The organism is Pseudomonas costantinii, assembly GCF_001870435.1.
In the GTDB taxonomy this organism is placed as follows: Bacteria; Pseudomonadota; Gammaproteobacteria; order Pseudomonadales; family Pseudomonadaceae; genus Aquipseudomonas; species Aquipseudomonas costantinii.
In genome coordinates, this window is record NZ_MDDR01000035.1 from 1 (window position 1) to 56,086 (window position 56,086).

The following is a 56,086-nucleotide window of genomic DNA, read 5'->3' on the forward strand; positions in this document are numbered from 1 at the left end:
GCGCAAGTGGTTGAAGTTGTTGAAGAAATCTTCGAAAGCTTCTGAAAATAATCACTTGACAGCAAATGAGGCTGCTGTAGAATGCGCGCCTCGGTTGAGACGAAAGATCTTAACCAACCGCTCTTTAACAACTGAATCAAGCAATTCGTGTGGGTGCTTGTGGAGTCAGACTGATAGTCAACAAGATTATCAGCATCACAAGTTACTCCGCGAGAAATCAAAGATGTAACCAACGATTGCTGAGCCAAGTTTAGGGTTTCTTAAAAACCCAAAGATGTTTGAACTGAAGAGTTTGATCATGGCTCAGATTGAACGCTGGCGGCAGGCCTAACACATGCAAGTCGAGCGGTAGAGAGAAGCTTGCTTCTCTTGAGAGCGGCGGACGGGTGAGTAATGCCTAGGAATCTGCCTGGTAGTGGGGGATAACGTTCGGAAACGGACGCTAATACCGCATACGTCCTACGGGAGAAAGCAGGGGACCTTCGGGCCTTGCGCTATCAGATGAGCCTAGGTCGGATTAGCTAGTTGGTGAGGTAATGGCTCACCAAGGCGACGATCCGTAACTGGTCTGAGAGGATGATCAGTCACACTGGAACTGAGACACGGTCCAGACTCCTACGGGAGGCAGCAGTGGGGAATATTGGACAATGGGCGAAAGCCTGATCCAGCCATGCCGCGTGTGTGAAGAAGGTCTTCGGATTGTAAAGCACTTTAAGTTGGGAGGAAGGGCAGTTGCCTAATACGTAACTGTTTTGACGTTACCGACAGAATAAGCACCGGCTAACTCTGTGCCAGCAGCCGCGGTAATACAGAGGGTGCAAGCGTTAATCGGAATTACTGGGCGTAAAGCGCGCGTAGGTGGTTTGTTAAGTTGGATGTGAAATCCCCGGGCTCAACCTGGGAACTGCATTCAAAACTGACTGACTAGAGTATGGTAGAGGGTGGTGGAATTTCCTGTGTAGCGGTGAAATGCGTAGATATAGGAAGGAACACCAGTGGCGAAGGCGACCACCTGGACTAATACTGACACTGAGGTGCGAAAGCGTGGGGAGCAAACAGGATTAGATACCCTGGTAGTCCACGCCGTAAACGATGTCAACTAGCCGTTGGAAGCCTTGAGCTTTTAGTGGCGCAGCTAACGCATTAAGTTGACCGCCTGGGGAGTACGGCCGCAAGGTTAAAACTCAAATGAATTGACGGGGGCCCGCACAAGCGGTGGAGCATGTGGTTTAATTCGAAGCAACGCGAAGAACCTTACCAGGCCTTGACATCCAATGAACTTTCTAGAGATAGATTGGTGCCTTCGGGAACATTGAGACAGGTGCTGCATGGCTGTCGTCAGCTCGTGTCGTGAGATGTTGGGTTAAGTCCCGTAACGAGCGCAACCCTTGTCCTTAGTTACCAGCACGTAATGGTGGGCACTCTAAGGAGACTGCCGGTGACAAACCGGAGGAAGGTGGGGATGACGTCAAGTCATCATGGCCCTTACGGCCTGGGCTACACACGTGCTACAATGGTCGGTACAGAGGGTTGCCAAACCGCGAGGTGGAGCTAATCCCATAAAACCGATCGTAGTCCGGATCGCAGTCTGCAACTCGACTGCGTGAAGTCGGAATCGCTAGTAATCGCGAATCAGAATGTCGCGGTGAATACGTTCCCGGGCCTTGTACACACCGCCCGTCACACCATGGGAGTGGGTTGCACCAGAAGTAGCTAGTCTAACCTTCGGGAGGACGGTTACCACGGTGTGATTCATGACTGGGGTGAAGTCGTAACAAGGTAGCCGTAGGGGAACCTGCGGCTGGATCACCTCCTTAATCGACGACATCAGCTGCTCCATAAGTTCCCACACGAATTGCTTGATTCATTGAAGAAGACGATAAGAAGCAGCCCGAAATTGGGTCTGTAGCTCAGTTGGTTAGAGCGCACCCCTGATAAGGGTGAGGTCGGCAGTTCGAATCTGCCCAGACCCACCAATTTTGTGTGGGAAACGCCTGTAGAAATACGGGGCCATAGCTCAGCTGGGAGAGCGCCTGCCTTGCACGCAGGAGGTCAACGGTTCGATCCCGTTTGGCTCCACCACTACTGCTTCTACGTTATGAAAGCTTAGAAATGAGCATTCCATCAGGTTGATGGTGAATGTTGATTTCTAGTCTTTGATTAGATCGTTCTTTAAAAATTTGGGTATGTGATAGAAAGATAGACTGAACGTTACTTTCACTGGTAACGGATCAGGCTAAGGTAAAATTTGTGAGTTACTCAGTTTTGAGTATTATCGAATTTTCGGCGAATGTTGTCTTCACAGTATAACCAGATTGCTTGGGGTTATATGGTCAAGTGAAGAAGCGCATACGGTGGATGCCTTGGCAGTCAGAGGCGATGAAAGACGTGGTAGCCTGCGAAAAGCTTCGGGGAGTCGGCAAACAGACTTTGATCCGGAGATGTCTGAATGGGGGAACCCAGCCATCATAAGATGGTTATCTTACGCTGAATACATAGGCGTAAGAGGCGAACCAGGGGAACTGAAACATCTAAGTACCCTGAGGAAAAGAAATCAACCGAGATTCCCTTAGTAGTGGCGAGCGAACGGGGACTAGCCCTTAAGTGGCTTTGAGATTAGCGGAACGCTCTGGAAAGTGCGGCCATAGTGGGTGATAGCCCTGTACGCGAAAATCTCTTAGTCATGAAATCGAGTAGGACGGAGCACGAGAAACTTTGTCTGAATATGGGGGGACCATCCTCCAAGGCTAAATACTACTGACTGACCGATAGTGAACTAGTACCGTGAGGGAAAGGCGAAAAGAACCCCGGAGAGGGGAGTGAAATAGATCCTGAAACCGTATGCGTACAAGCAGTGGGAGCCCACTTTGTTGGGTGACTGCGTACCTTTTGTATAATGGGTCAGCGACTTATTTTCAGTGGCGAGCTTAACCGAATAGGGGAGGCGTAGCGAAAGCGAGTCTTAATAGGGCGTCTAGTCGCTGGGAATAGACCCGAAACCGGGCGATCTATCCATGGGCAGGTTGAAGGTTGGGTAACACTAACTGGAGGACCGAACCGACTACCGTTGAAAAGTTAGCGGATGACCTGTGGATCGGAGTGAAAGGCTAATCAAGCTCGGAGATAGCTGGTTCTCCTCGAAAGCTATTTAGGTAGCGCCTCATGTATCACTGTAGGGGGTAGAGCACTGTTTCGGCTAGGGGGTCATCCCGACTTACCAAACCGATGCAAACTCCGAATACCTACAAGTGCCGAGCATGGGAGACACACGGCGGGTGCTAACGTCCGTCGTGAAAAGGGAAACAACCCAGACCGTCAGCTAAGGTCCCAAAGTTATGGTTAAGTGGGAAACGATGTGGGAAGGCTTAGACAGCTAGGAGGTTGGCTTAGAAGCAGCCACCCTTTAAAGAAAGCGTAATAGCTCACTAGTCGAGTCGGCCTGCGCGGAAGATGTAACGGGGCTCAAACCATACACCGAAGCTACGGGTATCACGTAAGTGATGCGGTAGAGGAGCGTTCTGTAAGCCTGTGAAGGTGAGTTGAGAAGCTTGCTGGAGGTATCAGAAGTGCGAATGCTGACATGAGTAACGACAATGGGTGTGAAAAACACCCACGCCGAAAGACCAAGGTTTCCTGCGCAACGTTAATCGACGCAGGGTTAGTCGGTCCCTAAGGCGAGGCTGAAAAGCGTAGTCGATGGAAAACAGGTTAATATTCCTGTACTTCTGGTTATTGCGATGGAGGGACGGAGAAGGCTAGGCCAGCTTGGCGTTGGTTGTCCAAGTTTAAGGTGGTAGGCTGGAATCTTAGGTAAATCCGGGATTCTAAGGCCGAGAGCTGATGACGAGCTAACTTTTAGTTAGCGAAGTGGTTGATGCCATGCTTCCAAGAAAAGCTTCTAAGCTTCAGGTAACCAGGAACCGTACCCCAAACCGACACAGGTGGTTGGGTAGAGAATACCAAGGCGCTTGAGAGAACTCGGGTGAAGGAACTAGGCAAAATGGCACCGTAACTTCGGGAGAAGGTGCGCCGGTGAGGGTGAAGGACTTGCTCCGTAAGCTCATGCCGGTCGAAGATACCAGGCCGCTGCGACTGTTTATTAAAAACACAGCACTCTGCAAACACGAAAGTGGACGTATAGGGTGTGACGCCTGCCCGGTGCCGGAAGGTTAATTGATGGGGTTAGCTAACGCGAAGCTCTTGATCGAAGCCCCGGTAAACGGCGGCCGTAACTATAACGGTCCTAAGGTAGCGAAATTCCTTGTCGGGTAAGTTCCGACCTGCACGAATGGCGTAACGATGGCGGCGCTGTCTCCACCCGAGACTCAGTGAAATTGAAATCGCTGTGAAGATGCAGTGTATCCGCGGCTAGACGGAAAGACCCCGTGAACCTTTACTATAGCTTTGCACTGGACTTTGAATTTGCTTGTGTAGGATAGGTGGGAGGCTTTGAAGCGTGGACGCCAGTCTGCGTGGAGCCAACCTTGAAATACCACCCTGGCAACTTTGAGGTTCTAACTCAGGTCCGTTATCCGGATCGAGGACAGTGTATGGTGGGTAGTTTGACTGGGGCGGTCTCCTCCTAAAGAGTAACGGAGGAGTACGAAGGTGCGCTCAGACCGGTCGGAAATCGGTCGTAGAGTATAAAGGCAAAAGCGCGCTTGACTGCGAGACAGACACGTCGAGCAGGTACGAAAGTAGGTCTTAGTGATCCGGTGGTTCTGTATGGAAGGGCCATCGCTCAACGGATAAAAGGTACTCCGGGGATAACAGGCTGATACCGCCCAAGAGTTCATATCGACGGCGGTGTTTGGCACCTCGATGTCGGCTCATCACATCCTGGGGCTGAAGCCGGTCCCAAGGGTATGGCTGTTCGCCATTTAAAGTGGTACGCGAGCTGGGTTTAGAACGTCGTGAGACAGTTCGGTCCCTATCTGCCGTGGACGTTTGAGATTTGAGAGGGGCTGCTCCTAGTACGAGAGGACCGGAGTGGACGAACCTCTGGTGTTCCGGTTGTCACGCCAGTGGCATTGCCGGGTAGCTATGTTCGGAATAGATAACCGCTGAAAGCATCTAAGCGGGAAACTAGCCTCAAGATGAGATCTCACTGGAACCTTGAGTTCCCTGAAGGGCCGTCGAAGACTACGACGTTGATAGGTTGGGTGTGTAAGCGCTGTGAGGCGTTGAGCTAACCAATACTAATTGCCCGTGAGGCTTGACCATATAACACCCAAGCAATTTGCGTCGGCTCTTTAATACAGAGCAGCAGATTGCGGTGTGTGAAGACGATAGAACCGAAAGTTCGAATCTCACAAAACACCGAAAGCTGTCACATACCCAATTTGCTGAAGCGAGGCATTCTTGTCACGACTCAGTACCCGAATTTCTTGACGACCATAGAGCATTGGAACCACCTGATCCCATCCCGAACTCAGTAGTGAAACGATGCATCGCCGATGGTAGTGTGGGGTTTCCCCATGTGAGAGTAGGTCATCGTCAAGATTAAATTCCAGAACCCCTGTTTGCTAACGCAGACAGGGGTTTTGTTTTGGGCGGTCGAAAAGTACAAAGGGGCTTATTGCGGCTACCTTCAGTGCTAAAGTCCGGCGGTTTCTATGCAATGCCCTTACGCATGGCTATCATGCGTGCCTCATTGTGAGGCGATACTTGCATGCTGACGTTGTTGAAACTTCTGAAAGATGGCCGATTCCACTCTGGAGAAGCGCTGGGCGAGGCCTTGGGCGTCAGTCGTAGTGCTGTCTGGAAACAACTCCAGCATCTTGAGGCCGAATTGAGTTTGCCGATTCATAGGGTTCGTGGCAGGGGATATCAGTTGGCCTCACCCTTGGTATTTTTGAATGCTGAGGACATAGCGGTTAATGCGGCTTCTTTGGCGTGGCCGATTCATATTTTCGACTCTATTGATTCCACCAACGCTGAAGCCTTGCGTCTTGTGGGGGGTGGTTGCGCCGCGCCGTTTCTGGTGCTTGCGGAGCAACAAACGGCCGGAAGGGGGCGGCGAGGTCGCAAGTGGGTCAGCCCCTTCGCTCAGAATGTGTATTACAGCCTTGTATTGCGCATTGAGGGCGGCCTGCGGCAGCTGGAGGGTCTTAGTCTCGTTGTAGGTTTGGCGGTCATGCACGCTTTGCGTGGGGTGGGAGTGCAAGATGCTGCCTTGAAATGGCCAAACGACGTTCTGGTTGGGACGAAGAAAATAGCCGGTATATTGCTGGAGCTGGTGGGGGATCCTGCTGATATTTGTCACGTTGTCCTGGGGATAGGTATTAACGTGAATATGCAGAAGGCGGATGAGGTTGATCAACAATGGACCTCGGTAGGGCTTGAAAAGGGTTCTCCGGTTGATCGTAACTATTTGGCAGCACAGTTGAGTCTGCAGTTACAAGACTATCTGGATCGACATAAGGCTTCCGGGTTTGCCGCACTCCAGGGGGAGTGGGAGCAACATCACCTGTGGCAGGGGAGGGCAGTGTCCCTAATTGCGGGCGTAAACCAGATTGACGGCGTGGTACTGGGTGTTGATCGTCAGGGTGCGTTGCGCTTGCGCGTTGACGGCGTCGAGAAAATATACAGCGGTGGTGAGTTAAGTCTGAGGTTGCGTGATGATTCTTGAACTCGACTGCGGGAATAGCTTTATCAAGTGGCGTGTACTTGAGTCGAATAAGGCTGATGCCTCTGTAGAGGGTGTTGTTGGTTCGGATGTCGCATTGATTGAAAGCCTGGAGGCGATTCCTGATCTGATGCTGACGCGTTGCCGGCTGGTAAGTGTTCGAGCGTTGGAAGAGACCGATAAGCTGGTCAAGGCGTTGAAGGGCGCTTTTGGCATTGCGGTGTCGTGTGCGGTCTCTGCACGAGAGATGGCGGGAGTGCGCAACGGCTATGAAGAGTTCGAGCGCCTCGGGCTCGATCGTTGGTTGGCAATGCTCGGCGGATTCAAGCTTGCGCCGGGAGCTTGCTTGGTGCTCGATTTTGGCACTGCGGCGACCGCAGACTTTATTGCGGCGGATGGCGAGCATCTAGGCGGCTTCATCTGTCCGGGGATGCCGCTCATGCGCAGCCAGTTGCGAACCCATACACGTAAAATTCGCTACGACGATGCGGCGGCTGAGAAGGCCGTTGAGCGTCTCTCTCCGGGTCGCACAACTGTCGAGGCCGTTGAGCGCGGTTGTACGCTGATGCTTAGGGGGTTTGTGCTTACTCAGCTCGAGCTGGCGAAAAGTTACTGGGGGGATGACTTCACCGTTTTCCTGACCGGTGGGGATGCTGACCTAGTCTTGGGTGCTGCGCCGCAGGCTCGGTTCGTTCCGGATTTGGTTTTTGTGGGGCTTGCTATGGCGTGCCCTTTGTCCTGAGGTGCTTATGCGTTGGCTGTTTTTGCTTTTGCTCGTTCTCAATGCCTTCTATTACATCTGGCATCAACAAGATGCACCGCTGCGTGCCAAGGATGTTACGCCTTTGAGCCTCTATCGGAGCTCTCAGCAGGATATACGTCTGTTGAGTGAGTCTCCTGATTCCCTGGCGCGGCGTGATCGAACAAAAGCCACTGATCCACAAAGCACCTGTTTGTACATAGGTGGCTTTGCTGATCAGGTGCAAGCCCAGTCGGTTGAGCAGCGCCTTATTAGCCTGGATATAAAGGTCAAGGTCCAGTTGCTGAGCACGCCGGACGCTTCGGGCTACTGGCTCCGTGTTGCTCCTGAAAGCAGGCGCCTGGCTGACGATCTGCCCTTTGAAAACCTTGCTAAGGAATTCAATGAGTTAAAACATAAAATAATGTTGTGCGAAGGCGTTGCAACTCTCGAATAGTTTGCATAGAATGGCGCCCGCTTCGCAGTGAAGGCCTTTACGGTCTACGGTGTGGGGCGAAGGTCAACGCAGCTAACCTCATATTTTTAAATGAGAAAATGCTTGACAGAAGGTCGGCGTGATGTAAAATGCCGGCTCGCTTAGGAGGGGTTCCCGAGCGGCCAAAGGGATCAGACTGTAAATCTGACGTCTACGACTTCGAAGGTTCGAATCCTTCCCCCTCCACCATTTTTAGCGTGAGCTGCAAGCTCCGCGGGTATAGTTTAGTGGTAGAACCTCAGCCTTCCAAGCTGATGATGCGGGTTCGATTCCCGCTACCCGCTCCAAGTTTGCAGGTTGTGCAAGGTGTTTCGCTCTTGTAGCTCAGTTGGTAGAGCACACCCTTGGTAAGGGTGAGGTCAGCGGTTCAAATCCGCTCAAGAGCTCCATATAACAAGGCAGATATGAAAATATCTGCCTTTGTTTTAACAGCTGCCTCGGCTTGTTGGTGTTGTATCTGGCTTTGTTGTCAGGTGATTTCAAGTCTAGTGGGGTTGGTTGTTGTAAAGTCTTTTTCAGGCCTGCATAATGGTCGGCCTGATTTTGTTTTAGGTCAGTAGCTCAATTGGCAGAGCGACGGTCTCCAAAACCGTAGGTTGGGGGTTCGATTCCCTCCTGACCTGCCAGATTCACGTGGTGTGTCTGGCTTTCTTTTCACAGGATCTTCATAGATGACTCCTAAGGCTGAAGCTCAAAGCTCTCGTTTCGATCTCGTCAAGTGGCTCGCCGTAGTCGCGTTGGTGGTCGTAGGCGTTGTTGGCAATCAGTACTACTCTGCTTCGCCGATCCTGTACCGCGTGCTCGCTTTGCTTGCTCTTGCTGCTGTAGCTGCCTTTGTAGGCCTGCAGACTGCCAAAGGCAAGTCTTTCGCGGTCCTGGTAAAGGAAGCTCGCACCGAAATTCGTAAAGTCGTTTGGCCGACTCGCCAAGAAACCACGCAGACCACGTTGATTGTTGTGGCTGTTGTTCTGGTTATGGCGTTGCTGTTGTGGGGGCTTGATTCCCTGCTCGGCTGGCTTGTTTCCTTGATTGTTGGCTAAGGGTGTCCCGTGGCTAAGCGTTGGTACGTTGTGCATGCTTACTCGGGTTACGAGAAGCATGTTATGCGCTCTTTGCTGGAGCGCGTAAAGCTGGCAGGCATGGAAGATGGCTTCGGCGAAATTCTGGTTCCCACTGAAGAAGTGGTTGAAATGCGGAATGGTCAGAAGCGTAAAAGCGAACGCAAGTTCTTTCCAGGCTATGTGCTGGTTCAGATGGACATGAATGAAGGTACTTGGCACTTAGTCAAAGATACCCCTCGTGTCATGGGTTTCATCGGCGGTACCGCTGATAAGCCTGCTCCTATCACCGACAAAGAGGCAGAAGCGATTCTGCGTCGTGTTGCTGATGGTAGCGACAAGCCTAAGCCGAAGACGTTGTTCGAGCCGGGTGAGGTTGTTCGTGTCACAGATGGTCCGTTTGCTGATTTCAACGGCACCGTCGAAGAAGTTAACTACGAAAAGAGCCGGATCCAAGTGGCAGTGCTCATTTTCGGTCGCTCTACTCCGGTAGAGTTGGAGTTCAGCCAGGTCGAGAAGGTCTAGCTGAGCAAGCATCCCAACCCCGCAGCCTTAGGCTGTGGGGTTTTGTCGTCACTGGGATATACGCGCAAGTAACCGGGGAGCCTTTCGAGGCGCTTGAACCCGTAATTGGAGTGCCTCATGGCCAAGAAGATTACCGCTTACATCAAGCTGCAAGTGAAGGCCGCTCAGGCCAACCCAAGTCCACCCGTCGGTCCAGCTCTGGGCCAACACGGCGTGAACATCATGGAATTCTGCAAGGCCTTCAACGCCCGTACTCAGGGTCTTGAGCCAGGTCTGCCGACTCCAGTGATCATCACTGTATACAGCGACCGTAGCTTCACTTTCGAAACCAAGTCGACCCCGGCTTCGGTTCTGTTGAAGAAGGCTGCTGGTCTGACTAGCGGTTCCGCTCGTCCTAACACCGTTAAGGTTGGCACCGTAACTCGTGCTCAGCTGGAAGAAATCGCGAAAACCAAAAACGCGGATCTGACTGCAGCTGATATGGATGCAGCCGTGCGTACCATCGCCGGTTCTGCTCGTAGCATGGGCCTTAACGTGGAGGGTGTGTAATGGCTAAGCTGACCAAGCGCCAAAAGGCTATCGCCGGCAAAATCGAAGCGGGCAAGTCCTACAACTTTGTAGACGCTGCTGCTCTGCTGACCGAGCTGTCGACTGTCAAGTTCAGCGAGTCCGTTGACGTTGCTGTAAACCTGGGTGTTGACCCGCGTAAATCCGACCAGGTCGTTCGTAGCGCTACTGTGCTGCCACACGGTACTGGCAAGACTGTACGTGTTGCTGTCTTCACCCAAGGCCCGGCAGCTGAAGCTGCTCTGGCCGCCGGCGCCGATCGCGTTGGCATGGATGACCTGGCTGCCGAAATGAAAGGTGGCGACCTGAACTATGACGTCGTTATTGCTTCCCCGGATGCAATGCGCGTTGTAGGTCAGCTGGGTCAGATCCTCGGTCCACGTGGTCTGATGCCTAACCCTAAAGTCGGCACCGTAACTCCAGACGTAGCTACCGCGGTTAAAAACGCCAAGGCTGGTCAGGTTCGTTATCGCACCGACAAAAACGGCATCATTCACACCTCCGTTGGCAAAGTCGGCTTCGACGCCGTCAAGCTGAAGGAAAACGTTGAAGCCCTGATCGCTGATCTGAAGCGTATCAAGCCAGCTTCCTCGAAAGGTATCTACGTCAAGCGCGTTACCCTGAGCACCACTATGGGCCCAGGTCTGGTCATCGACCAAGGCTCGCTGGACGTATAAGACACAAGTTGGCGCAAGCGATTGCGCCAATTGAAAAAATTGGGGTCCCTGCCTGGCGGGGGCTATCCAAGACCGTAGGCGACGCAAGTCTTAAACCACAAGCCTACGCAGATGGTGCTCCCGGTTCCTTACCGAATCAGACACCAAAACGACATCCGGCTTCGGCCAGATGAAACGGTAACAAGCAGGAGTTAAACCCGTGGCAATTAATCTCAATGACAAGAAGGCCATCGTCGCTGAAGTCAACGAGGCTGCCAAAGCTGCTCTGTCCGCTGTCGTGGCTGATGCCCGTGGTGTGACAGTAAGCGCTATGACCGGACTCCGTAAAGAGGCTCGTGAAGCTGGCGTATACGTACGTGTTGTACGTAACACCCTGCTCAAGCGCGCTGTTGCTGACACTGAATACAGTGTCCTCAACGACGTGTTCACCGGCCCGACCCTGATTGCGTTCTCCACTGACCATCCTGGCGCTGCTGCCCGTTTGTTCAAGGAATTCGCCAAGGGTCAGGATAAGTTCGAGATCAAGGCAGCTGCGTTCGAGGGCAAGTTCCTCGCAGCTAACCAAATCGACGTACTGGCAACACTGCCGACCCGTAACGAAGCTATTTCTCAGCTGATGAGCGTGATTCAAGGCGCTACCAGCAAGTTGGCTCGTACTCTGGCCGCAGTTCGCGAGCAAAAAGAAGCTGCCGCAGCCTAAGGCTGAGCATTTTCTCTCGCGTTTTTTTGTTTATTTCGATGGCCGCGTAGGCCGTCCCCCAATTCAGGAAATACAGCAATGTCTATCTCCCAAGACGATATCCTCAACGCCGTAGCTGAAATGTCGGTTCTGCAGGTTGTTGAGCTGATCAAAGCTTTCGAAGAAAAATTCGGCGTTTCCGCTGCCGCTGCTTCTGCTGGCCCAGCTGCTGCTGCAGTTGTTGCTGAAGAGCAAACCGAATTCAACGTCATGCTGCTGGAAGCTGGCGAGAAGAAAGTAAACGTGATCAAGGCAGTACGTGAACTGACCGGTCTGGGCCTGAAAGAAGCCAAGGCTGTAGTTGACGGCGCTCCTGCCCAGGTTCTGGAAGCAGTGTCGAAAGACGCCGCTGACAAAGCCAAAGCAGTACTGGAAGAAGCAGGCGCTAAAGTCGAGCTGAAGTAAGCATCGACCTTGCGTCTCCAGCCCAAGCGTTAAGCTGAAGGCTGATGGCTGGTGGCTCATGCCACCGGCCTTTTTCCGTTCTTGGCTGTCGACTCGGTCGCCGCCATTAACGCGCTGTAGCCACCCGATGCGGTGGTGCAAACCATGGGGTTTGCGAGATTTTCTGGCTGCTCCCGTCGGGAGGGGCCAAACAAGCAGGTGACCAAGCTGGGGAACGCTGATGGCTTACTCATATACTGAGAAAAAACGTATCCGCAAGGACTTTAGCAAGTTGCCGGACGTCATGGATGTCCCGTACCTTCTGGCTATCCAGCTGGATTCGTATCGTGAATTCTTGCAGGCGGGAGCGACTAAAGATCAGTTCCGCGACGTGGGCCTGCATGCGGCCTTCAAATCCGTTTTCCCGATCATCAGCTACTCCGGCAATGCTGCGCTGGAGTACGTCGGTTATCGCCTGGGCGAACCGGCATTTGATGTCAAAGAATGCGTGTTGCGCGGTGTTACGTATGCCGTACCTTTGCGGGTAAAAGTCCGTCTGATCATTTTCGACAAAGAATCGTCGAACAAAGCGATCAAGGACATCAAAGAGCAAGAAGTCTACATGGGCGAAATCCCGTTGATGACTGAAAACGGCACCTTCGTTATCAATGGTACCGAGCGTGTAATCGTTTCCCAGCTGCACCGTTCCCCGGGCGTGTTCTTCGACCACGACCGCGGCAAGACGCACAGCTCCGGTAAGCTCCTGTACTCCGCGCGGATCATTCCGTACCGTGGTTCGTGGTTGGACTTCGAGTTCGACCCGAAAGACTGCGTGTTCGTGCGTATCGACCGCCGTCGTAAACTGCCGGCCTCGGTATTGCTGCGCGCGCTCGGCTACACAACTGAGCAAGTGCTGGATGCTTTCTACACCACCAACGTGTTCAGCCTGAAGGGCGAAACCCTCAAGCTGGAACTGATCGCTTCGCGTCTGCGTGGTGAAATTGCCGTCCTGGACATCCAGGATGAAAAGGGCAAGGTCATTGTTGAGGCTGGTCGTCGTATTACTGCGCGCCACATCAACCAGATCGAAAAAGCCGGTATCAAAGAGCTGGAAGTGCCTCTGGACTACGTCCTGGGTCGCACTACCGCCAAGGTCATCGTTCACCCGGCTACAGGCGAAATCCTGGCTGAGTGCAACACCGAGCTGAACACCGAGATCCTGGCCAAGATCGCCAAGGCTCAGGTCGTTCGCATCGAGACTTTGTACACCAACGACATCGACTGCGGTCCGTTCGTCTCCGACACACTGAAGATCGACTCCACCAGCAACCAATTGGAAGCGCTGGTCGAGATCTATCGCATGATGCGTCCTGGCGAGCCGCCAACCAAAGACGCTGCCGAGACCCTGTTCAACAACCTGTTCTTCAGCCCTGAGCGTTATGACCTGTCTGCGGTCGGCCGGATGAAGTTCAACCGTCGTATCGGTCGTACCGAGATCGAAGGTTCGGGCGTGCTGTGCAAGGAAGATATCGTTGCGGTCCTGAAGACTCTGGTCGACATCCGTAACGGCAAAGGCATCGTCGATGACATCGACCACCTGGGTAACCGTCGTGTTCGCTGCGTAGGCGAGATGGCTGAAAACCAGTTCCGCGTTGGCCTGGTGCGTGTTGAGCGTGCGGTCAAAGAGCGTCTGTCGATGGCTGAAAGCGAAGGCCTGATGCCGCAAGACCTGATCAACGCCAAGCCAGTGGCTGCGGCGGTGAAAGAGTTCTTCGGTTCCAGCCAGCTCTCGCAGTTCATGGACCAGAACAACCCGCTCTCCGAGATCACCCACAAGCGCCGTGTTTCCGCACTGGGCCCGGGCGGTCTGACCCGTGAGCGTGCAGGCTTTGAAGTTCGTGACGTACACCCGACGCACTACGGCCGTGTTTGCCCGATCGAAACGCCGGAAGGTCCGAACATCGGTCTGATCAACTCCCTGGCCGCTTATGCGCGCACCAACCAGTATGGCTTCCTTGAGAGCCCATACCGCGTGGTGAAAGACGCTCTGGTCACCGACGAGATCGTGTTCCTGTCCGCCATCGAAGAAGCTGATCACGTGATCGCTCAGGCTTCGGCCACGATGAACGACAAGAAAGTCTTGATCGACGAACTGGTAGCTGTTCGTCACTTGAACGAGTTCACCGTCAAGGCGCCGGAAGACGTTACCTTGATGGACGTTTCGCCGAAGCAGGTAGTTTCGGTTGCTGCGTCGTTGATCCCGTTCCTGGAGCACGATGACGCCAACCGTGCGTTGATGGGTTCCAACATGCAGCGTCAAGCTGTACCAACCCTGCGTGCTGATAAGCCGTTGGTAGGTACCGGCATGGAGCGCAACGTAGCCCGTGACTCCGGCGTTTGCGTCGTGGCTCGTCGTGGCGGCGTGATCGACTCCGTTGATGCCAGCCGTATCGTGGTTCGTGTTGCCGATGACGAAGTTGAAACCGGCGAAGCCGGTGTCGACATCTACAACCTGACCAAATACACCCGCTCGAACCAGAACACCTGCATCAACCAGCGTCCGCTGGTGAGCAAGGGTGATCGCGTTCAGCGTAGCGACATCATGGCCGACGGCCCGTCCACCGACATGGGTGAACTGGCTCTGGGTCAGAACATGCGCATCGCGTTCATGGCATGGAACGGCTTCAACTTCGAAGACTCCATCTGCCTGTCCGAGCGTGTTGTTCAAGAAGACCGTTTCACCACGATCCACATTCAGGAACTGACCTGCGTGGCTCGTGATACCAAGCTTGGGCCAGAAGAAATCACTGCAGACATCCCGAACGTGGGTGAAGCTGCACTGAACAAGCTGGACGAAGCCGGTATCGTTTACGTAGGTGCTGAAGTTGGCGCAGGCGACATCCTGGTCGGTAAGGTCACTCCGAAAGGCGAGACCCAACTGACTCCGGAAGAGAAGCTGCTGCGTGCCATCTTCGGTGAAAAAGCCAGCGACGTTAAAGACACTTCCCTGCGTGTACCTACCGGTACCAAGGGTACTGTCATCGACGTGCAAGTCTTCACCCGTGACGGCGTTGAGCGTGATGCTCGTGCACTGTCCATCGAGAAGACCCAGCTCGACGAGATCCGTAAGGATCTGAACGAAGAGTTCCGTATCGTTGAAGGCGCGACCTTCGAACGTCTGCGTTCCGCGCTGGTAGGCCACAAGGCTGAAGGCGGCGCAGGTCTGAAGAAAGGTCAGGACATCACCGACGAAATCCTCGACGGTCTTGAGCACGGCCAGTGGTTCAAGCTGCGCATGGCTGAAGATGCTCTGAACGAGCAACTCGAGAAGGCTCAGGCCTACATCGTCGATCGCCGCCGTCTGCTGGACGACAAGTTCGAAGACAAGAAGCGCAAACTGCAGCAGGGCGATGACCTGGCTCCAGGCGTGCTGAAAATCGTCAAGGTTTACCTGGCAATCCGTCGTCGCATCCAGCCGGGCGACAAGATGGCCGGTCGTCACGGTAACAAAGGTGTGGTCTCTGTGATCATGCCGGTTGAAGACATGCCGCACGATGCCAATGGCACCCCGGTCGACGTCGTCCTCAACCCGTTGGGCGTACCTTCGCGTATGAACGTTGGTCAGATCCTTGAAACCCACCTGGGCCTCGCGGCTAAAGGTCTGGGCGAGAAGATCAACCGTATGATCGAAGAGCAGCGCAAGGTCGCAGACCTGCGTAAGTTCCTGCACGAGATCTACAACGAGATCGGCGGTCGCAACGAAGAGCTGGACACCTTCTCCGACCAGGAAATCCTGGATCTGGCGAAGAACCTGCGCGGCGGCGTTCCAATGGCTACCCCGGTGTTCGACGGTGCCAAGGAAAGCGAAATCAAGGCCATGCTGAAACTGGCAGACCTGCCAGAAAGCGGCCAGATGCAGCTGTTCGACGGCCGTACCGGCAACAAGTTTGAGCGCCCGGTTACTGTTGGCTACATGTACATGCTGAAGCTGAACCACTTGGTAGACGACAAGATGCACGCTCGTTCTACCGGTTCGTACAGCCTGGTTACCCAGCAGCCGCTGGGTGGTAAGGCTCAGTTCGGTGGTCAGCGTTTCGGGGAGATGGAGGTCTGGGCACTGGAAGCATACGGTGCTGCTTACACTCTGCAAGAAATGCTCACAGTGAAGTCGGACGATGTGAACGGTCGGACCAAGATGTACAAAAACATCGTGGACGGCGATCACCGTATGGAGCCGGGCATGCCCGAGTCCTTCAACGTGTTGATCAAAGAAATTCGTTCCCTCGGCATCGATATCGATCTGGAAACCGAATAACACGTGACGCGAATCGAGAGCGGGGCTGTTTAGCCCGCTCTCTGCTCCGCCAGGAGGAAAGGCCTTGAAAGACCTACTGAATTTGCTGAAAAACCAGGGTCAAGTCGAAGAGTTCGACGCCATCCGTATTGGGTTGGCATCGCCTGAGATGATCCGTTCGTGGTCGTTCGGTGAAGTTAAAAAGCCGGAAACCATCAACTACCGTACGTTCAAACCTGAGCGTGACGGCCTGTTCTGCGCCAAGATCTTTGGCCCGGTTAAGGATTACGAGTGCCTGTGCGGTAAGTACAAGCGCTTGAAGCACCGTGGTGTGATCTGCGAGAAGTGCGGCGTTGAAGTTGCACTGGCTAAAGTTCGTCGTGAGCGCATGGCGCACATCGAGCTGGCTTCGCCGGTTGCCCACATCTGGTTCCTGAAATCGCTGCCGTCCCGTATCGGCTTGCTGATGGACATGACCCTGCGTGATATCGAACGCGTTCTCTACTTCGAGAGCTATGTCGTTATCGATCCAGGCATGACCACCCTTGAAAAAGGTCAGTTGCTGAACGACGAGCAGTACTTCGAAGCGCTGGAAGAGTTCGGTGACGATTTCGATGCCCGCATGGGTGCCGAAGCTGTCCGCGAACTGCTGCACGCTATCGACCTGGAGCACGAGATTGGCCGCCTGCGTGAAGAAATTCCGCAAACCAACTCCGAAACCAAGATCAAGAAGCTGTCCAAGCGTCTGAAGCTGATGGAAGCCTTCCAGGGTTCCGGCAACTTGCCAGAGTGGATGGTGCTGACCGTTCTGCCGGTTCTGCCGCCAGACCTGCGTCCGCTGGTACCGTTGGACGGTGGTCGTTTCGCGACGTCCGACCTCAACGACCTGTACCGCCGTGTGATCAACCGTAACAACCGCTTGAAGCGCCTGCTTGATCTGTCCGCTCCGGACATCATCGTGCGCAACGAAAAGCGTATGTTGCAAGAAGCTGTCGATGCCTTGCTCGACAACGGCCGTCGTGGCCGTGCTATCACTGGTTCCAACAAGCGTCCTCTGAAATCCTTGGCTGACATGATCAAGGGTAAACAGGGTCGTTTCCGTCAGAACTTGCTCGGTAAGCGTGTTGACTACTCCGGTCGTTCGGTAATTACCGTAGGCCCGACCCTGCGTCTGCACCAGTGCGGTCTGCCTAAGAAGATGGCACTTGAGCTGTTCAAGCCATTCATCTTCGGCAAGCTGGAAATGCGCGGTCTCGCGACCACCATCAAAGCGGCCAAGAAAATGGTCGAGCGCGAACTGCCAGAGGTTTGGGACGTTCTCGCTGAAGTGATTCGCGAACACCCGGTTCTCCTCAACCGTGCACCGACCCTTCACCGTCTGGGTATCCAGGCGTTTGAGCCGGTACTGATCGAAGGTAAGGCTATCCAGCTGCACCCTCTGGTCTGTGCTGCGTACAACGCCGACTTCGACGGCGACCAAATGGCCGTGCACGTACCGCTGACACTGGAAGCCCAGTTGGAAGCGCGTGCGTTGATGATGTCGACCAACAACATTCTGTCGCCAGCCAACGGTGAGCCAATCATCGTTCCGTCGCAGGACGTTGTATTGGGTCTGTATTACATGACTCGTGAAGCGATCAACGCTAAAGGCGAAGGTCGTGTGTTCGCTGACCTGCAAGAAGTTGACCGTGTGTTCCGTGCCGGCGAAGCCGCACTGCACGCCAAGGTCAAAGTGCGGATCAACGAAACCGTCAATGACCGTGATGGTGGTAGCGTGAGCGGCACCCGTATCGTCGACACCACTGTCGGCCGTGCGCTGCTGTATCAAGTTGTGCCAAAAGGTCTGTCGTACGATGTCGTCAACCTGCCGATGAAGAAAAAGGCGATCTCCAAGCTGATCAACCAGTGCTACCGCGTGGTTGGTTTGAAAGAGACCGTGATCTTCGCTGACCAGTTGATGTACACCGGTTTTGCTTATTCGACCATTTCCGGCGTTTCCATCGGTGTTAACGACTTCGTTATCCCGGATGAAAAAGCCCGCATCATCGCGTCTGCTACCGATGAAGTGAAAGAGATCGAAAGCCAGTACGCCTCGGGCCTGGTAACACAGGGCGAGAAGTACAACAAAGTGATCGACCTTTGGTCCAAGGCCAACGACGAAGTGTCGAAGGCGATGATGGCGAACCTCTCGAAAGAGAAGGTTATCGACCGTCATGGCGTAGAAGTCGATCAAGAGTCGTTCAACTCGATGTACATGATGGCCGACTCGGGCGCACGGGGTTCTGCTGCGCAGATCCGTCAGCTCGCCGGTATGCGTGGCCTGATGGCCAAGCCGGACGGTTCCATCATCGAAACGCCGATTACTGCGAACTTCCGTGAAGGTTTGAGCGTACTTCAGTACTTCATCTCCACTCACGGTGCTCGTAAGGGTCTTGCGGATACCGCGTTGAAAACCGCTAACTCCGGTTACCTGACACGTCGTCTGGTAGACGTTGCGCAAGACTTGGTTGTGACTGAAGTTGACTGCGGTACCGAACACGGTCTGCTGATGACTCCGCACATCGAAGGCGGTGACGTTGTAGAGCCGTTGGGTGAGCGCGTACTGGGCCGAGTAATTGCCCGTGACGTATTCAAGCCAGGTACCGAGGAAGTTATTGTTCCTGCCGGCACCCTGGTGGACGAGAAGTGGGTCGAGTTCATCGAGCTCAACAGCATCGACGAAGTGATTGTTCGCTCGCCGATCAGCTGCGAAACCCGCTACGGCATCTGCGCCAAGTGCTATGGCCGTGACTTGGCTCGTGGTCATCAGGTGAACATCGGTGAAGCGGTCGGCGTTATCGCTGCTCAGTCCATCGGTGAGCCGGGTACCCAGCTGACCATGCGTACGTTCCACATCGGTGGTGCGGCAAGCCGGACCTCCGCAGCCGACAGCGTTCAGGTGAAGAATGGCGGTACCGTCCGTCTGCACAACCTGAAGCACGTTGAGCGAGTGGATGGTTGCCTGGTTGCTGTGTCCCGTTCCGGTGAGCTGGCAATCGCTGATGACTACGGTCGTGAGCGTGAGCGCTATAAGCTGCCGTACGGTGCTGTGATTTCGGTTAAAGAAGGTGACAAGGTCGACGCTGGCGCAATCGTGGCCAAGTGGGATCCGCACACTCACCCAATCGTTACCGAAATGAAAGGTACCGTGACCTACGTGGGCATGGAAGAAGGCATCACGATCAAGCGTCAGACTGACGAATTGACCGGTATGACCAACATTGAAGTACTCGACGCGAAAGATCGTCCAGCTGCCGGTAAAGACATTCGTCCTGCCGTGAAGATGGTCGATGACAACGGCAAGGACTTGTTGCTGCCAGGCACTGACGTAATCGCTCAGTACTTCCTGCCAGCCAACGCCCTGGTCGGTGTAGCGGATGGTGCGAAGATCGCGATCGGTGATGTTATCGCGCGTATCCCGCAAGAAACTTCGAAGACCCGTGACATCACCGGTGGTCTGCCGCGTGTTGCCGACTTGTTCGAAGCTCGTCGTCCGAAAGAAGCGTCGATTCTGGCTGAAGTCAGCGGCACCATCGCGTTCGGTAAAGAGACCAAAGGCAAGCGCCGTCTGGTCATTACCCCGAACGACGGTAGCGATCCGTATGAAGAGCTGATTCCGAAGTGGCGTCACCTGAACGTCTTCGAAGGCGAACAGGTAAACCGCGGCGAAGTTATCTCCGACGGCCCAAGCGATCCACACGACATCCTGCGTCTGCTGGGTGTGAGTGCGTTGGCCAAGTACATCGTTAACGAGATCCAGGACGTTTACCGTCTGCAAGGCGTGAAGATCAACGACAAGCACATCGAGACCATCCTGCGTCAGATGTTGCGTAAAGTTGAAATCGCTGAATCCGGCGATTCGAGTTTCATCAAGGGCGACCAGATGGAACTGACTCACGTACTGGTAGAAAACGAGCGTTTGGGCGCGGAAGACAAATTTGTTTCCAAGTTCACTCGTGTGTTGCTGGGTATCACCAAGGCGTCGTTGTCCACTGAGTCGTTCATCTCGGCGGCCTCCTTCCAGGAGACCACTCGCGTACTGACCGAAGCAGCGGTAACCGGCAAGCGCGATTACCTGCGCGGCCTGAAAGAAAACGTGGTTGTGGGTCGTCTGATCCCAGCCGGTACCGGTTTGGCTTACCACAGCGAGCGCAAACGCCGCCGTGATGCTGACAAGCCGTTGCGCGTAAGCGCCAGTGAAGTGGAAGCTGCACTGACCGAAGCGCTGAACTCAAGCGGTAACTGAGTTCTGCGATAAATAAGACCGGGCCCTGGCAGCCCCATTCGTCGGATCGCGGCAATTTTGCCGCAGTTCGATGAGAGGGGAGGTCGGGGCCTTGTCTTGACTGGGGACAAGATCCTCTTTAGACTCTTGTACCCCTAAATTTGGCGGGAATTCGTTCCTGCCATTTTGCTTTTCTTGCAAGACAATAGCGTCGCAAGACAACAGTGGAGCTAGTAGATGGCAACTATCAACCAGCTGGTACGTCAGCCGCGTAAGCGTATCGTCGAGAAATCCGACGTACCTGCGCTGCAGAACTGCCCGCAACGTCGTGGCGTATGCACCCGTGTGTATACCACCACGCCGAAAAAACCTAACTCGGCACTGCGTAAAGTATGCCGTGTGCGCCTGACCAACGGTTTCGAGGTTTCCTCGTACATCGGTGGTGAAGGTCACAACCTGCAAGAGCACAGCGTGGTACTGATCCGCGGCGGTCGTGTAAAAGACTTGCCAGGTGTTCGTTACCACACCGTACGCGGCTCCTTGGATACTTCCGGCGTTAAAGGTCGTAACCAGGGTCGTTCGAAGTACGGTACCAAGAAGCCTAAGTAGTAGCGGCTTTTTGTAAAATTGAATCATCTTATTTTCTGAGTCGATAAGAGTAAGGTCGGAGGCGTCCCGAAAGGGCACCGATTCCGAACGAACCTGAAGACCGTTTGAGGGCTTATCCATGCCAAGAAGACGCGTAGCAGCCAAGCGCGAAGTGCTTGACGATCCAAAATACGGAAGCCAAATTCTGGCCAAGTTCATGAACCACGTGATGGAAAGCGGCAAGAAAGCCGTTGCCGAGCGTATCGTTTATGGCGCGCTGGAAAAGGTTAAAGAACGCAAGAACAGCGACCCCCTGGAAATCTTCGAGAAAGCTCTCGACGCCATCGCTCCGCTGGTCGAAGTAAAGTCGCGCCGTGTAGGCGGTGCTACTTACCAGGTTCCGGTTGAAGTTCGCCCGTCCCGTCGTAACGCTCTGGCAATGCGCTGGTTGGTAGACTTCGCCCGTAAGCGCGGCGAGAAGTCTATGGCCCTGCGTTTGGCTGGCGAACTGTTGGACGCTGCTGAAGGTAAAGGTGCTGCTGTTAAGAAGCGTGAAGACGTGCACCGTATGGCTGAAGCTAACAAAGCTTTCTCGCACTACCGCTTCTAATCTTAGCTTCACTAATTTTGCGAGGGCTTTATGGCTCGTACTACTCCGATTAGCCGCTACCGTAACATCGGTATCGTTGCTCACGTGGATGCTGGTAAAACCACCACCACTGAGCGCGTACTGTTTTACACCGGCAAAAGTCACAAGATGGGCGAGGTGCATGACGGCGCCGCGACCACAGACTGGATGGTTCAGGAGCAGGAGCGTGGTATTACCATTACTTCTGCTGCTATCACCGCCTTCTGGAAAGGTTCCGAGAAGCAGTACAAAGACGAGCACCGCTTCAACGTAATCGATACCCCGGGCCACGTAGACTTCACCATTGAAGTTGAGCGTTCCCTGCGCGTACTCGACGGCGCTGTCGTAGTGTTCTGCGGTACTTCGGGTGTTGAGCCTCAGTCGGAAACCGTATGGCGTCAAGCCAACAAATACGGCGTTCCACGTCTTGTTTACGTAAACAAGATGGACCGTGCTGGTGCCAACTTCCTGCGCGTGATCGGTCAGATCAAGCAGCGTCTGGGTCATACCCCGGTGCCAATCCAGTTGGCTATCGGTTCCGAAGACAATTTCCAGGGTCAGATCGATCTGCTGACCATGGAAGCTGTTTACTGGAACGATGCTGACAAAGGTATGGTTCCTGTTCGCAAGCCTATCCCTGCTGAGTTGCAGGAACTGGCTGACGAATGGCGCAACAACATGGTTGAAGCTGCGGCCGAAGCCAACGAAGAGCTGATGAACAAGTACCTCGAAGGTGAAGAACTCACCAACGCGGAAATCAAGGCTGCTCTGCGTCAGCGTACTATCGCTGGTGAGATCGTCTTGGCTGTTTGCGGTTCCTCGTTCAAGAACAAGGGCGTTCCCCTGGTTCTCGATGCTGTGATCGACTACCTGCCGGCGCCAGTGGATATTCCTGCCATCAAGGGTACTGACCCGGATGACGAGACTATTGAGCTGGAGCGTCATGCAGACGACGCAGAACCGTTCTCCGCTCTGGCATTTAAAATTGCCACTGACCCATTCGTGGGCACCCTGACCTTCGTCCGCGTTTACTCGGGCGTGTTGAACTCCGGCGACGGCGTAATCAACTCGGTTAAGGGTAAAAAAGAGCGCGTGGGTCGTATGGTGCAAATGCACGCAAACGCCCGCGAAGAGATCAAGGAAGTGCGCGCTGGCGACATCGCGGCCTTGATTGGCATGAAGGACGTCACCACTGGTGAAACCTTGTGCAACGCTGACAAGCCAATCATCCTGGTTCGTATGGACTTCCCGGAGCCGGTTATTTCGGTTGCCGTAGAGCCTAAGACCAAGGATGACCAGGAAAAAATGGGTATCGCTCTGGGCAAACTTGCTCAGGAAGATCCATCTTTCCGCGTCAAGACTGATGAAGAGACTGGTCAAACGATCATCTCCGGCATGGGCGAGCTTCACCTGGACATCCTGGTTGACCGGATGCGCCGTGAGTTCAACGTCGAAGCCAACATCGGTAAGCCTCAGGTTTCCTATCGTGAGCGCATCACGAAGAACTGTGAAATCGAAGGCAAGTTCGTTCGTCAATCCGGCGGTCGTGGCCAGTTTGGTCACTGCTGGATCCGTTTTGCCCCTGCTGACGAAGGTCAGGAAGGTCTGCAATTCGTGAACGAAGTGGTTGGTGGTGTTGTTCCTAAGGAATACATCCCGGCTATCCAGAAGGGTATCGAAGAGCAGATGAAGAACGGTGTTGTTGCCGGCTATCCGCTGATCGGCCTGAAGGCAACCGTTTTTGACGGTTCTTACCACGACGTCGACTCCAACGAGATGGCGTTTAAGGTGGCTGCTTCCATGGCAACCAAGCAACTGGCCCAGAAGGGCGGCGGTGAGTTGCTTGAGCCAATCATGGCGGTAGAGGTTGTTACACCTGAAGACTATATGGGTGATGTCATGGGCGACCTTAACCGTCGTCGCGGCATGATCTTGGGTATGGAAGACACGGTTTCCGGCAAAGTGATTCGCGCCGAGGTTCCGTTGGGTGAGATGTTCGGTTATGCGACCGACGTTCGCTCCATGTCCCAGGGTCGCGCAAGCTACTCTATGGAATTCAAAAAATACAACACAGCTCCGGCGCACATCGCTGAAACTGTATCCAAAAAACAAGGCTGATTCAGTCCTTTAGGCAAGGAGTTAATTGTCGTGGCTAAAGAAAAATTTGATCGTTCCCTACCGCACGTCAACGTTGGCACCATCGGTCACGTTGACCACGGTAAAACCACTCTGACTGCTGCTCTGACTCGCGTTTGCTCCGAAGTTTTCGGTTCCGCAATCGTTGATTTCGATAAAATCGACAGCGCACCAGAAGAAAAAGCTCGTGGTATCACCATCAACACTGCGCACGTTGAATACAACTCGCTGATCCGTCACTACGCTCACGTTGACTGCCCAGGTCACGCTGACTATGTGAAGAACATGATCACCGGTGCTGCTCAGATGGACGGCGCAATCCTGGTTTGCTCGGCCGCTGATGGTCCGATGCCACAAACCCGTGAGCACATCCTGCTGTCCCGTCAGGTAGGCGTTCCGTACATCGTGGTTTACCTGAACAAGGCTGACCTGGTAGACGACGCTGAGCTGCTGGAACTGGTTGAGATGGAAGTGCGCGATCTGCTGAGCACTTACGACTTCCCAGGTGACGACACTCCGATCATCATCGGTTCTGCTCGTATGGCTCTGGAAGGCAAAGACGACAACGAAATGGGCACTACGTCCGTCCGTAAACTGGTTGAGACTCTGGACAGCTACATCCCAGATCCAGTTCGTGTTATCGACAAGCCGTTCCTGATGCCAATCGAAGACGTATTCTCGATCTCCGGTCGCGGTACTGTTGTAACTGGTCGTATCGAGCGCGGTATCGTTAAGGTTCAAGATCCACTGGAAATCGTTGGTCTGCGTGACACTACCGTCACCACCTGCACCGGTGTTGAAATGTTCCGTAAACTGCTCGACGAAGGTCGTGCTGGCGAGAACTGCGGCGTTCTGCTGCGTGGTACCAAGCGTGACGACGTTGAGCGTGGCCAGGTTCTGGTTAAGCCGGGTTCGGTTAAGCCGCACACCAAGTTCGAAGCTGAAGTGTACGTGCTGAGCAAAGAAGAAGGCGGTCGTCACACTCCGTTCTTCAAAGGCTACCGCCCACAGTTCTACTTCCGTACTACTGACGTGACTGGTAACTGCGAACTGCCGGAAGGCGTTGAGATGGTAATGCCGGGCGACAACATCAAAATGGTTGTTACCCTGATCAAAACCATCGCAATGGAAGACGGTCTGCGTTTCGCTATTCGCGAAGGCGGCCGTACCGTTGGTGCTGGTGTTGTAGCTAAAATCATCGAGTAATTATCTCTTCTGAGATAGCTCGGTTTTTTTGAGAAGGCCCCCGCTTAGCGGGGGCCTTTTTTATTGGGTTGACACCCATCTGGGGCGTCTATAGAATTGCGCCTCCTTTTAACGGGCGTATTGCGCTCGCTGGGAATAGCAGCCGGAGTCTGAAATCCAATGCAAAATCAGCAAATCCGTATCAGGTTGAAGGCTTTTGACCATCGCCTGATCGACCAATCCACCCAGGAAATCGTGGAAACCGCGAAACGTACTGGTGCTCAAGTGCGTGGTCCAATTCCACTGCCTACCCGTAAAGAGCGGTTCACCGTTCTGGTCTCCCCGCACGTCAACAAAGACGCGCGTGACCAGTACGAGATCCGTACTCATAAGCGCGTACTGGACATCGTCCAGCCAACGGATAAAACCGTTGATGCACTTATGAAGCTTGATCTGGCGGCCGGTGTGGAAGTACAGATCAGCCTCGGCTAAGACTTGGGTCTTAGTCGTGTAACGCTCTGAAATGGGCGGCCATAGCGGGTGAAAGCCCCGTACACTCATGAGGTTTACAACATGACTATTGGTGTAGTCGGTCGTAAATGCGGTATGACCCGTATTTTCACCGAAGAAGGTGTCTCCATTCCGGTCACGGTCATTGAGATCGAACCGAATCGCGTCACCCAGTTCAAAACTGAAGAGACCGATGGCTATCGTGCAGTGCAAGTCACTGTCGGCGAGCGTCGTGCTTCGCGCGTGACTGCTGCTCAAGCTGGTCACTTCGCTAAAGCAAACGTTGCAGCTGGTCGTACTGTTATGGAGTTCCGTCTTGAAGATGGCGACTACCAGGCTGGCGATCTGATCAACGCTGAAATCTTCGCCGCTGGTCAACTGGTTGATGTAACCGGTCAGTCCAAGGGTAAAGGCTTCCAGGGTACGATCAAGCGTTGGAATTTCCGTGGCCAAGATAACACTCACGGTAACTCCGTTTCCCACCGCGTCCCGGGCTCTATTGGCCAGTGCCAGACTCCTGGTCGTGTATTCAAGGGCAAAAAAATGTCCGGTCATATGGGCGCTGAGCGCGTGACCGTGCAGTCCCTCGAAGTAGTGCGCGTCGACGCTGAACGCAATCTGTTGTTGGTCAAGGGTGCTGTTCCTGGCGCTACTGGCGGCAACCTGGTTGTACGTCCAGCGGCCAAGGCTCGCGGTTAAGGGGAAGCTGACATGCAATTAAATGTAAATGACGCTCAAGCGATCGAAGTTTCCGAACTGACGTTTGGCGGCGAGTTCAACGAGACGCTGGTTCACCAAGCAGTCGTGGCCTACATGGCCGGCGGCCGTCAAGGTAGCAAGCAGCAAAAGACCCGTTCCGACGTTCGTGGTGGCGGTAAGCGCCCTTGGCGTCAGAAAGGTACTGGCCGTGCTCGTGCCGGTACTATCCGTAGCCCAATCTGGCGCGGCGGCGGTACCACTTTCGCAGCTCGTCCGCAGGATCACTCGCAGAAGCTCAACAAGAAGATGTATCGCGCAGCACTGCGCTCCATCCTTGCTGAACTCGTGCGTACTGATCGTCTGGTCGTGGTTCAGGACTTCGCTGTTGAAAGTCCAAAAACCAAAGATCTGCTGGGCAAACTGAACAACATGAGCCTGACCGACGTTTTGATCGTGTCTGAAGCTGTTGATCAGAACCTGTACCTGGCTGCTCGCAACCTGCCACACGTTGATGTCCGTGACGTGCAAGGTTCCGATCCAGTTAGTCTGATCGCATACGACAAGGTGTTGATCACCGTGTCGGCCGTGAAGAAATTCGAGGAGCTGCTGGGATGAACCAGGAACGCGTATTTAAAGTTCTGCTTGGCCCGCACGTTTCCGAAAAGGCTACGGTTCTGGCTGACAAGAAAGGCCAGTTCGTTTTCAAGGTTGCAACTGACGCAACCAAGCTGGAAATCAAGAAGGCCGTCGAAAGCCTGTTCAGCGTGAAAGTAGAGCGTGTTACTACCCTGAATGTTCTGGGTAAGAGCAAGCGCACTGCTCGCGGTCTGGGCAAGCGTAATGACTGGAAGAAGGCAGTTATCTCCCTTCAGCCAGGCCAAGATCTCGATTTCAGCAGCAGTGCTGAGTAAGGAAGGGGTGCATCATGGCAATCGTTAAATGCAAACCGACTTCCCCTGGCCGCCGTTTTGTGGTCAAGGTGGTCAACCAGGAGCTGCATAAAGGCGCTCCTCACGCACCGCTGCTCGAGAAAAAATCGAAGACTGGTGGTCGTAACAACAATGGTCGTATTACCACTCGTCACATCGGTGGTGGCCATAAGCAGCATTATCGTCTGGTCGACTTCCGTCGCAACGACAAAGATGGCATCGCTGCCACTGTCGAGCGTATCGAATACGATCCAAACCGTACTGCTCACATCGCTCTGCTGCTGTACGCAGATGGCGAGCGTCGCTACATCATCGCCCCTAAAGGCGTGAGCGCTGGCGACCAGCTGATCGCAGGTGCTCTGGCACCGATCAAGCCGGGCAACGCTCTGCAACTGCGTAACATTCCAGTTGGTAGCACCGTACACGGCATCGAATTGAAGCCAGGTAAAGGCGCGCAAATCGCTCGTTCCGCTGGTGCTTCGGCTCAGCTGATCGCTCGTGAAGGTGTCTACGTGACCCTGCGTCTGCGTTCTGGTGAGATGCGTAAAGTGCTGGCTGAATGCCGCGCGACCCTGGGTGAAGTCTCGAACTCCGAGCACAGCCTGCGTTCGCTGGGTAAAGCTGGTGCCAAACGCTGGCGTGGCGTTCGCCCAACCGTTCGTGGTGTTGCCATGAACCCGGTTGACCACCCACACGGTGGTGGTGAAGGTCGTACCTCTGGTGGTCGTCATCCGGTATCGCCATGGGGCTTCCCGACTAAGGGCGCGAAGACTCGTGGTAATAAGCGTACCGACAAAATGATCGTCCGTCGTCGCAAGTAAATAGAGGGATACGACAGTGCCACGTTCTCTGAAAAAAGGTCCTTTTATTGATCTTCACCTACTGAAGAAGATCGAAGTGGCGGCGGAAAAGAACGATCGCAAACCAGTTAAAACCTGGTCGCGTCGTTCGATGATCCTGCCACAAATGGTCGGTCTGACCATCGCAGTACACAACGGTCGTCAACACGTCCCAGTTCTCGTTAACGAAGACATGGTCGGCCACAAACTGGGCGAGTTTGCCGGTACCCGCACTTATCGTGGGCACGTGGCAGACAAGAAAGCCAAGCGTTAAGGGGTTAGGAAATGGAAGTAGCCGCTAAGTTGTCGGGCGCTCGAATCTCCGCCCAGAAAGCCCGCTTGGTCGCCGACCAGATCCGCGGGAAGAAGGTGGGCGAAGCGCTCAACCTGTTGGCTTTCAGCAGTAAGAAAGCCGCCGAGATCATGAAGAAAGTGCTGGAGTCGGCCGTAGCCAACGCCGAGCATAACGAAGGCGCAGACGTTGATGACCTGAAGGTCAGCACCGTTTTCGTCAACGAAGGGCGTTCGCTGAAGCGCATCATGCCACGTGCCAAAGGCCGTGCTGATCGCATCGTCAAGCGGTCTTGCCATATCACTGTCAAGGTTGCTGACAAGTAACGGAGTCGAAGAGATGGGTCAGAAAGTACATCCCATTGGCATTCGCCTGGGAATCGTCAAGGAGCACACCTCCGTCTGGTACGCAGACGGTCGGACTTATGCGGACTACTTGTTCGCTGATCTGAAGGTGCGTGAGTATCTCCAAGACAAACTAAAAAGCGCGTCCGTAAGCCGTATCGATATCCATCGTCCGGCACAAACTGCACGTATCACCATCCACACCGCTCGTCCAGGTATCGTTATCGGGAAGAAAGGTGAAGATGTTGAGAAACTGCGTCAGGACCTGACCAAGCAAATGGGTGTGCCTGTGCACATCAATATCGAAGAGATCCGCAAGCCGGAACTCGACGGTATGCTGGTTGCGCAGAGCGTAGCTCAGCAGCTGGAGCGTCGCGTAATGTTCCGTCGCGCTATGAAGCGCGCTGTACAGAACGCCATGCGCATTGGTGCCAAAGGCATCAAAATCCAAGTGAGCGGTCGTCTCGGCGGTGCTGAAATCGCACGTACTGAATGGTATCGCGAAGGTCGTGTGCCACTGCACACCCTGCGTGCCGACATCGACTATGCCAACTACGAAGCTCACACCACTTACGGTGTGATCGGTGTAAAGGTTTGGATCTTCAAAGGCGAAGTAATTGGTGGTCGCCAAGAAGAACTGAAACCGCAAGCACCAGCGCCTCGTAAAAAAGCTGCTAAGTAAGGGGTACGCCAAATGTTGCAACCTAAGCGTACGAAGTTCCGCAAGCAGATGACAGGCCACAACCGTGGTCTGGCTCAGCGCGGTAGCAAAGTCAGCTTCGGCGAGTTCGCGCTGAAGTCTGTAGCTCGTGGTCGTCTCACCGCTCGTCAGATCGAGTCAGCGCGTCGTGCACTGACCCGTCACGTTAAACGTGGCGGCAAGATCTGGATCCGTGTATTCCCGGACAAGCCTATCTCCAAAAAGCCCCTCGAAGTTCGTATGGGTAAAGGTAAGGGTAACGTGGAATATTGGGTTGCCCAGATTCAGCCAGGCAAAGTCCTGTATGAAATCGAGGGTGTTACTGAAGAGCTGGCGCGTGAGGCTTTCGCCCTGGCTGCTGCAAAGCTGCCGCTCGCCACCTCCTTTGTTAAACGGACGGTGATGTGATGAAAGCGAATGAACTTCGTGAAAAATCCGCACAGCAGCTGAACGAGCAATTGCTCGGCTTGCTGCGCGACCAGTTCAATCTGCGTATGCAGAAAGCAACTGGCCAGTTGGGGCAGTCTCATCTGCTCTCGCAAGTTAAGCGTGACATCGCTCGCGTGAAGACTGTGCTTAACCAGCAGGCAGGTAAGTGATCATGGCTGAAGCCGAAAAGACTGTCCGTACGCTGACTGGCCGTGTTGTCAGCGACAAGATGGACAAAACCATCACCGTTTTGATCGAGCGTCGCGTTAAGCACCCGATCTACGGTAAATATGTTAAGCGTTCGACTAAGCTGCACGCGCACGACGAAACCAATCAGTGCCACATCGGCGACAAAGTCACTATTCGTGAAACTCGTCCGCTGGCCAAGACCAAGTCTTGGGCACTGGTTGATGTTCTCGAACGCGCTGTGGAAGTCTAAGGACTAGGGGTCGGAGAAATTATATGATTCAGACTCAATCCATGCTCGATGTGGCCGATAACAGCGGCGCTCGCCGTGTTATGTGCATCAAGGTGCTGGGTGGCTCCCATCGTCGTTACGCTGGTATCGGTGACATCATCAAAGTTACCGTGAAGGAAGCAATTCCTCGCGGTAAAGTGAAAAAAGGCCAAGTGATGACTGCTGTTGTAGTCCGCACTCGTCACGGCGTACGTCGTGCTGATGGCTCCATTATCCGCTTTGATGGCAACGCTGCTGTTCTTCTGAACAACAAGCAAGAGCCGATCGGCACCCGTATCTTTGGGCCAGTGACCCGTGAACTTCGTACTGAGAAGTTCATGAAGATCGTCTCGCTCGCCCCAGAAGTGCTGTAAGGAGATCCGACATGCAAAAGATTCGTCGTGACGACGAGATCATCGTGATCGCCGGCAAAGACAAAGGTAAGCGCGGTAAGGTGCTTAAGGTTCTCGCCAATAACCGTCTGGTTATCGGTGGTCTGAACCTGGTTAAGCGTCATACCAAGCCTAACCCGATGTCGGGCGTACAAGGCGGTATCGTCGAAAAAGAAGCTCCACTGGACGCTTCTAACGTCGCTATTTTCAATGGCGAAACCAACAAGGCTGACCGCGTTGGTTTCAAAGTAGAAGATGGCAAGAAAATTCGTGTCTTCAAGTCGACCCAAAAAGCGGTTGATGCTTGAACACTGCTAGGTAGAAGACCATGGCACGACTAAAAGAGATTTACTGGAAAGAAATCGCACCGAAACTTAAGGAAGAACTTAAGCTTTCGAACGTGATGGAAGTTCCACGCGTTACCAAAATCACCCTGAACATGGGTCTGGGCGAAGCGGTCGGCGACAAAAAAGTCATCGAGCACGCTGTAGCTGACCTGGAAAAGATCACCGGCCAAAAAGTCGTTGTGACTTACGCTCGGAAATCCATCGCTGGCTTTAAAGTCCGTGAAGGTTGGCCGATCGGCGTCAAAGTGACTCTGCGCCGTGAGCGTATGTACGAATTCCTGGATCGTCTGCTGTCGATCTCCCTGCCTCGGGTTCGCGACTTCCGCGGCCTGAATGCCAAGTCCTTCGATGGTCGTGGTAACTACAGCATGGGCGTGAAAGAGCAGATCATCTTCCCGGAAATCGACTACGACAAGATCGATGCTCTCCGCGGTCTGGACATCACCCTGACCACCACTGCCAAGAACGATGATGAAGGTCGCGCCCTGTTGCGTGCTTTCAAATTCCCGTTCCGCAACTGATTGGAGTAGGACCATGGCCAAGATGAGCATGAAAAACCGCGAGCTGAAGCGTCAGCTCACGGTTGCCAAGTACGCCAAAAAGCGTGCAGCACTGAAAGCAATCATCGTTGATCTGAACGCAAGTCCAGAAGCGCGTTGGGAAGCGACAGTAGCTCTGCAGAAGCAGCCACGTGACGCAAGCGCTTCGCGCATGCGTAACCGCTGCCGCCTGACCGGTCGTCCACACGGCGTTTACCGCAAGTTCGGCCTCGGCCGTAACAAACTGCGTGAAGCGGCAATGCGTGGTGACGTACCAGGTCTGGTTAAAGCCAGCTGGTAAGTACTTTCAGCGTCCCGGTGGGCAGAATCGCAAGATACTGACCGCCGGTGGCCTTGAATCTGGATCAAGCCCCTTTTGGGGCTTGTTTCATTTCTGGAGTATGTCTAAAATACGCGGCTCGCCTGAGCCCGTGTTTTTTATGCCCGGAGATTCTCGGCGACATATGTAGCCGCAAGGCTAATTTTTTTGTATTAGGAGCGTCTAGCCCATGAGTATGCAGGACCCGTTAGCGGACATGCTAACTCGTATCCGTAATGCCCAGATGGCTGAAAAGTCCGTCGTAAGCATGCCATCTTCCAAGTTGAAGGTAGCTGTTGCCAAAGTCCTGAAAGACGAAGGCTACATTGCGGGTTATCAGATCAGCAGCGAAACAAAACCACTGCTGTCCATCGAGCTGAAGTACTTCGAAGGCCGTTCGGTCATCGAGGAAGTGAAGCGCGTTAGCCGTCCAGGCCTGCGTCAGTACAAGTCCGCTGAAGATCTGCCGAAAGTTCGTGGCGGTCTGGGCGTGTCTATCGTCTCCACCAACAAAGGTGTGATGACGGATCGTGCTGCGCGCGCTGCCGGTGTCGGCGGCGAAGTTCTTTGCACTGTGTTCTAAGGGGGGATAAGCATGTCTCGCGTCGCTAAGAACCCCGTTAAGCTGCCAGCCGGTGTCGAAGTCAAATTCGCAGGCCAACAGCTTTCGGTGAAGGGTGCCAAGGGCACTCTTGAACTGAACATCCATTCGTCCGTTGAGATCGTTGAAGAAGCTGGTGAGCTGCGTTTCGCTGCTCGCAATGGCGATCAACAAACTCGCGCAATGGCCGGTACCACGCGTGCGTTGGTAAACAACATGGTCCAAGGCGTAAGCCAAGGCTTCGAGCGTAAGCTCCAGCTGGTCGGTGTTGGTTACAAAGCGCAAGCAAAAGGCACGGTTTTGAACCTGGCCCTTGGCTTCTCGCACCCAGTGGATTACGAACTGCCGGAAGGCATCACCGCTGAGACCCCTAGCCAAACCGATATCCTGATCAAGGGTATTGATAAGCAGCTGGTAGGTCAGGTGGCCGCTGAGATCCGCGACTTCCGTCCACCAGAGCCGTACAAAGGCAAAGGTGTGCGCTACGCGGACGAAGTCGTCCGTCGTAAAGAAGCCAAGAAGAAGTAGGGCATAGCAAATGACCGACAAAAAAGTTACTCGACTGCGTCGCGCTCGCAAAGCACGCCTGAAAATGCACGAACTCGAAGTCGTGCGTCTCTGCGTGTACCGCTCGTCGCAGCACATCTACGCCCAGGTCATCTCGGCCGACGGCAACCAAGTCTTGGCAAGCGCCTCGACTTTGGATAAAGAACTGCGTGATGGTGCCACCGGCAACATCGACGCGGCCACTAAGGTTGGCCAGCTGGTCGCTACGCGTGCTAAGGCCGCTGGCGTCTCGCAAGTGGCTTTCGACCGCTCTGGCTTCAAGTACCACGGCCGCGTGAAAGCGCTGGCTGATGCTGCTCGTGAAGCTGGGCTGGAGTTCTAAGTTATGTCAAATAACGACCAAAAGCGCGACGAAGGCTACATTGAGAAGCTGGTTCAAGTTAACCGCGTAGCCAAAACCGTTAAAGGCGGCCGTATCTTCACTTTCACCGCGTTGACCGTGGTGGGTGATGGTAAAGGGCGTGTTGGCTTCGGCCGTGGCAAGTCGCGTGAAGTGCCTGCTGCGATCCAGAAGGCAATGGAAGCTGCTCGTCGCAACATGATCCAAGTTGATCTGAACGGCACCACTTTGCAGTACGCAATGAAGTCCGCCCATGGCGCTTCGAAGGTGTACATGCAACCTGCTTCTGAAGGTACCGGTATCATCGCTGGCGGCGCTATGCGTGCTGTCCTCGAAGTTGCTGGCGTTCAGAACGTTCTGGCCAAGTGCTACGGCTCGACTAACCCGGTAAACGTGGTTCACGCCACTTTCAAGGGTTTGAAAGCTATGCAATCTCCTGAGTCCATCGCTGCAAAGCGTGGTCTGACTGTCAAGGAGATCTTCTGATCATGGCTACCGTTAAAGTAACGCTGATCAAAAGCATGACCGGCCGCATCCCTAACCACAAATTGTGCGTTAAAGGTCTGGGTCTGCGTCGCATCGGTCACACTGTAGAAGTCCAGGATACTCCCGAGAATCGCGGGATGATCAACAAGGCTTACTACATGCTGCGTGTAGAGGGTTAATCGATGAAGCTCAATGATCTGAGTCCAGCGCCGGGTTCCCGTCGCGAAAAGCATCGTCCGGGCCGTGGTATCGGTAGCGGTTTGGGTAAGACTGGTGGCCGTGGCCACAAAGGTCAAACCTCCCGCTCCGGTGGTACCATTGCTCCAGGCTTTGAAGGCGGTCAACAGCCGCTGCATCGTCGCCTGCCTAAGTTCGGTTTCGTATCCCTGAAAGCCATGGACCGCGCAGAAGTGCGTCTGTCTGAGCTGGCTAAAGTGGAAGGCGACATCGTTACTGTGCAGACCCTGAAAGATGCCAACGTGATCAACGTCAACGTACAGCGTGTGAAAATCATGCTGTCCGGTGAAGTGACTCGCGCTGTCACTATCGGCAAGGGAATCGGCGCCACCAAAGGTGCGCGTTCGGCTATCGAAGCAGCTGGCGGCAAGTTCGAGGAATAAATGGCTAAGCAAGGTGCTCTCTCAGCGCTCGGCAAAGGCGGTATGTCTGAACTTTGGGCTCGTCTGCGTTTTCTGTTCCTGGCGATTATCGTCTACCGAATAGGCGCACACATCCCGGTTCCAGGTATCAACCCGGACCGACTCGCAGACCTGTTTCGACAGAATGAGGGGACCATTCTTAGCTTGTTCAACATGTTTTCTGGCGGCGCGCTGGAACGGATGAGCATCTTTGCGTTGGGGATCATGCCGTACATTTCGGCATCGATCATCATGCAACTGATGACCGCCGTCAGCCCGCAGCTGGAGCAGTTGAAGAAGGAAGGTGAAGCTGGCCGTCGCAAGATTAGCCAGTACACCCGCTACGGCACTGTCATCCTCGCTCTGGTTCAAGCTATCGGCATGTCCGTTGGCCTGGCCGGGCAGGGTGTTGCGTTCACTGGTGACTTTGGCTTCTATTTCGTCGCGGTATCCACTTTTGTGGCTGGTGCGATGTTCATGATGTGGCTGGGTGAGCAGATTACTGAGCGTGGTGTTGGTAACGGTATCTCGATGTTGATTTTCGCAGGTATCGTCGCCGGTCTTCCGAGAGCAATTGGGCAGTCTTTCGAGTCTGCACGTCAGGGTGATATTAATATCTTCGCCTTGGTTGCCATCGGTTTGCTGGCAGTAGCGATTATCGGTTTTGTGGTGTTCATTGAGCGTGGCCAGCGTCGTATTGCTGTTCACTACGCCAAGCGTCAGCAGGGCCGCAAGGTCTTTGCCGCGCAGACCAGCCACTTGCCGCTGAAAGTGAATATGGCCGGTGTTATTCCGGCAATTTTCGCGAGCAGCATTTTGCTGTTTCCGGCTTCGTTGGGTACCTGGTTTGGTCAGTCTGAAAATATGGGCTGGCTGCAGGACCTCTCTCAGTCGATCGCTCCTGGTCAGCCGTTGAATATTCTGCTGTTTAGTGCAGGGATTATTTTCTTCTGCTTCTTCTATACGGCGTTGATGTTCAATCCGAAAGACGTAGCGGAAAACCTGAAGAAGTCCGGTGCCTTTATTCCGGGTATCCGTCCGGGTGAGCAGTCTGCACGCTACATTGATGGTGTTCTGACTCGTTTGACCCTGTTCGGTGCTCTATATATGACGGCCGTGTGCTTGCTTCCCCAGTTCCTGGTGGTTGCAGCAAACGTTCCGTTCTACCTTGGCGGGACCTCGTTGCTGATCGTGGTCGTGGTTGTGATGGACTTCATGTCCCAAGTACAATCGCACCTCGTTTCGCACCAGTACGAATCCCTGATGAAGAAAGCCAACCTGAAGGGTTACGGCAGCGGCATGTTGCGCTGAGTACCCATAAGGTTCGAGGAGTTGGTGATGAAAGTTCGTGCATCGGTGAAAAAGCTGTGCCGTAACTGCAAGATTATTCGCCGCGAAGGTGTTGTTCGAGTAATTTGCAGCGCGGAACCGCGTCACAAACAGCGCCAAGGCTGAGTGTGATCCGCTTGAAGCCCGGCAGCTAGTGCGCTGCCGGGTTGATTATTTGTTATTACAGCGATATTATCTCGCGCCCTATTTCTTGGCTTCCGGGGCGTAGGTAGCTGTCAATTGGAGTCCCACTGAATGGCCCGTATTGCAGGCGTTAACATTCCAGATAACAAGCACACTGTTATCTCGCTGACCTACATCTATGGTGTTGGTCGCACTACTGCGCAGAAAATTTGCGCAGACACTGGGGTAAACCCAGCCGCAAAGATTAAAGATCTGAGCGACGAGCAGATTGAGCTGTTGCGTGGCGAAGTGGCGAAGTTCACCACTGAAGGTGACCTGCGTCGCGAAATCAACATGAAAATCAAGCGTTTGATGGACCTCGGTTGCTACCGTGGTCTGCGTCATCGTCGTGGTCTTCCAGTGCGCGGTCAGCGTACCAAGACTAACGCGCGTACCCGTAAAGGTCCGCGTAAGCCGATCCGCAAGTAATCGCCCACGCGAATCGACAGGAAAATTATCATGGCAAAACCTGCTGCTCGTCCTCGTAAAAAAGTTAAAAAGACAGTGGTTGATGGCATCGCCCACATCCATGCTTCTTTTAACAATACCATCGTGACCATCACCGACCGTCAAGGTAACGCGCTGTCTTGGGCTACCTCTGGTGGTTCGGGTTTCCGCGGTTCCCGCAAGTCCACCCCGTTTGCTGCTCAAGTAGCTGCTGAACGTGCTGGTCAAGCTGCGCTGGAATACGGCCTGAAAAACCTCGACGTCAACGTCAAAGGTCCAGGTCCAGGTCGTGAGTCTGCTGTCCGTGCTTTGAACGGCTGTGGCTATAAGATCGCCAGCATCACCGACGTGACGCCAATCCCGCACAACGGGTGCCGTCCGCCGAAGAAGCGCCGCGTGTAATCCAGGAGATTGTAAAGAATGGCTCGTTACATTGGTCCAAAATGCAAACTCGCTCGTCGCGAAGGCACCGATCTCTTCTTGAAGAGCGGCGTGCGCGCGATCGAATCGAAGTGCAACATTGAAGCAGCACCTGGTATCCACGGCCAACGCCGCGGTCGCCAGTCCGATTACGGCACCCAACTGCGTGAAAAGCAGAAGGTCCGTCGTATCTACGGCGTTCTCGAGCGTCAGTTCAGCGGCTACTACAAAGAAGCTGCTGGCAAGAAAGGTGCAACCGGTGAAAACCTGCTGCAACTGCTCGAATGCCGTCTGGACAACGTTGTATACCGTATGGGCTTTGGTTCGACTCGTGCCGAATCCCGTCAGCTGGTATCGCACAAATCCGTCAGCGTAAACGGCCAAACCGTTAACGTTCCGTCCTACCAGGTTCGTGCTGGTGACGTAGTCGCGATTCGCGAGAAAGCAAAAAACCAACTTCGCATTGTCCAAGCTCTCGATCTGTGTGCCCAACGTGGCCGCGTAGAATGGGTAGAAGTAGACACTGAGAAGAAGTCGGGCGTTTTCAAGAACGTTCCTGCTCGCAGTGATCTGTCCGCCGACATCAACGAAAGCCTGATTGTCGAGCTCTACTCCAAGTAAGGGCTAGAAAATAGGTGCATCCATGCAGATTTCGGTAAATGAGTTCCTGACACCCCGCCACATTGATGTGCAGGTTGTCAGTCCAACCCGCGCCAAGATCACTCTCGAGCCTCTCGAGCGTGGTTTTGGCCACACCCTGGGCAACGCGCTGCGCCGCATCCTGTTGTCCTCAATGCCCGGCTGTGCAGTAGTCGAGGCCGAGATTGACGGTGTGCTCCACGAGTACAGCGCCATCGAAGGTGTACAGGAAGACGTAATTGAAATCCTGTTGAACCTTAAAGGTCTGGCTATCAAGCTGCACGGCCGTGACGAAGTTACGCTGACCTTGTCGAAGAAGGGTTCGGGGGTGGTTACCGCTGCCGATATTCAGCTGGATCATGATGTCGAGATCGTTAACCCCGATCACGTAATCGCTAACCTGGCGTCTAACGGCGCCCTGAACATGAAGCTCACCGTAGCTCGTGGTCGTGGTTATGAACCGGCCGACTCGCGTCAGAGCGATGAAGACGAAAGCCGCAGCATTGGTCGCTTGCAGCTTGACTCTTCGTTCAGCCCGGTTCGCCGTATCGCATACGTGGTGGAAAACGCCCGTGTCGAGCAGCGTACTAACCTGGACAAGCTGGTTATTGATCTGGAAACCAACGGTACTCTGGATCCTGAAGAGGCTATCCGTCGCGCTGCAACCATTCTGCAACAGCAGTTGGCTGCGTTCGTCGACCTCAAAGGTGACAGTGAACCAGTGGTAATCGAGCAGGAAGACGAGATCGATCCGATCCTGCTTCGCCCGGTTGACGATCTGGAACTGACTGTACGTTCGGCTAACTGCCTTAAGGCGGAAAACATTTACTACATCGGTGACCTGATTCAGCGTACCGAAGTAGAACTGTTGAAGACTCCGAACCTGGGCAAGAAATCCTTGACTGAAATCAAGGACGTTCTGGCCTCCCGCGGTCTGTCCCTCGGCATGCGCCTCGACAACTGGCCGCCTGCAAGTCTTAAGAAGGACGACAAGGCGACTGCCTGATCGTCGTAATCACCGAACGTGAGTTTGGTAAGGAATGAACCATGCGTCATCGTAAAAGTGGTCGTCACCTGAGCCGTACCAGCTCGCACCGCAAGGCCATGTTTCAAAACATGGCGGTGTCGCTGTTCGAGCACGAGCTGATCAAAACTACACTGCCGAAAGCTAAAGAACTGCGTCGCGTTGCTGAGCCGCTGATCACTTTGGCCAAGACAGACAGCCTGGCTAACCGCCGCCTGGCTTTCGACCGTACTCGTTCGAAAGCTATCGTTGGTAAGCTCTTCAACGACCTGGGCAAGCGTTACGCTACCCGTGAGGGTGGCTACCTGCGCATCCTCAAGTGCGGTTTCCGCGCTGGCGACAACGCGCCTATGGCGTACGTCGAGTTGGTTGATCGTGCTACTGCCGGCGAAGCTGTAAGCGCCGAGTAAAACGATAAGCTGTAACGAAGAACCGGGCCTAGTGCCCGGTTTTTTGTGGGCGGAAGAAAACCGGACTATATTCCTCACGTCGCTGCCGACGTTCTGATTAAACCAATAGCTATTTGCTCTGGCGGTTCATTAGTTATTCTCTATCAAAGTCCATGATTTAATGAATTTGATGGTGTCATCTTGATGGTCAATACTCCCTCCTAGCCGATTAGCCGGCAGTTCCTAGACTGACCTGAGGAAGATTGAGCATGAGTACAATCCTTACTACCGCCAGCGGAGCACCCGTTGCCGACAACCAGAACTCCCGGACCGCCGGCCCGCGTGGCCCGTTGCTCCTCGATGACTTTCATCTGATCGAGAAGCTCGCGCACTTCAACCGTGAAAACATTCCTGAGCGCCGTGTACATGCCAAGGGTTCGGGCGCCCACGGTACGTTCACGGTCACCCGCGATATCACCCAGTACACTCGCGCCAAGCTGTTTGAGGCTGTTGGGAAGCAGACCCCAACCTTCCTGCGTTTCTCCACCGTTGGTGGCGAGCGCGGTTCGGCGGATACGGCTCGTGATCCGCGCGGTTTCGCCTTGAAGTTCTATACCGAAGAGGGTAACTGGGACATCGTTGGCAACAACACGCCAGTGTTCTTCATTCGTGACCCGCTGAAGTTTCCGGACTTCATTCATACCCAAAAGCGTTTGCCGCAAACGAACCTCAAAAGTGCACAGATGGTCTGGGACTTCTGGTCGCTCTCTCCAGAGGCATTACACCAAATCACAATTTTGTTCTCGGATCGTGGCACCCCAGATGGCTACCGTCATATGCATGGCTTCGGGAGTCATACCTACAGTTTGATCAATGCCAAAGGCGAGCGCCATTGGGTCAAGTGGCACTACAAAACCAAGCAAGGTATCAAGAACCTGACACCTGAGGAGGCGACTCGCATTGCTGGCACTGATCCTGATTACGCTCAGCGCGATCTGTTTAGCGCCATTGAGCGCAAAGACTTTCCCAAGTGGAGTGTCAATATCCAGGTCATGACCGAGGCTCAGGCCGCTGCTCACTACGAAAACCCCTTCGACGTGACCAAAACCTGGTCGCAGCAGGAGTTTCCGTTGATCGAGGTTGGCGAACTGGAGCTGAACCGTAATCCAGTGAATTATTTTGCTGAAGTCGAGCAGGCATGCTTTGGCCCTAGCAACATGGTTCCGGGTGTTGGTTTGTCGCCAGACCGCATGCTTCAAGGTCGTGTTTTCGCTTATGCGGATGCTCACCGCTATCGTGTAGGCACCAACCACCAACAGTTGCCGGTCAATGCGCCATTAAGTCCGGTCAATAACAATCAGCGTGACGGCTCCATGTCCTTTGGTTACGGTGGCGCGTCTCCTAACTATGAGCCAAACAGCTTTGCTGATGCGCCAAAACAAGCACCACAGTACGCTGAGCCATCTCTGGCGCTGAGCGGCGCTGCAGATCGTTATGATCAGCGCGAGGACACTGACTACTACAGCCATGCCGGTGCGCTGTATCGATTGATGGACGATGGTCAGAAAACCCTACTGATCAACAACATTGCCGGTGCCATGGCTGGAGTGACCAGCGATGTGGTCCAGCGGCAGCTGCAGCACTTTGTCAAAGCCGATGCTGATTACGGGCAGCGCATCGCAAGAGCATTGGGCGTAACGATTAGCTGACTCTAAACGAGAAGCAGAACCGCCCTCATTAGGGCGGTTTTTGCGTTATTTCAGCTACTTTTCTCAGAAAATCTTCACTTTTCTGCCGTTGGTCCCGTGACCTCCAAGTCATCATGGTTCAAACTACAGACTTTCAAGCAGGGAGATGTAGGGCGATGCAAGGTCATCCCGACGTAATCGATTACCTCAACACGTTGCTGACGGGCGAACTGGCAGCTCGTGACCAATATTTCATCCATTCGCGCATGTACGAAGACTGGGGCTTTACTGAGCTCTACGAGCGTATCAACCACGAAATGGAAGAAGAGGCACAGCACGCCGACGCGCTGATGCGCCGTATCCTGATGCTCGAAGGCACGCCGCGTATGCGTCCTGACGACCTGGATACCGGCACCACGGTGCCTGAGATGCTCGCCAGCGACTTGCGCCTCGAATACAAGGTACGTGCCGCACTCTGCAAGGGCATTGAGCTCTGCGAGCAGCACAACGACTATGTCACCCGCGAAATCCTGCGAGTACAGTTGGCAGACACCGAAGAAGATCATACCTACTGGCTGGAGAAGCAGTTGGGCCTGATCAAGCTGATCGGTCTGGAGAATTACCTGCAATCGCAGTTCTGATTCCCGGCTACAAAAAAGCCCCTGTCACCGCAAGGTGACAGGGGCTTTTTCATGAGCCCGATAAGTCAGGCTTTGTCGCGCGCCAACAGAGGTTTCAAGTAGTAACCGGTGTGCGACTGCGGCATTTCGGAAACCTGCTCCGGCGTACCCACCGCAATGATCTGGCCGCCCTTGGAGCCGCCTTCCGGCCCCAGGTCTACCAGCCAGTCAGCAGTCTTGATCACATCCAAGTTGTGCTCAATCACCACCACAGTGTTGCCGTGATCACGCAGGCGGTGCAGTACGTCGAGTAGTTGCTGAATATCTGCGAAGTGCAGGCCCGTTGTCGGTTCATCGAGGATGTACAGGGTCTTGCCCGTATCGCGCTTGGACAGCTCACGAGATAGTTTCACGCGCTGTGCCTCACCACCAGACAGCGTGGTCGCCGATTGCCCCAGCTTGATGTAAGACAGGCCGACATCCATCAGCGTCTGCAGCTTGCGCGCCAAGGCCGGGACCGCGTCGAAGAACACCCGCGCTTCCTCGATGGTCATCTCCAAGGTTTCGTGGATGCTCTTGCCCTTGTACTTGATCTCCAGGGTTTCGCGGTTGTAACGTTTGCTTTTACACACATCGCACGGCACGTAGATGTCCGGCAGGAAGTGCATTTCAACCTTGATCAGGCCATCGCCTTGGCACGCTTCACAGCGCCCGCCCTTAACGTTGAACGAGAACCTGCCCGGCCCATAACCCCGTGAGCGTGATTCCGGAACACCAGCGAACAGCTCACGAATCGGCGTGAACAGCCCGGTGTAGGTCGCCGGGTTGGAGCGCGGAGTACGGCCAATAGGGCTCTGGTCGATGTCGACCACCTTGTCCAAGTGTTCCAGGCCCTTGATGCTGTCGTGGGCAGCCGCTTCCAGTGTGGTTGCGCCGTTCAAGGCGGTCGCACTCAGGGGGAACAGCGTGTTGTTGATCAGCGTCGACTTGCCCGAACCGGAAACACCGGTCACGCACGTCAGCAGGCCGAGAGGAATTTCCAGGTCGACATTGCGCAAGTTGTTGCCGCGCGCGCCCTTGAGGTGCAGTGCCAGCTTCTTGTTGCGCGGTGTGCGTTTGGCTGGGACTTCAATTTTCACGCGGCCAGAGAGGTATTTGCCAGTCAGCGAGTCCGGATGGGCCATGACTTCGGCTGGCGTCCCCTCGGCGACAATATGCCCACCGTGCACGCCGGCGCCCGGGCCAATGTCGACCACATAATCCGCCAGGCGAATCGCGTCTTCATCGTGCTCAACCACGATCACCGTGTTACCGATATCCCGCAAATGCTTCAGCGTTCCCAAGAGGCGGTCATTGTCCCGCTGGTGCAAACCAATCGACGGCTCATCGAGGATGTACAGCACGCCCACGAGGCCTGCGCCAATCTGGCTGGCCAAACGAATCCGCTGGGCCTCGCCACCCGACAGCGTATCGGCGCTGCGGTCCAGTGACAGATAGTCCAGGCCAACGTTAACCAGGAACTGCAGACGCTCACGGATCTCCTTGAGGATCTTGTCGGCAATTTCGCCACGGCGTCCCGTCAGCTTCAGTACACCAAAGTACTCACAGGCATCGCCGATCGGCAGGTTGGTCACCGCCGGCAATGTCTTCTCACCAACCCATACATGCCGCGCCTCGCGACGCAGGCGAGTGCCTCGGCAATCCGGGCATGGTTGGGTGCTGAGGAATTTCGCCAGCTCTTCTCGCACGCTCGCCGACTCAGTCTCGCGGTAGCGACGCTCCAAATTCGGCACGATCCCTTCGAACGGGTGGGAGCGTTTAACGATATCGCCGCGGTCGTTCAGGTATTTGAAGTCGACGTTCTGCGAGCCACTGCCATGCAGAATAACTTTCTGTTGTTCCGCTGGCAGTTCGTTGAAAGGCACTTCCAGGCTGAATTTGTAGTGAGATGCCAACGACCCCAGCATCTGGAAGTAGTAGACGTTACGCCTGTCCCAGCCGCGTATCGCACCCTCCGCCAGCGTCAGGTCACCGTTGACCAGGCGCTTGATGTCGAAGAATTGCTTAACCCCCAGGCCATCACAGGTCGGGCAAGCACCTGCCGGGTTGTTGAAGGAAAACAGCTTGGGTTCCAGCTCGCTGATGGCATGGCCGCAGATCGGGCACGCGAAGCGCGCGGAGAAGATGATCTCTTCGCCCGGCTCATCATCCATCGGCGCCACCAGGGCAATACCGTCCGCCAGCTTCAAGGCGGTTTCGAACGATTCCGCCAAGCGTTGCTGCAGGTCCGCCCGCACTTTGAATCGGTCGACCACGACATCAATGGAGTGCTTCTTCTGCTTGTCGAGCTTCGGCGCTTCATCCAGCTCATAAAGTTTGCCGTTGATGCGCGCGCGCACAAAACCTTGCGCACGCAGCTCTTCGAAGACGGAAAGGTGTTCACCCTTACGCTCGCGAATCACCGGTGCCAGCAGCATCAGCTTGGCGCCTTCCGGCTGGGCCAGCACCAGGTCGACCATCTGGCTGACGGTTTGGGCTTCCAGGGGAATGTCGTGGTCCGGGCAACGTGGAATACCCACCCGCGCATACAGCAAGCGCAGGTAGTCGTAGATTTCGGTAATGGTGCCCACGGTGGAGCGCGGGTTGTGGGAGGTCGACTTCTGTTCGATGGAAATCGCCGGCGACAGGCCTTCAATGGTGTCGACGTCGGGCTTTTCCATCATCGACAGGAACTGCCGGGCATAGGCCGACAGCGACTCCACATAGCGCCGCTGGCCTTCGGCATACAGCGTATCGAATGCCAGGGACGATTTGCCGGACCCGGACAAGCCGGTGATGACGATCAGTTTGTCCCGGGGCAGGGTCAGGTCGATGTTCTTCAGGTTGTGGGTTCTAGCCCCACGAATCAGGATCTTGTCCAAGATGGCCTCGCACGGCGGGCGTAAATAATGCAGGAGTATACGGCTAAAGACTGGATGAATATACACCGTCAAAAGGCCGCTTGCAGCCTTACATGAAAGCTGCGCGGCAAAGCGCCGCATATACCCTCTCAATCGATGGGACTGGTAGAATCGCCGCCGGTTCACACGAGGTTTTTCCATGCACGATCCCCACAGCGAACGCATGAGTAGCGGCGAGACCCGAGCGGCAAGCGGTCTGGCCCTGGTGTTCGCCTTCCGTATGCTTGGCATGTTTATGGTGTTGCCGGTGCTGGCGACCTATGGAATGGATCTCGCAGGAGCGACCCCCGCCCTGATCGGCCTGGCCATTGGCGCCTATGGCCTGACCCAGGCGATTTTTCAGATTCCGTTCGGGATCATTTCCGACCGTATTGGCCGCCGCCCGGTGATTTACCTCGGGCTGATCGTGTTCGCCCTCGGCAGTGTGCTCGCGGCGCAGTCAGACTCTATCTGGGGCGTGATTGCCGGCCGCGTCCTGCAAGGCGCCGGGGCGATTTCCGCGGCGGTGATGGCGTTGCTCTCGGACCTGACACGTGAACAACACCGCACCAAAGCGATGGCCATGATCGGCATGACCATCGGCCTGTCGTTCGCCGTGGCCATGGTCGTCGGTCCATTGTTGACGCGCGCGTTTGGTTTGCACGGGCTATTCTTCGCAACGGGGGGAATGGCGCTGTTTGGCATTGTGATCGTGGCCTTTATGGTGCCGCGCTCCACCGGCACGTTGCAGCACCGTGAGTCGGGCGTTGCGCGCAAGGCGTTACTTCCGACGCTCAAGCACCCGGACCTGCTGCGCCTGGATTTAGGTATCTTTGTGTTGCACGCAATGCTGATGTGCAGCTTCGTCGCTTTGCCCTTGGCCCTGGTCGAAAAAGCCGGCTTGCCCAAGGAGCAACACTGGTGGGTCTACCTCACCGCGCTGCTGATTTCGTTCTTCGCCATGATCCCGTTCATTATCTATGGCGAGAAGAAACGCAAAATGAAACGAGTTTTGCTCGGCGCCGTCGCGACGCTGATGCTCACTGAGCTATTCTTCTGGAAGTTCGGCGACAGCCTGCGAGCGCTGGTAGTCGGCACGGTGGTGTTCTTCACCGCGTTCAACCTGCTGGAGGCTTCATTACCTTCGCTGATCAGTAAAGTTTCACCGGCCGGTGGCAAGGGCACGGCGATGGGGGTGTATTCCACCAGCCAGTTCCTCGGTTCTGCATTGGGCGGCATCATGGGTGGCTGGATGTTCCAGCATGGCGGTTTGTCGGTTGTGTTCCTGGGATGCGCAGGTCTGGCTGCCCTCTGGCTAGCCTTTGCTGTTACCATGCGCGAACCTCCCTATGTGACGAGCCTGCGTTTGCCGTTATCGCCAGAAGCGATCCGCGAAGCCGGTCTGGTTGAGCGCCTTAAGGCCGTCGTTGGGGTTACGGATGCCGTGGTTATTGCTGAAGAAGCCGCCATCTACATCAAATTGGACACCGAATTATTGGATCGCGCGACGCTCGAGCAACTGGTCAACCCAGTGCCGACAGCGCGCCCAGCCTAGGAGAACGTTATGGCCCGTGGGGTTAACAAAGTCATATTGGTCGGTACTTGCGGCCAGGATCCCGAAGTTCGCTACTTGCCTAACGGTAACGCCGTGACCAACCTGAGTCTGGCGACCAGCGAGCAGTGGACCGACAAGCAGACCGGCCAGAAGGTCGAGAAAACCGAATGGCACCGTGTGTCGATGTTCGGCAAGGTGGCAGAGATCGCGGGTGAATACCTGCGTAAAGGTTCGCAGGTCTACATCGAAGGCAAACTGCAAACCCGCGAGTGGGAAAAAGACGGCATCAAGCGTTACACCACTGAAATCGTGGTCGACATGCAAGGCACCATGCAACTGCTGGGCGGCCGTCCACAGGGCGACCAACAGGGCCAGGGCGGCATGTCCAACTCGGCTCCGCGTCCACAGCAGCAGTCCCGTCCGCAGCCAAGCCAGCAGCCACAGCGTGAGTCGCGTCCAGCGCCACAACAGGCCGCTCCGCAACCGGCTCCGGATTTCGACAGCTTTGATGACGATATCCCGTTCTAGGCCTAACGCCCGGAACGAGCAAAACCCCCGTTGGCCAAGGCCTCGGGGGTTTTTTATTGCCCGTGATCAGGCGTCCCTCGAGGCCGCCGTCACCACCATCTCCTTGAACCGCCGCAAGACCGCCGAGCCGTCACCGATCCGCGTCGCCAAATGCAGCGGCGCTACCAGGCTCTGGCATTCCGTCAGTTCCCGATAGACGATGCCGTCTCCACGCAACCGTTGCATTGATGCCGGCACGATGGACACCCCAAGGCCCGCCGCCACCAGGCTCAATGTCGCGGTCATGCGCGGCGCCTCCTGGACCACCTGCGGGCTGAACCCCGCCTCACGGCAGGCCACCAGAATCGCGTCATACAAACCCAGCCCCACGCGTCGTCGATAGAGCACGAAAGATTCAGTCGCCAATGCCGCCAAGGGCAGGGGAGATGCCGAGTCGATTGCCAGCGGATGATCAGTGGGCAGCGCCAAGAGCATGGGCTCCACCAGGATCGGTTCGTCCTGCAGCGATTGAGTACCGCTGAGCGGCGAACGGATAAACGCCGCGTCGAGTTTTTCATGCACCAGTGCGTCCAACAGTTCGCCTGTGCCCGCTTCCTCGAGCACCGCCGAGACGCCGACAAAGGTCTCGCGAAACAGGCGCAACACGCTGGGTACGAACGGGTGCAGCGCGGCAGAGCTGGTGAAACCGATCGCCAATCGGCCCCGCTCACCCCGCGCGGCGCGGCGCACCACATCGGCTACGCCGTCCACCTGGGCGAGAATGGCCCGGGCTTCATCGAGCAATGCCAGCCCGGCGGTGGTAGGGCGCACGCCACGGGGCAGGCGCTCCATCAACATTACGCCCAGCTCGGCCTCAAGGCTTTGCAGCATCCGCGTCAACGGTGGCTGCTGCATCCCCAGGCGTTCTGCTGCGCGGGTGATATAGCCTTCCTCGGCAATCGCTACAAAGGCTTTAAGCTGGCGAAGCTCCAACATAGGGATACTTTTCAGGTATGGGAGGGCTCCAATCCTGGCATTTGTTCTCATGGCTCACAAGATTTAGGCTGTCACCAACCTCTAAAAAAGAAGGAAAGCCGCGATGACCTGGTCAGCCAAGCAGTACAGCCTGTTTGAACAACAGCGCACCCGTCCCGTCCGTGACCTGGTCGCGGCCATTCCGAATACCGAAGTACGTACCGCCGTTGACCTGGGTTGCGGCCCTGGCAACTCCACCGAAGTGTTAGCCGAGCGCTTCCCACAGGCGCACGTCACCGGCATGGACAGTTCCGACGATATGTTGGTCGACGCCCGCAAGCGTTTGCCGGCACTGAACTTCGAGCTGGCAGATATCGGCGCCTGGAATCCTGGGCAAACATTCGATGTGATCCTGGCGAATGCCTCACTGCAATGGCTGCCCAACCACGCCACGCTTTACCCGCATCTGGTTGACCAATTGACGCCTGGCGGCACGCTGGCCGTGCAAACCCCGGACAACCTGGATGAACCTGCTCACCGGCTCGCTCGTGAAGTCGCGGCCGATGGTCCATGGTCTGCAAAGATCGGTGCGGTTAAACACAATGAGCGGCACACGGCGAGCTACTACTTTGAGCTGCTGAGCAAACACTGCAGCACCGTCGACGTGTGGCGTACCACCTACCAGCATCCGTTGGCGGATCACGCAGCGGTGGTGGAGTGGTTCAAGGGTTCGGCATTACGACCGTTTCTCGCACCGTTGACCGATAGTGAAAAAGCCGCTTTCTTACAGGAGTACCAGGCGCGGATTACCCAGGCTTATCCTGCCCTGAGTGATGGCACCGTATTGCTGCCATTTCCGCGCCTGTTCATCATCGCTACCCGTTAAGGCCAGTCAAACAAGTGGCGGTCATGCCGCCGCCGCTTGTGCCTTCAAATACTCATCCGCCGACACCACGCCCGCATACGCAAAGGCCAACGATGCCATGTAGGCCCCGTGCACTTGCGCCGCCGGAATCACCTGCCCATTGAACTCCAGGTCCCGCGTGGCACATGCGTCGTGGATGACCGTGACCTTGTAGCCCAAGTCCGCCGCCGCCCGCACCACGCCGTCGATGCACATATGGCTCATGCTGCCGACCACCACCACGTCGGTGATGCTGCGTTGTTCCAGCAACGCCCGCAGATTGGTCTCGCGGAACGCATTCACGAAGTGTTTAAGCACCACCGGTTCATTACCCTCGTTCAGCACCTTGGCATGCAGATGCGCGCCCTCGGAGCCCGGTGCGAAGAACGGTGCGTCTTCGGACGTGAACTCATGGCGCACATGAATCACTGCGTCCCCCGCCTGGCGAAATGCCTGCAACACCTGAGCAGCCTTGTCCGCCGCGGCCTCCACGCCGTCTAGCGGCCACTTGCCCTGGGGGAAGTAGTCGTTCTGGATATCGATTAGGATGAGCGCGTGCTTAGCCATGTGTGTTGCCTCGTGATGGGTTGATGGGCCCAGTATCTTAGCTGGCGCCGGGGCCGGGGATTGGCTGCACCGACAATAACAGGGGGAAAACTGACAATGGCTGTGGAACGCTCGATCGTTGAGCTGGGTGTGTTGATCTACGAGGGCGCGCAACTGGCGGCGGTGCATGGCTTGACCGACCTGTTCGGCGTCGCCAACCGGATTGCCGCCGAACACCAGTCCGCGCAGTTACCTCTGCTGCGAGTCAGCCATTGGCAAGTGGACGCCGATGGTACACCTACGCGTGTATTCGACAGCCACCCCGGCCCGGAGCAGCCAATGATGGCCGTGCTGGTGCCACCGTCGATTGGCGAGTTCACCGAAAAGCAGTCACCGCCTGCGTTGCTGGAATGGATTCGCCAGCAACACGCTGGGGGGACTGTGCTCGGAGGCGTGTGCATCGGGTCGATCATGCTGGCACGCAGTGGGCTGTTGGACGGGCGCAGCGCTACCACTCACTGGTCTTCCGCCACATCCTTCGCCAGTCGTTACCCGGCCGTGCGTCTGGAAGCGGATAAACCCATCGTCGACGACGGTGACTTGATTACGACTGCTGGCCTGATGGCCTGGTCCGAACTGGGCCTGCGTTTGGTTGACCGCCTGATGGGCCCGAGCATCGCTGCCGACACCGCGCGCTTCCTGGTGATTGAACACAGTGACAGTGCCAGCCAATGCGGCAGCAACTTTGCGCCGATTCTGGGGCATGGCGACAGCGCGATTCTCAAGGTTCAGCATTGGTTGCAAACCAGCGGTGCGGTGGATGTTTCCGTTGCGGCGATGGCGCAGGAGGCGGGTCTGGAAGAGCGCACTTTTCTTCGGCGTTTTCGCAATGCCACGGGCTTGAAACCTACCGAATATTGTCAGCACCTGCGTGTGGGCAAGGCGCGGCAGATGCTGGAGTTCACCAACGGCACCATCGACCATATCGCCTGGACCGTGGGCTATCAGGACCCCAGCGCTTTTCGCGCCACCTTCAAGAAGATTACCGGCCTGGCACCCAGTGACTACCGCAGCCGGTTTGGCGTGTGAGTCATGCTCGAACTCAATGCCTGATCAATTTTTGCTGCACCAACCCGGCGGCCTGCTGATCCAGTTCCAATAGCACCTGCTGTTTACCGCCAATCATCGCCGCCGCCGGCAAGCCATCGCGGTACACAATCCGATTACCGCTCAACGCCGGTACCTTGCTGCCGGGCAGCAGCGTGCCCACCAGGTTCAGTGGATCAGCCCCGCACACGGCAATCAAACTGCCGTCTTGGGGACGACGCCTTACTTCGCGCAGCAACGGTATCGCCTCCGGCAGCGCGAACTGCTCGCCCGCCAACCCACTCACAAACCGTCCGCCGCGAATCTCGCCGCGCGCCTCCAGCCGATGGAACGTGCGCAGCAACTCGCGCCAGCTCGGCAACCAATCCGCCTCACGCTCCAGCAACCGCCAGAACACCACGCCATAACGGCGCAGCAGAGTCATTGCCACATGCTCCAGCGTCTCGGCCGAGTGTGGGCCGGCAGCTGTCGACGAACGCCGTACCAAGGCCCAGCGCCCGGCGTCGTCCATGCCGCCGACAAACGCCCCACGCCCACGGCGACTGCTGCGCGCCTGGCGCTTACTCGCTGGCGTGGTCAAGGCTCGCAGGCCGGCGAAGCTGTCGGCATTTGCCAGCCCGGCGCCCACCAGTTCCTGCAAGGCGGTTTCCAGTTCGCTGCGCAGCAGATGGGCTTCGTGCACCAGTTCATCGAAAAACAGCGCGCCGTGGTCGCTCAGGGCCTGATGGACTTTCTGCGCCTTGGGCGACAGTGTCGTGGCGTCGGTGAGTTCGGTCAGCCCGCTCCATAGCGCCACCTGGCCGCGCGGCAGCAACACCACGGGTGTACTGCGCAATGCAATGGCGCTGGCCTTGTTGTTCAGACGCGTCCACACCCACTTGCCGCTGCGGCATAACTCGTCGAGCCAGGTGGATGAGTAATCTTTAAGCCGCGCACTGAGCAAGTCACTGTCCCAGGCCGAGGCCGCAGCGGCATAACCTTCGAACTGCCCGACGATCTGCGCCAACATCGTGCTGCCCTGGCCGCGCGTGCCCTCGGACAGGTGCTGCCAGTCGAACAGGAAACGCATGAAGTCCTGCAACGCCACCGGTTCGATTTCCCGGCGCAGGCGCTTGACTGTATAGCGATGAATACGAGCCAGCAGGTGACGTTCGCACCATTGTTCGTCGCTGGCGCCGGGGCTGAAACGACCGCGCAGCACGTAGCCTTCCTGCTCCAGGCGGGTGAGTGCCTGGGTCACGTCGGCCACCCGTAAAGCCAGTGGCGCGGCGATCTCGCTCAAGGTCAGCGGGCCAAAACCACCGAGGCGGGCGCGCAGCACTTCCACCAGTGCTTCATCAAAGGCCCAGGGTTCATCGAAGCCGGGCAACAGCGGTAAATCGTTGGGGTAGATCGCCTGCAAACAACTCAAGCGTTCCACGGCTACCCACAGGCCGTTGTGCAATTGATAGGCGCGCCCACCTTTGGCCAGGGCGTGCAGCCACTCATCCCATTGCGGCGTGACTTCGCTGGCGGCGATGCACGCCAGGCTCATCAACGCCTCATGCATTTCGTCCAGGCTATAGGGCGCCGGCCACGCTTCTTCGCACACACCGGCGATCGCGTCTGCATCCAGCGCGCCAAGGTCGTCGGTGCTCTGCGGGTCGCTCCAGCGCCGGTTGAGCACGGCCTGGGTGCGGCGTTCTTCCAGCGGCGCGTCGTCGAGAAAGGTGTAGGGGCGCGCGCTGAGAATTTCGGCGGCCATGGGTGACGGCGCAGGTAAATCACGGCTGATCAGGCGTACTTCGCCGCGCTCCATGCGCCGCAGCAGGGCCAGCCAGCCGTGGCTGTCCATGGCTTCGTGCAGGCAGTCGTCGAGGGTCTGTTCCACCAGCGGGTGGTCGGGCACTTCACGCTCGCCTGCGAGGTTTTCCAGGCAAGCAATCTGGTCGGGAAATACGCTGGCGATCAGGTCTTCGCTTTTCATGCGTTGGATCTGCGGCGCCACTTTGCGCCCGCCGGTATAACGCGGCAACGCCAGGGCCACGCTCGCGTTCCAGCGCCAGCGTACGCCGAACAATGGCGCATCCAGCACAGCCTGGATCAGCAGGTGTTCGGCGCTATTGCTGTTGAGATAACGCCACACTTCATCCAGCGCAAAACTGTGGCTGGTGGACAGCGACAGCACGATCGCATTTTCGCTGGCCGCCGCCTGCAACTCGAAATTGAACGTACGGCAAAAACGCTTGCGCAGCGCCAGGCCCCAGGCACGGTTGATGCGACTGCCGAATGGCGTGTGGATGATCAACTGGGTGCCGCCGGACTCGTCGAAAAACCGCTCCATGATCAACGTGTCCTGGGACGGCAAAGCACTCAGGGCCAGACGTGCGCGGGCGAGGTAATCCAGCAGTTGCTCGGCGCTGGCGCGGTTCAGGCCCAAGGTTTCGGTGAGCCAGTCGAGGGCCGGTTGCAGGTCGCCCGGCGTCTCGCTGAGCAAGGCATCCAATTGCCCCTGGAAACGCGCGACCGCCGCCGACAATTCGTTACTGCGGCCCGGTGCCTCGCCGAGCCAGAAGGGGATGGTCGGCGGCTGGCCGTGGGCATCCTCGACGCGCACCTTGCCGGTTTCTACCCGCAAGATCCGGTAGGACGTATTACCGAGCTGGAAGATATCCCCAGCGATGCTTTCCACCGCGAAGTCTTCGTTGACACTGCCGATATTCAGGCTCTGGGGCTCCAGCAGCACGCTGTAGTCGGCGTTGTCGGGGATGGTGCCGCCGCTGGTCACGGCGGTCAGCTTGGCGCCACGGCGGCCGCGCAGTGTGCGGGTCACGGCGTCGCGGTGCAGGTAGGCGCTGCGGATGCCCTGGCGGCCGTTGTAGCCGTCGGCGAGCATTTGCAGGAGTGCCTGGTAGTGGCGTTCATCCAGCTCGGCGTAGGGTGAGGCGCGGCGGATCAGGTCCAGCAGCGCCTGCTCAGAGCATTCCCGGGCGCTGACTTCGGCGACGACCTGTTGGGCCAGTACGTCCAACGGTGCCACCGGGATTTGCAAGGTGTCCAGCTCGCCCCGGCGTACGCAGTCGAGCAGGGCGGCGCATTCGATCAGGTCATCGCGGGTCGTCGCGAACAGGCGCCCCTTGGGTGTGCCGCCGACCTGGTGCCCGGATCGTCCGACCCGTTGCAGAAAACCGTTGATCGAACCGGGCGAGCCGATCTGGCACACCAGGTCGACATCGCCGATATCAATCCCCAGCTCCAGGGAGGCGGTGGCGATCAACACTTGCAACTCACCGGCCTTGAGCCGTTGTTCGGCATCCAGGCGCAGTTCCTTGGCCAGGCTCCCGTGGTGAGCGGCCACGGCGGCCTTGCCCAGGCGTTCGCTCAAGTGCCGGGCCAAACGTTCGGCCAAGCGCCTTGTGTTGACGAAAATCAGCGTGGTGCGGTGTTCGCGGGCAAGGGTCGAGAGGCGGTCGTAGACCAACTCCCAGACATCGTTGGCCATCACCGCAGAGAGCGGCACCGGCGGCACTTCAATATCCAGGTCGCGCGGGCGGGCGTGGCCGATATCAACAATGTCGCAATCACGGTCAGTGCCTACCAAAAAGCGCGAGACCGCACCGATGGGCTTTTGCGTGGCCGATAGGCCAATGCGCGTCAGCGGCTCGGCGCACAAGCCTTGCAGGCGCTCCAGGCTCAAGGCCAGGTGGCTGCCGCGTTTGCTGGCCGCGATCGCGTGGATTTCGTCGACGATTACCGTGCGCGTACTGGCGAGCATGTGCCGACCGGAGTCCGAGCCCAGCAGCACATAGAGCGACTCCGGGGTGGTCACCAGGATATGCGGCGGGCGCTTGCGCATCAGCACGCGGTCTTTTTGCGGGGTGTCGCCGGTGCGCACCGCGGTGCGAATAACCAGCGGCGGCAGGCCCAGGCGTTGCAACTGCTCGGTGATGCCGGTCAGCGGGTTTTGCAGATTGATCTGGATGTCGTTGGACAGCGCCTTGAGCGGCGACACATACACCACCAGGGTTTCATCCGGCAGTTCACCGCCACTGGCCAAGCCTTGGTGGACCAGGTCATCCAGTACCGCGAGAAACGCCGTCAGCGTCTTGCCGGAGCCGGTGGGCGCGGCGATCAGGGTCGAACGGCGCTGGCGAATCAGCGGCCATGCCTGGGCCTGGGCGCTGGTCACCGAAGGAAACGTGCTGCGGAACCAGGCGCTGACGGCGGGGTGGAAGCCGTTCAAGACACTGTCCGTGGGTTCGGGAAGGTTCATGCTTCAGTTATGCCGCCGCCTCCAACAAGTTGCAACCCCGCACTTTATCCGTGACGGTTGCGCTACAAACCCGCAAAATGCAACGATTCTGGCAAATACCTACGGCAGGCTTCACTGGGCTGCCGACAATAGCCATCGTTCCAAACAGACCGGGCCTGCTCAATCTATGCGAATGCGCCTTATGTTATTGGGCGGCGGGAATGCCCTCGGGCAGGCGCTGATTCGCCTCGGTGCAGAGGAAGACATCGGTTTCCTCGCACCCAAACCGCCCCAAGACGGCTGGGATGCCGCGAGCCTCACCCAATTGCTCGACGACACCCGTCCCGATGCGTTGATCAACCTCGCCTACTATTTCGACTGGTTCCAGGCCGAAGCGGTCAGCGAAACCCGCTTGGCCGCCCAGGAGTTCGCCATCGAACGCTTGGCCGAACTGTGCCAGCACCACAACATCACCTTGCTGCAACCGTCCAGTTACCGTGTGTTCGATGGCTCCCGCGCCACCGCCTACAGCGAAAAAGACGAGCCTGTGCCCTTGGGCCTGCGCGGCCAGGCGTTGTGGCGTATCGAGCAAAGTGTGCGCGCCACCTGTCCGCAACATGTGTTGCTGCGCTTTGGCTGGTTACTGGATGACAGCATTGATGGCACGCTTGGGCGCTTCCTGGCCCGGGCCGAGAAGCCGGATGAGTTACTGATGGCGGACGACCGTCGTGGCAACCCGACACCGGTGGACGATGCCGCGCGGGTAATCATCTCGGTGCTCAAGCAACTCGATTGCGCGGCGCCGCTGTGGGGCACTTATCACTACGCCGGTCACGAGGCGACCACGCCGTTGGCGCTGGGCCAAGCGATTCTCACTGAAGCGCGCAACTTCCATCCGCTGGCTATCGAGTCTCCCACCGCCCAGGCGCATGCCGCTCGGCCGGATGCGGCTGATGAGCCGCAACACGCGGTGTTGGCCTGCAAGAAAATCCTCCACACCTTTGGCATCAAGCCACGGGCATGGCGGGCGGGTTTGCCGGCGTTGTTGGACCGGTTCTACCGGCATGGGAAAACATAAAAAGGTGCCGGTTAGGCGCTGTTCTTGAATAAGGGTTTCACTGCTATAACCGCAGTGAAAGCTTAGTCACTTTTAAAGCCTACTTACAGTTTACATTCACCTTATGGAGATTTTTTAAATGGATGTTGCTGCAGTCATTGTTGAGCAGCTTGACTCGAATGGGACGCTGCGAACGTTTCGTATGCAAGCCAAGTACCCCCAGCCGCTGATTGTTGCGTTCGCCGGTGAGTATGATGAGTCCAGAAGTGGCCCGTTCCATTTTTTAGATAATGGTCACGAACGTGAATTTCAGAAAGCGTTTGCTAAATGCGATAGCCGTCGCTTATCCCATTCAAAATTTTCAAACAAAAATGGTACTTATCACTTTGTTTCGTCTTGGGCTGGGATTCCAACGAAGGAGTATCGCCTTAGTTACTATGCTCTCTGCCTTCCAGAGCATGCTATACCCTCAAAGGTAGTGTTCTGCGACCCGAGAAACAATCGAGAGTACAAAAAATCTATCGTTCGTGATGATCATCGGCAGAGGTTTATTCTTTACCTTGAGTGCCGCTCTTCATTTGGTACTTTCGATTTTTCTTTAGAGGTGGATTTCCTGATTTCGTCCGAAAAGTTCGCGGTTGCCGAGTTTAAAGACGACACTACAACCCCTTGCGGTGTGCACGTAGATGTCTACGAAAACTCGATTCCGTGGGAGCAAAGGTTGGAAGTCAAAAATTTTCTTATTGGGAATGTTTCCATGGGTGATCAATACTATGTAACGGGACAGGCTGGAGCTGTCGGCCCCAATGCCTCCGCTCAAGGCAATACTTTTACTCAAGTACTGCAGCCGGCACTGTCTAGCCTGGATCTACCTGCGCTTGCAGTGGAGCTTGCGACACTTCGCCGATTTATGCGTGAGCACGCTACTGATGTTGAACACGACCAAGCAGTTGCCAGTATCGGTGCCGCAGAAAATGCAGCAAAGGTACAAGACGGCGCAAAGGTGTTAGAACATCTGAAGTCCGCCGGAAAGTGGGCATTTGATGTGGCAACAAAAGTGGGGGCTGACGTAGCGGCTAAAACAATTCAAATAGCTCTTGGGTTGCCGTGAATGTCTATTCGGACTTCTGCAAGGTGAGTTTGCGTGTTTAAGTAATGTAAGGCCTGTATTTGAGCGGCCGAAAAGTTGA

Annotated in this window: 55 protein-coding genes, 6 tRNA genes and 3 rRNA genes; 60 read left to right on the forward strand and 4 right to left on the reverse strand. The window is 55.8% G+C overall.

Annotated features, from left to right (window positions below; genetic code table 11):
• Positions 1–280: 280 nt before the first annotated feature.
• The 54 genes from BFL40_RS18635 to bfr all read left to right on the forward strand — a co-directional run bounded on the left by BFL40_RS18635 (position 281) and on the right by bfr (position 41,096).
• Positions 281–1,817 (forward strand): 16S ribosomal RNA (locus BFL40_RS18635).
• Between the two features lie 82 nt (positions 1,818–1,899).
• Positions 1,900–1,976: transfer RNA gene (locus tag BFL40_RS18640), tRNA-Ile, on the forward strand.
• A gap of 30 nt (positions 1,977–2,006) precedes the next feature.
• Positions 2,007–2,082: transfer RNA gene (locus BFL40_RS18645), tRNA-Ala, on the forward strand.
• Positions 2,083–2,331: 249 nt separating this feature from the next.
• Positions 2,332–5,223, forward strand: a 23S ribosomal RNA gene (locus tag BFL40_RS18650).
• A 163-nt stretch (positions 5,224–5,386) separates the two neighbouring features.
• Positions 5,387–5,502: ribosomal RNA gene (gene rrf, locus BFL40_RS18655) — 5S ribosomal RNA — on the forward strand.
• The 16S, 23S and 5S rRNA genes sit together here with 2 tRNA genes alongside, the layout of an rRNA operon.
• A gap of 169 nt (positions 5,503–5,671) precedes the next feature.
• On the forward strand, positions 5,672–6,631 hold the full coding sequence (gene birA / locus BFL40_RS18660; RefSeq protein WP_071485365.1) for a bifunctional biotin--[acetyl-CoA-carboxylase] ligase/biotin operon repressor BirA: 960 nt from the start codon (positions 5,672–5,674) through the stop codon (positions 6,629–6,631).
• Positions 6,621–7,370: a pantothenate kinase gene (locus BFL40_RS18665; protein ID WP_071485366.1), complete on the forward strand. Its 750-nt coding sequence runs from the start codon at positions 6,621–6,623 to the stop codon at positions 7,368–7,370. Before birA ends, BFL40_RS18665 begins: the two co-directional genes overlap by 11 nt.
• A 7-nt stretch (positions 7,371–7,377) precedes the next feature.
• On the forward strand, positions 7,378–7,824 hold the full coding sequence (locus BFL40_RS18670; RefSeq protein ID WP_071485367.1) for a hypothetical protein: 447 nt from the start codon (positions 7,378–7,380) through the stop codon (positions 7,822–7,824).
• Positions 7,825–7,967: 143 nt separating this feature from the next.
• Positions 7,968–8,052 (forward strand) — tRNA-Tyr (locus tag BFL40_RS18675).
• A gap of 24 nt (positions 8,053–8,076) precedes the next feature.
• Positions 8,077–8,150: transfer RNA gene (locus tag BFL40_RS18680), tRNA-Gly, on the forward strand.
• A 26-nt stretch (positions 8,151–8,176) separates the two neighbouring features.
• Positions 8,177–8,252, forward strand: a tRNA-Thr gene (locus BFL40_RS18685).
• A gap of 161 nt (positions 8,253–8,413) precedes the next feature.
• A tRNA-Trp gene (locus tag BFL40_RS18690) sits at positions 8,414–8,489 on the forward strand.
• A 45-nt stretch (positions 8,490–8,534) separates the two neighbouring features.
• Entirely contained in the window at positions 8,535–8,903 is a 369-nt protein-coding gene (gene secE, locus BFL40_RS18695; protein WP_003194658.1) for a preprotein translocase subunit SecE, read from the forward strand.
• A 9-nt stretch (positions 8,904–8,912) separates the two neighbouring features.
• Positions 8,913–9,446 carry a transcription termination/antitermination protein NusG gene (gene nusG, locus BFL40_RS18700; RefSeq protein ID WP_003176436.1) on the forward strand — a complete coding sequence of 178 codons (534 nt, stop codon included), beginning with the start codon at positions 8,913–8,915 and terminating at the stop codon, positions 9,444–9,446.
• A 117-nt stretch (positions 9,447–9,563) separates the two neighbouring features.
• Complete coding sequence (rplK, locus tag BFL40_RS18705; protein ID WP_003176435.1) at positions 9,564–9,995, forward strand: 50S ribosomal protein L11; 432 nt, start codon at positions 9,564–9,566, stop codon at positions 9,993–9,995.
• Positions 9,995–10,690: a 50S ribosomal protein L1 gene (gene rplA, locus BFL40_RS18710; protein WP_003176434.1), complete on the forward strand. Its 696-nt coding sequence runs from the start codon at positions 9,995–9,997 to the stop codon at positions 10,688–10,690. The genes rplK and rplA overlap by 1 nt, the downstream gene beginning before the upstream one ends.
• A gap of 199 nt (positions 10,691–10,889) precedes the next feature.
• Complete coding sequence (gene rplJ / locus BFL40_RS18715; RefSeq protein ID WP_071485368.1) at positions 10,890–11,390, forward strand: 50S ribosomal protein L10; 501 nt, start codon at positions 10,890–10,892, stop codon at positions 11,388–11,390.
• A 78-nt stretch (positions 11,391–11,468) separates the two neighbouring features.
• Positions 11,469–11,834 (forward strand): 50S ribosomal protein L7/L12, encoded by a 366-nt coding sequence (gene rplL, locus BFL40_RS18720; protein ID WP_064454358.1) that lies wholly within the window; start codon positions 11,469–11,471, stop codon positions 11,832–11,834.
• Positions 11,835–12,054: 220 nt separating this feature from the next.
• Entirely contained in the window at positions 12,055–16,128 is a 4,074-nt protein-coding gene (rpoB, locus tag BFL40_RS18725) for a DNA-directed RNA polymerase subunit beta (protein ID WP_071485369.1), read from the forward strand.
• A 64-nt stretch (positions 16,129–16,192) separates the two neighbouring features.
• The gene (rpoC, locus tag BFL40_RS18730; protein WP_071485370.1) at positions 16,193–20,392 is read left to right on the forward strand and encodes a DNA-directed RNA polymerase subunit beta'; all 4,200 of its coding nucleotides are present in this window, start codon (positions 16,193–16,195) and stop codon (positions 20,390–20,392) included.
• Between the two features lie 216 nt (positions 20,393–20,608).
• On the forward strand, positions 20,609–20,980 hold the full coding sequence (gene rpsL / locus BFL40_RS18735; RefSeq protein WP_002555494.1) for a 30S ribosomal protein S12: 372 nt from the start codon (positions 20,609–20,611) through the stop codon (positions 20,978–20,980).
• Between the two features lie 118 nt (positions 20,981–21,098).
• On the forward strand, positions 21,099–21,569 hold the full coding sequence (gene rpsG / locus BFL40_RS18740) for a 30S ribosomal protein S7 (RefSeq protein ID WP_002555493.1): 471 nt from the start codon (positions 21,099–21,101) through the stop codon (positions 21,567–21,569).
• Positions 21,570–21,599: 30 nt separating this feature from the next.
• Entirely contained in the window at positions 21,600–23,705 is a 2,106-nt protein-coding gene (gene fusA / locus BFL40_RS18745; RefSeq protein WP_057724826.1) for an elongation factor G, read from the forward strand.
• 30 nt (positions 23,706–23,735) lie between these two features.
• Positions 23,736–24,929: an elongation factor Tu gene (gene tuf, locus BFL40_RS18750; protein ID WP_003176426.1), complete on the forward strand. Its 1,194-nt coding sequence runs from the start codon at positions 23,736–23,738 to the stop codon at positions 24,927–24,929.
• A gap of 159 nt (positions 24,930–25,088) precedes the next feature.
• Positions 25,089–25,400, forward strand: a complete 312-nt coding sequence (gene rpsJ, locus BFL40_RS18755; protein WP_003186070.1) for a 30S ribosomal protein S10 — start codon at positions 25,089–25,091, stop codon at positions 25,398–25,400.
• Positions 25,401–25,481: 81 nt separating this feature from the next.
• Positions 25,482–26,117 carry a 50S ribosomal protein L3 gene (gene rplC / locus BFL40_RS18760; protein WP_003194649.1) on the forward strand — a complete coding sequence of 212 codons (636 nt, stop codon included), beginning with the start codon at positions 25,482–25,484 and terminating at the stop codon, positions 26,115–26,117.
• A 12-nt stretch (positions 26,118–26,129) separates the two neighbouring features.
• Positions 26,130–26,732, forward strand: coding sequence for a 50S ribosomal protein L4 (rplD, locus tag BFL40_RS18765; RefSeq protein WP_003176424.1), 603 nt, complete (start codon positions 26,130–26,132; stop codon positions 26,730–26,732).
• Positions 26,729–27,028 (forward strand): 50S ribosomal protein L23, encoded by a 300-nt coding sequence (gene rplW, locus BFL40_RS18770; protein ID WP_002555488.1) that lies wholly within the window; start codon positions 26,729–26,731, stop codon positions 27,026–27,028. The genes rplD and rplW overlap by 4 nt, the downstream gene beginning before the upstream one ends.
• A 14-nt stretch (positions 27,029–27,042) precedes the next feature.
• The gene (gene rplB, locus BFL40_RS18775) at positions 27,043–27,867 is read left to right on the forward strand and encodes a 50S ribosomal protein L2 (protein WP_003210080.1); all 825 of its coding nucleotides are present in this window, start codon (positions 27,043–27,045) and stop codon (positions 27,865–27,867) included.
• Positions 27,868–27,883: 16 nt separating this feature from the next.
• The gene (gene rpsS, locus BFL40_RS18780) at positions 27,884–28,159 is read left to right on the forward strand and encodes a 30S ribosomal protein S19 (protein WP_002555486.1); all 276 of its coding nucleotides are present in this window, start codon (positions 27,884–27,886) and stop codon (positions 28,157–28,159) included.
• Between the two features lie 11 nt (positions 28,160–28,170).
• Positions 28,171–28,503 carry a 50S ribosomal protein L22 gene (gene rplV / locus BFL40_RS18785; protein ID WP_003103908.1) on the forward strand — a complete coding sequence of 111 codons (333 nt, stop codon included), beginning with the start codon at positions 28,171–28,173 and terminating at the stop codon, positions 28,501–28,503.
• Positions 28,504–28,516: 13 nt separating this feature from the next.
• Positions 28,517–29,203, forward strand: a complete 687-nt coding sequence (rpsC, locus tag BFL40_RS18790) for a 30S ribosomal protein S3 (protein WP_003176422.1) — start codon at positions 28,517–28,519, stop codon at positions 29,201–29,203.
• Between the two features lie 12 nt (positions 29,204–29,215).
• Positions 29,216–29,629 carry a 50S ribosomal protein L16 gene (gene rplP / locus BFL40_RS18795; RefSeq protein ID WP_017736665.1) on the forward strand — a complete coding sequence of 138 codons (414 nt, stop codon included), beginning with the start codon at positions 29,216–29,218 and terminating at the stop codon, positions 29,627–29,629.
• Positions 29,629–29,820, forward strand: coding sequence for a 50S ribosomal protein L29 (rpmC, locus tag BFL40_RS18800; RefSeq protein ID WP_002555481.1), 192 nt, complete (start codon positions 29,629–29,631; stop codon positions 29,818–29,820). Before rplP ends, rpmC begins: the two co-directional genes overlap by 1 nt.
• Positions 29,821–29,822: 2 nt before the next feature.
• Positions 29,823–30,089, forward strand: coding sequence for a 30S ribosomal protein S17 (gene rpsQ / locus BFL40_RS18805; protein ID WP_003176419.1), 267 nt, complete (start codon positions 29,823–29,825; stop codon positions 30,087–30,089).
• A gap of 23 nt (positions 30,090–30,112) precedes the next feature.
• On the forward strand, positions 30,113–30,481 hold the full coding sequence (gene rplN, locus BFL40_RS18810) for a 50S ribosomal protein L14 (RefSeq protein ID WP_002555479.1): 369 nt from the start codon (positions 30,113–30,115) through the stop codon (positions 30,479–30,481).
• Positions 30,482–30,492: 11 nt separating this feature from the next.
• Positions 30,493–30,807, forward strand: coding sequence for a 50S ribosomal protein L24 (gene rplX / locus BFL40_RS18815; protein WP_003176416.1), 315 nt, complete (start codon positions 30,493–30,495; stop codon positions 30,805–30,807).
• A gap of 20 nt (positions 30,808–30,827) precedes the next feature.
• Positions 30,828–31,367: a 50S ribosomal protein L5 gene (rplE, locus tag BFL40_RS18820; RefSeq protein WP_003176415.1), complete on the forward strand. Its 540-nt coding sequence runs from the start codon at positions 30,828–30,830 to the stop codon at positions 31,365–31,367.
• Positions 31,368–31,380: 13 nt separating this feature from the next.
• Positions 31,381–31,686 (forward strand): 30S ribosomal protein S14, encoded by a 306-nt coding sequence (rpsN, locus tag BFL40_RS18825; protein WP_003176414.1) that lies wholly within the window; start codon positions 31,381–31,383, stop codon positions 31,684–31,686.
• Between the two features lie 208 nt (positions 31,687–31,894).
• Positions 31,895–32,287, forward strand: a complete 393-nt coding sequence (gene rpsH / locus BFL40_RS18830; protein WP_010566853.1) for a 30S ribosomal protein S8 — start codon at positions 31,895–31,897, stop codon at positions 32,285–32,287.
• A gap of 12 nt (positions 32,288–32,299) precedes the next feature.
• Positions 32,300–32,833 carry a 50S ribosomal protein L6 gene (gene rplF / locus BFL40_RS18835; protein WP_003176412.1) on the forward strand — a complete coding sequence of 178 codons (534 nt, stop codon included), beginning with the start codon at positions 32,300–32,302 and terminating at the stop codon, positions 32,831–32,833.
• A gap of 10 nt (positions 32,834–32,843) precedes the next feature.
• Positions 32,844–33,194, forward strand: coding sequence for a 50S ribosomal protein L18 (gene rplR, locus BFL40_RS18840; protein ID WP_003176410.1), 351 nt, complete (start codon positions 32,844–32,846; stop codon positions 33,192–33,194).
• 3 nt (positions 33,195–33,197) lie between these two features.
• Positions 33,198–33,698: a 30S ribosomal protein S5 gene (rpsE, locus tag BFL40_RS18845; RefSeq protein ID WP_003176409.1), complete on the forward strand. Its 501-nt coding sequence runs from the start codon at positions 33,198–33,200 to the stop codon at positions 33,696–33,698.
• A gap of 2 nt (positions 33,699–33,700) precedes the next feature.
• Entirely contained in the window at positions 33,701–33,877 is a 177-nt protein-coding gene (rpmD, locus tag BFL40_RS18850; RefSeq protein WP_003176408.1) for a 50S ribosomal protein L30, read from the forward strand.
• A 3-nt stretch (positions 33,878–33,880) separates the two neighbouring features.
• A complete protein-coding gene (gene rplO / locus BFL40_RS18855; RefSeq protein WP_003176407.1) occupies positions 33,881–34,318 on the forward strand; it encodes a 50S ribosomal protein L15 in 438 nt (145 codons plus the stop codon).
• Entirely contained in the window at positions 34,319–35,647 is a 1,329-nt protein-coding gene (gene secY, locus BFL40_RS18860; RefSeq protein WP_071485371.1) for a preprotein translocase subunit SecY, read from the forward strand.
• Positions 35,648–35,674: 27 nt separating this feature from the next.
• Entirely contained in the window at positions 35,675–35,791 is a 117-nt protein-coding gene (gene rpmJ, locus BFL40_RS18865; RefSeq protein ID WP_002555468.1) for a 50S ribosomal protein L36, read from the forward strand.
• A 129-nt stretch (positions 35,792–35,920) separates the two neighbouring features.
• Positions 35,921–36,277: a 30S ribosomal protein S13 gene (rpsM, locus tag BFL40_RS18870; RefSeq protein ID WP_003210063.1), complete on the forward strand. Its 357-nt coding sequence runs from the start codon at positions 35,921–35,923 to the stop codon at positions 36,275–36,277.
• Between the two features lie 30 nt (positions 36,278–36,307).
• Positions 36,308–36,697 (forward strand): 30S ribosomal protein S11, encoded by a 390-nt coding sequence (gene rpsK, locus BFL40_RS18875; protein ID WP_002555466.1) that lies wholly within the window; start codon positions 36,308–36,310, stop codon positions 36,695–36,697.
• 18 nt (positions 36,698–36,715) lie between these two features.
• Positions 36,716–37,336: a 30S ribosomal protein S4 gene (gene rpsD / locus BFL40_RS18880; RefSeq protein ID WP_003210056.1), complete on the forward strand. Its 621-nt coding sequence runs from the start codon at positions 36,716–36,718 to the stop codon at positions 37,334–37,336.
• A 22-nt stretch (positions 37,337–37,358) separates the two neighbouring features.
• The gene (locus BFL40_RS18885) at positions 37,359–38,360 is read left to right on the forward strand and encodes a DNA-directed RNA polymerase subunit alpha (protein ID WP_003176403.1); all 1,002 of its coding nucleotides are present in this window, start codon (positions 37,359–37,361) and stop codon (positions 38,358–38,360) included.
• A gap of 41 nt (positions 38,361–38,401) precedes the next feature.
• A complete protein-coding gene (gene rplQ / locus BFL40_RS18890) occupies positions 38,402–38,788 on the forward strand; it encodes a 50S ribosomal protein L17 (RefSeq protein ID WP_003176402.1) in 387 nt (128 codons plus the stop codon).
• 248 nt (positions 38,789–39,036) lie between these two features.
• Entirely contained in the window at positions 39,037–40,476 is a 1,440-nt protein-coding gene (locus BFL40_RS18895; protein ID WP_408003957.1) for a catalase, read from the forward strand.
• A 155-nt stretch (positions 40,477–40,631) separates the two neighbouring features.
• Positions 40,632–41,096 (forward strand): bacterioferritin, encoded by a 465-nt coding sequence (gene bfr, locus BFL40_RS18900; RefSeq protein WP_071485373.1) that lies wholly within the window; start codon positions 40,632–40,634, stop codon positions 41,094–41,096.
• A gap of 65 nt (positions 41,097–41,161) precedes the next feature.
• Here bfr and uvrA read toward each other — a convergent pair whose 3' ends face one another.
• Complete coding sequence (gene uvrA / locus BFL40_RS18905; RefSeq protein ID WP_071485594.1) at positions 41,162–43,996, reverse strand: excinuclease ABC subunit UvrA; 2,835 nt, start codon at positions 43,994–43,996, stop codon at positions 41,162–41,164.
• 178 nt (positions 43,997–44,174) lie between these two features.
• On the opposite strand from uvrA, the gene BFL40_RS18910 reads away from it, so the two are divergent.
• Both BFL40_RS18910 and BFL40_RS18915 read left to right on the forward strand, forming a co-directional pair.
• Positions 44,175–45,569 (forward strand): MFS transporter, encoded by a 1,395-nt coding sequence (locus BFL40_RS18910; RefSeq protein ID WP_071485374.1) that lies wholly within the window; start codon positions 44,175–44,177, stop codon positions 45,567–45,569.
• Positions 45,570–45,578: 9 nt separating this feature from the next.
• Positions 45,579–46,097 carry a single-stranded DNA-binding protein gene (locus tag BFL40_RS18915; RefSeq protein WP_071485375.1) on the forward strand — a complete coding sequence of 173 codons (519 nt, stop codon included), beginning with the start codon at positions 45,579–45,581 and terminating at the stop codon, positions 46,095–46,097.
• A 66-nt stretch (positions 46,098–46,163) separates the two neighbouring features.
• Here the strand turns inward: BFL40_RS18915 and BFL40_RS18920 are convergent, their stop codons facing one another.
• A complete protein-coding gene (locus tag BFL40_RS18920) occupies positions 46,164–47,072 on the reverse strand; it encodes a LysR family transcriptional regulator (protein WP_071485376.1) in 909 nt (302 codons plus the stop codon).
• 103 nt (positions 47,073–47,175) lie between these two features.
• Here BFL40_RS18920 and tam point away from each other — a divergent pair, with 103 nt between their 5' ends.
• The gene (gene tam, locus BFL40_RS18925) at positions 47,176–47,937 is read left to right on the forward strand and encodes a trans-aconitate 2-methyltransferase (RefSeq protein WP_071485377.1); all 762 of its coding nucleotides are present in this window, start codon (positions 47,176–47,178) and stop codon (positions 47,935–47,937) included.
• A gap of 21 nt (positions 47,938–47,958) precedes the next feature.
• On the opposite strand, the gene BFL40_RS18930 is transcribed toward tam, so the two are convergent.
• Positions 47,959–48,522, reverse strand: a complete 564-nt coding sequence (locus BFL40_RS18930) for a cysteine hydrolase family protein (protein ID WP_071485378.1) — start codon at positions 48,520–48,522, stop codon at positions 47,959–47,961.
• Between the two features lie 96 nt (positions 48,523–48,618).
• Between BFL40_RS18930 and BFL40_RS18935 the strand changes: the two genes are divergently transcribed.
• The gene (locus BFL40_RS18935; protein ID WP_071485379.1) at positions 48,619–49,590 is read left to right on the forward strand and encodes a GlxA family transcriptional regulator; all 972 of its coding nucleotides are present in this window, start codon (positions 48,619–48,621) and stop codon (positions 49,588–49,590) included.
• A gap of 13 nt (positions 49,591–49,603) precedes the next feature.
• Here the strand turns inward: BFL40_RS18935 and BFL40_RS18940 are convergent, their stop codons facing one another.
• Entirely contained in the window at positions 49,604–53,860 is a 4,257-nt protein-coding gene (locus BFL40_RS18940) for a DEAD/DEAH box helicase (RefSeq protein ID WP_071485380.1), read from the reverse strand.
• Between the two features lie 166 nt (positions 53,861–54,026).
• Here BFL40_RS18940 and BFL40_RS18945 point away from each other — a divergent pair, with 166 nt between their 5' ends.
• Complete coding sequence (locus tag BFL40_RS18945; RefSeq protein WP_074851622.1) at positions 54,027–54,917, forward strand: sugar nucleotide-binding protein; 891 nt, start codon at positions 54,027–54,029, stop codon at positions 54,915–54,917.
• A gap of 118 nt (positions 54,918–55,035) precedes the next feature.
• Positions 55,036–56,007, forward strand: a complete 972-nt coding sequence (locus BFL40_RS18950) for a hypothetical protein (RefSeq protein WP_071485382.1) — start codon at positions 55,036–55,038, stop codon at positions 56,005–56,007.
• Positions 56,008–56,086 lie beyond the last annotated feature (79 nt).

What these genes read in the sequence shown, in the direction of transcription:
- birA (WP_071485365.1), top strand. Translation starts at nt 5,672, where the DNA reads ATGCTGACGTTGTTGAAACTTCTGAAAGATGGCCGATTCCACTCTGGA.
- BFL40_RS18665 (WP_071485366.1), top strand. Translation starts at nt 6,621, where the DNA reads ATGATTCTTGAACTCGACTGCGGGAATAGCTTTATCAAGTGGCGTGTA.
- BFL40_RS18670 (WP_071485367.1), top strand. Translation starts at nt 7,378, where the DNA reads ATGCGTTGGCTGTTTTTGCTTTTGCTCGTTCTCAATGCCTTCTATTAC.
- secE (WP_003194658.1), top strand. Translation starts at nt 8,535, where the DNA reads ATGACTCCTAAGGCTGAAGCTCAAAGCTCTCGTTTCGATCTCGTCAAG.
- rplK (WP_003176435.1), top strand. Translation starts at nt 9,564, where the DNA reads ATGGCCAAGAAGATTACCGCTTACATCAAGCTGCAAGTGAAGGCCGCT.
- rplA (WP_003176434.1), top strand. Translation starts at nt 9,995, where the DNA reads ATGGCTAAGCTGACCAAGCGCCAAAAGGCTATCGCCGGCAAAATCGAA.
- rplL (WP_064454358.1), top strand. Translation starts at nt 11,469, where the DNA reads ATGTCTATCTCCCAAGACGATATCCTCAACGCCGTAGCTGAAATGTCG.
- rpoB (WP_071485369.1), top strand. Translation starts at nt 12,055, where the DNA reads ATGGCTTACTCATATACTGAGAAAAAACGTATCCGCAAGGACTTTAGC.
- rpsL (WP_002555494.1), top strand. Translation starts at nt 20,609, where the DNA reads ATGGCAACTATCAACCAGCTGGTACGTCAGCCGCGTAAGCGTATCGTC.
- rpsG (WP_002555493.1), top strand. Translation starts at nt 21,099, where the DNA reads ATGCCAAGAAGACGCGTAGCAGCCAAGCGCGAAGTGCTTGACGATCCA.
- fusA (WP_057724826.1), top strand. Translation starts at nt 21,600, where the DNA reads ATGGCTCGTACTACTCCGATTAGCCGCTACCGTAACATCGGTATCGTT.
- rpsJ (WP_003186070.1), top strand. Translation starts at nt 25,089, where the DNA reads ATGCAAAATCAGCAAATCCGTATCAGGTTGAAGGCTTTTGACCATCGC.
- rplC (WP_003194649.1), top strand. Translation starts at nt 25,482, where the DNA reads ATGACTATTGGTGTAGTCGGTCGTAAATGCGGTATGACCCGTATTTTC.
- rplD (WP_003176424.1), top strand. Translation starts at nt 26,130, where the DNA reads ATGCAATTAAATGTAAATGACGCTCAAGCGATCGAAGTTTCCGAACTG.
- rplW (WP_002555488.1), top strand. Translation starts at nt 26,729, where the DNA reads ATGAACCAGGAACGCGTATTTAAAGTTCTGCTTGGCCCGCACGTTTCC.
- rplB (WP_003210080.1), top strand. Translation starts at nt 27,043, where the DNA reads ATGGCAATCGTTAAATGCAAACCGACTTCCCCTGGCCGCCGTTTTGTG.
- rplV (WP_003103908.1), top strand. Translation starts at nt 28,171, where the DNA reads ATGGAAGTAGCCGCTAAGTTGTCGGGCGCTCGAATCTCCGCCCAGAAA.
- rpsC (WP_003176422.1), top strand. Translation starts at nt 28,517, where the DNA reads ATGGGTCAGAAAGTACATCCCATTGGCATTCGCCTGGGAATCGTCAAG.
- rplP (WP_017736665.1), top strand. Translation starts at nt 29,216, where the DNA reads ATGTTGCAACCTAAGCGTACGAAGTTCCGCAAGCAGATGACAGGCCAC.
- rpmC (WP_002555481.1), top strand. Translation starts at nt 29,629, where the DNA reads ATGAAAGCGAATGAACTTCGTGAAAAATCCGCACAGCAGCTGAACGAG.
- rpsQ (WP_003176419.1), top strand. Translation starts at nt 29,823, where the DNA reads ATGGCTGAAGCCGAAAAGACTGTCCGTACGCTGACTGGCCGTGTTGTC.
- rplN (WP_002555479.1), top strand. Translation starts at nt 30,113, where the DNA reads ATGATTCAGACTCAATCCATGCTCGATGTGGCCGATAACAGCGGCGCT.
- rplX (WP_003176416.1), top strand. Translation starts at nt 30,493, where the DNA reads ATGCAAAAGATTCGTCGTGACGACGAGATCATCGTGATCGCCGGCAAA.
- rplE (WP_003176415.1), top strand. Translation starts at nt 30,828, where the DNA reads ATGGCACGACTAAAAGAGATTTACTGGAAAGAAATCGCACCGAAACTT.
- rpsN (WP_003176414.1), top strand. Translation starts at nt 31,381, where the DNA reads ATGGCCAAGATGAGCATGAAAAACCGCGAGCTGAAGCGTCAGCTCACG.
- rpsH (WP_010566853.1), top strand. Translation starts at nt 31,895, where the DNA reads ATGAGTATGCAGGACCCGTTAGCGGACATGCTAACTCGTATCCGTAAT.
- rplF (WP_003176412.1), top strand. Translation starts at nt 32,300, where the DNA reads ATGTCTCGCGTCGCTAAGAACCCCGTTAAGCTGCCAGCCGGTGTCGAA.
- rplR (WP_003176410.1), top strand. Translation starts at nt 32,844, where the DNA reads ATGACCGACAAAAAAGTTACTCGACTGCGTCGCGCTCGCAAAGCACGC.
- rpsE (WP_003176409.1), top strand. Translation starts at nt 33,198, where the DNA reads ATGTCAAATAACGACCAAAAGCGCGACGAAGGCTACATTGAGAAGCTG.
- rpmD (WP_003176408.1), top strand. Translation starts at nt 33,701, where the DNA reads ATGGCTACCGTTAAAGTAACGCTGATCAAAAGCATGACCGGCCGCATC.
- rplO (WP_003176407.1), top strand. Translation starts at nt 33,881, where the DNA reads ATGAAGCTCAATGATCTGAGTCCAGCGCCGGGTTCCCGTCGCGAAAAG.
- secY (WP_071485371.1), top strand. Translation starts at nt 34,319, where the DNA reads ATGGCTAAGCAAGGTGCTCTCTCAGCGCTCGGCAAAGGCGGTATGTCT.
- rpmJ (WP_002555468.1), top strand. Translation starts at nt 35,675, where the DNA reads ATGAAAGTTCGTGCATCGGTGAAAAAGCTGTGCCGTAACTGCAAGATT.
- rpsM (WP_003210063.1), top strand. Translation starts at nt 35,921, where the DNA reads ATGGCCCGTATTGCAGGCGTTAACATTCCAGATAACAAGCACACTGTT.
- rpsK (WP_002555466.1), top strand. Translation starts at nt 36,308, where the DNA reads ATGGCAAAACCTGCTGCTCGTCCTCGTAAAAAAGTTAAAAAGACAGTG.
- rpsD (WP_003210056.1), top strand. Translation starts at nt 36,716, where the DNA reads ATGGCTCGTTACATTGGTCCAAAATGCAAACTCGCTCGTCGCGAAGGC.
- BFL40_RS18885 (WP_003176403.1), top strand. Translation starts at nt 37,359, where the DNA reads ATGCAGATTTCGGTAAATGAGTTCCTGACACCCCGCCACATTGATGTG.
- rplQ (WP_003176402.1), top strand. Translation starts at nt 38,402, where the DNA reads ATGCGTCATCGTAAAAGTGGTCGTCACCTGAGCCGTACCAGCTCGCAC.
- BFL40_RS18895 (WP_408003957.1), top strand. Translation starts at nt 39,037, where the DNA reads ATGAGTACAATCCTTACTACCGCCAGCGGAGCACCCGTTGCCGACAAC.
- bfr (WP_071485373.1), top strand. Translation starts at nt 40,632, where the DNA reads ATGCAAGGTCATCCCGACGTAATCGATTACCTCAACACGTTGCTGACG.
- BFL40_RS18910 (WP_071485374.1), top strand. Translation starts at nt 44,175, where the DNA reads ATGCACGATCCCCACAGCGAACGCATGAGTAGCGGCGAGACCCGAGCG.
- BFL40_RS18915 (WP_071485375.1), top strand. Translation starts at nt 45,579, where the DNA reads ATGGCCCGTGGGGTTAACAAAGTCATATTGGTCGGTACTTGCGGCCAG.
- BFL40_RS18920 (WP_071485376.1), bottom strand. Translation starts at nt 47,072, where the DNA reads ATGTTGGAGCTTCGCCAGCTTAAAGCCTTTGTAGCGATTGCCGAGGAA.
- tam (WP_071485377.1), top strand. Translation starts at nt 47,176, where the DNA reads ATGACCTGGTCAGCCAAGCAGTACAGCCTGTTTGAACAACAGCGCACC.
- BFL40_RS18930 (WP_071485378.1), bottom strand. Translation starts at nt 48,522, where the DNA reads ATGGCTAAGCACGCGCTCATCCTAATCGATATCCAGAACGACTACTTC.
- BFL40_RS18935 (WP_071485379.1), top strand. Translation starts at nt 48,619, where the DNA reads ATGGCTGTGGAACGCTCGATCGTTGAGCTGGGTGTGTTGATCTACGAG.
- BFL40_RS18940 (WP_071485380.1), bottom strand. Translation starts at nt 53,860, where the DNA reads ATGAACCTTCCCGAACCCACGGACAGTGTCTTGAACGGCTTCCACCCC.
- BFL40_RS18945 (WP_074851622.1), top strand. Translation starts at nt 54,027, where the DNA reads ATGCGAATGCGCCTTATGTTATTGGGCGGCGGGAATGCCCTCGGGCAG.
- BFL40_RS18950 (WP_071485382.1), top strand. Translation starts at nt 55,036, where the DNA reads ATGGATGTTGCTGCAGTCATTGTTGAGCAGCTTGACTCGAATGGGACG.